The sequence below is a fragment of the Pseudomonas sp. FME51 genome, from assembly GCF_014897305.1.
Map to the genome: position 1 here is coordinate 170,925 of NZ_JABUYN010000005.1, position 57,671 is coordinate 228,595.

Sequence of the window (57,671 nt, forward strand, 5' to 3'; positions counted from 1 at the left end):
GGATAGCCATGAGCCAGAGCGGTGCGGCGGAATTTGTCGTCGCTAATACCCTGGGGCTGGTCAGTCACTTGGGCCCGCTGGTGGTATTGGCAGTACTGTATCTGATGGCACTGGTGCTCACCGAGTTCATGAGCAACGCCGCCGCAGCGGTGATCCTGACTCCCATCGGCATGTCGACCGCCAAGCTGATGGGCGTGGACGCCACCCCCCTCCTGATCGCAGTCACCTTTGCCGCGTCAACCAGCTTCGCGACACCGGTGGGCTATCAGACCAACACCATGGTCTACAGCGCCGGCGGCTACCGCTTCGTCGACTTCATCAAGGTCGGGTTGCCGTTGAACCTGATCTTCTGGGTATTGGGGGTGATCTTCATTCCGGTGTTCTGGCCGTTTTGAGTGAAGCAACGTAAACCTTGCTTGAAATAATCAGGAACACCAACGAGGGTCACGCTTTTCAAGAAATGCATCGATGCCTTCGCTGGCGTCTTCCTCCATCATATTCTGAGCCATGACATCACTCGCGTAGGCATAAGCATCAGCGAGCCCCATTTGCTGCTGTTTGTAGAACATGCGCTTGCCGTAGCGAATGGCGGCAGGGCTCTTGGCGAGAATCTCTGCAGTCTTTCTCGCCACCGCAGCGTCCAGGTCGTCATCGGCTACCGCTTCGTTGATAAGCCCCCACTCTGCCGCGGTGGCAGCGTCGATAAATCGTCCTGTCACCAGCATGTCGAAGGCACGCTTGGAAGAAATATTGCGTGACAAGGCAACGGCCGGCGTTGAGCAGAACAGGCCTACGTTAATTCCGGAGACAGCAAAACGCGCCGACTCCGCCGCTATCGCAAGATCACAACTTGCGACCAGTTGGCAGCCGGCAGCTGTAGCTACCCCATGCACTCGCGCGATGACAGGTACAGGTAGCTCTCTGATCCCCTGCATGACTCGGCTACAGCGGGTAAACAGCGATTTATAATAGTCACGATCAGGCTGGCTTCGCATCTCACGCAGATCATGTCCAGCACAGAACGCCTTGCCAGCACCTGACAACACAACACAGCGAACCTGATCGTCTGTACTTATGGCATCAAGTTCATGCCGGAGTGCATGAAGCAACTCTTCGGCCAAGGCATTGAACTGCAAAGGACGGTTTAAATGTAGGGTTACCACGCCGGCCTCATTTTTCTTGAGTAATGGCTCACGGGCTTGATCCATGCTCATAAAGCATCTCCAATATTGGGAATATGGGCCGCAGGCATTATCCGGCAGCCCGACTGCGGCGAAGCTGCCATCAGAGCTCGACTAGCTACTTTCGCTCAACCAGATAGGTGTAATACCTTTCCCGCAGCACCTTCTTGTCAATCTTGCCGGTCGCAGTCAACGGAACGACATCAATGACCATATCGTCGGGCATCCACCATTTGACGATCCTGCTCTCCAGGTGCTCTTGCATGGTCTCCATGGTCACTTCAGCATCAGGATACGGCTCGACTATCAATAACGGTCGCTCTCCCCACTTGTCATGCTCCACCCCGATCACTGCTGCCAGACGCACGCCAGGGCAGGACACCGCTGCATTCTCGATATCGATCGAGCTGACCCACTCACCACCTGATTTGATCACATCCTTTGTACGGTCGGTGATCCGCATGAAGCCATGCTCATCCAGTGTGGCAATGTCGCCGGTATCAAACCAACCGTCCGCATCCAGTGCGCTGTCTTCATTACGGAAATAACGCTCTACAGTCCAGGGACCGCGCACCATTAAAATACCGGCACTCTTGCCGTCAGCCGGTAGGCGTTCACCCTGTTCGTCCACCACCTTCAGTTCGATACCGTATTGCAGGCGACCCTGACGGGTCCAGATCACCTCGTTCACGGCGTCTTCCCCAAGTTCCGCCAGTTTCGGTGTCGGTGTGGCCACTACACCCAACGGGCTGGTCTCGGTCATCCCCCACAGTTGGCGTACAGCCACGCCGTACTTACTCTGAAATTTTTCGGCCATGGCCCGGGGCACTGCTGAACCACCGATGATCAGGTCGGTCAGCTTACCGGCATCCTCGCCGGTCCGCTCGAGGTGTTCCAGATACATGGTCCAGATGGTGGGGACGCCACCGGAAAAAGTGACACCTTCACTTTGAATCAGCTCCTGCAAACTTTCCCCGTCCATCTTGTCACCGGGCAGGACAAACTTGGCGCCATTGATCGCCGCCGCAAAAGGCACACCCCAAGCTGTGCAGTGATACAGCGACGAGCAAGGCATGATGCAATCGAAGGCGGAGAAATTGAAAGCGCTGCTCAGGCCGCTGGCCATGGCATGGAGGACAATTGAGCGGTGGCTATATAGCACACCCTTCGGATTGCTAGTGGTGCCCGATGTATAACAGAGAATCGCGCCGGCGTTCTCATCGAAACTCGGCCAGTCCTGCAGGGACTCTTCCTGCGCCAGCAGTTGTTCGTAGCCCAGTAGTTCGATGCCGGGCATGTCCGGCAGGTCGCCATCGGCGAGCATGATGAAATGACGGATCTGGGTCAATTGCGGTCGTAACCGCTGCACCAGATCAGCGAAGCTGCGCTCAAACATTAGTACGGAGCTGCCAGCATGATTGATCGTATACGCGATCTGTTCATCCGATAGGCGTGGGTTGCCAGTGTGCAACACCGCGCCGGCTCCCGGCACAGCGAAGAATAATTCGTAGTGCCGATGCGTATTCCAGGCAAGCGTCGAGACAAAGTCCCCCGGACCAATGCCCAGCTGCCGGATCATATTCGCTGCTCGCCCCGCGCGCTCGGCCAGCGCGGCATAGTTATAACGCCACAGCGGCTCATCCACCGGTCGTGAGACTATTTCCCGATCACCATGGGCGGTCGCAGCGTATTGCAGGATACTGCTGATCATCAGGGGGAAGTGCTGCATGCTCCCGAGCTGAAGATTCTGCATCGTTCTACTCCTTTTGTTTATTATTGAACGCCTCAAAAGTATGCACTCATCTCCGCTGCATTGGTTGGGGCGGGGATTAACAATTCTTTAGCTGCATGACTGTTATAAACAGCTGATAGCGTGTCCAGTTAAACGTGGTCAAAAACTCACGAACATCAATAGCTGCGCATACAGATTGTCGCCACGTCCACCGAGCTGTGTTCCGCCTTCTGCCGCGGACTTGTCTGGACTGAACAGACCGACCAGAGGGATGAGACTTATATGGTCGGACATGGCCCACTCCGCGTAGATATCCAGTTCCTGACCGGACATATCCCCATCAGTCGCATCACGAGTAGTGAAGTCAAAAGCTGCCAGTCCCAGCGTCAGGTCTTCCCTCGGGCTCAGCAGCAACCCCAGATGGTGAACTTTGGCGTTGCTGCTGAACGGCCCGCCGTAGTTGGCCGCTAACTCACCCTGATACCAGGTACCGAAACCCCGGGTAAAGCCATAAAACAGCGGGTCATAACCGGAGGAGAACTGGCTGTAGCGGTAGGTTAGCGCCGGTTGCCAGGATTGCTCGGTGAAAGTCCAGCCGCCTTCCAGGTACCAGGCATTTTCGTTACCGGACGATAAACGCTGATGGGCATACTCGGCCGACAGAAACAGTTGTTCCACGCCGGCATTACCCTGTCCGCGCACGCTGTAGATTTTAAGATCATCACGCTCTTCCAAACCGAGCATCTCGGCATAGCGCTGATCCACGTCCAAACCCTTGATGGCCGACAGGCCAAATGTGGCCTTATCGCCGACATGTTCCAGGTTGGCTACGGCCAACTCCATATCCGCCTGAAAATGGTTATCCGACTCCAGCCACATCAGATCGCCACGCCAGCCTTGAGTACCACCCAGACTGATTACCGCTGTGCGGTCAAATGCGGTACGTCCTCCCAGGTAATAGGCACCACCTCGGTCAAACTCATCCCCCAGCCCCTGGCCCATGCTGACCATATCGGTGCCGAGAATGAATCCATCGCCGAGGATGATGTCTTGGCGACCTGCGGATAGCACCAGCCCATCTGGCCCCAGCGCCGAGAACAACTCAGCGGAGTTCCAGCGTAGCCACGCTTGCTCCAGATCGGTTTCCCTTTCGCTGCCGTTGGAAAAGCCGGCTGCGTCCCCATCACCCCAAGTACCCGAACTCAGTGCGCTAAGCGCACCTTCCCAACGACCTATCTGACTGCTGTAGCCAAAGCTGATGCCATATTCAAGGTACGCTTCACGCCAGGAAACATCATTCGCGCTGGTGGCTCCATCCATGTTGTAGCGCTTATCGCTGTGAAAGATACCCGCGGCCCCATTGATATCCAGATTCAGATAACCATCGGGACCGGAGGTCAGTTCGTAGGCGGTCGCGTCGAATGTCAGGCCAAGGCCTAGAATGGCAGGCAGCAGGAACCGCCGCCCAAAGATTTGATCGGTAGTCATGGTAGACCTCTTGTTTTTATTAACGCCGCCCCGGTTACCCAGGGCGGCGGCGGATCAACGGATGAAAACTTGCAGCGTAGCGAGCGACATATCGCCGCCGGGAAGTTTAATACTGCCAATCTTTTCCAGACTGCCAGGATCGTGAACCCCTATATCATTGAGCGTGCCTGACAGGTACAACTTGTTACCGGCATGATTAAAGGTAACTATATAGTACGTATGATCCAGGGCTTGATCCTGGAGCAACTCCTGCTTATTGATATCGAACTTGGCCAGCCGGTTTAATACGCCATACAGCAGATTGGAGTCATTAGGGGAACGTATAGCAGTGAAATAGACTTCTTTAAACAGACCAAAATCTTTTGTTTCAGTTTCTCCTGTTTCCAGGTCGATATTAAAAAACCCATATACAAAGTCAGCGGTTTCCAGATCCTCGGCATCATCGACGAACTTTGGAGCTGCATATATGACACTGAAGTCCTGCGTGGGCTGTTGATGATTCCAGACATAGAGCACGTCTGGCTGACCATAGCCCGGTCGCTCCCAGTTCCTTACAGCAATGGCCACCGTACGCTCACCGGTATTCACATCTACTTTATAAATATTGTCGGCCACCATGTAGAGTGATCCATCTTTTGCAGTTTGCATGATGGTCGTCTGTCGCGGTGCAGGGAAGATACGCACCGGCTCTGCTTTCAGACCATCGGACGCACGGTACACCTGCAGCCGCGGCTCACCCACCACATAATGATCAACATTCATCTGTGTTGGGTTGACAACTGTGTAGACCTCTTCGCCATCAGGGCTAACTGCCAGAGAGAAAATGCTCCTCGCGCGCTCTCCAGGCTGCTGAGACAGCTGTGCCTTGAATACTGCCTGGCAAGTATCCAGCTCAATGCCGTAAATCGTTCCGAGCATGTCACCCACTACATAGGCCCGGGAACTATCCGGACTGACTACAAGGGATGACATTCCTGGATTGAAGCGGCCGGGTACGGAGCATGTCTTGTATACTTTGTCAGTTTCGGCATCAATTACACTGATGCTATCCGGATAGTGAGCCGTTATGAGGTACTCCTGCCCGGGCTGTAGCGCCAGCTCGGCACTCTCAGCCATCACCTGTGTGCTCATGGCGCTAAAAAGAACTGCCGCACCCAGGCATATCATTTTATTGTTGTTCATAAACATATCGTTATCCTCGTGCCCCGGGCTCACTTGTCTGTGGGGAAAACCGTATCCAGCTTGCGCCAATCCGTAGTGGTATCGACGACACCATCACTCCAATTAGGATAGGTACTCGAAATATCCGGAACTTGAGCCGGCCACCAGCAGGGATCGGCACAGCCATACAGATCCGCCTCCATCGGCTGACAGAGCCCACTAACCTGGCCGAACACGTCTGTCTCCCACCCCGGATCCACTGAGCTGGTGCAACCGAGGGTCGCGTTCATGGCCAGAACTTCCTCAACCTGCTCTTCCGCAACTGCTTGCTCAAGCAAGTGCGCTTTATTGTTAACAGCTTTGAGATGTTTCATATCAATGCACCTTCCGCGGAACGATATGGCGTGTAATAAAGTCTGGATTACTGCTCATGATTTTGGCGTAGATTTCGATGCCGAAATCCACCCAGTCGCGCAGTAGATCGCAGTAGTGATAATTCGGATGTTGTGGATCACCGTAACGGGAATAGCTCTCGTGATAACAACCACCGGAACACAGATTTCGAATGCGGCAGGTCTGACAGCCCGTATTGCTGCGATCCAAACGTTCCGACAGAAATTCTGTCAACGATGCATTATCCACTTCGCTATGCACATTACCGAACGTGGGCAGCGAAGAGCCGGTGAACCGGTGGCACAGATTCAGTTCGCCCTTGTAATCCACCGCCAGCATCTTCAGGCCCGCGCCGCAGGGCAGAGATTTCTTGTGGCCCTCATGGATATCAGTCAATAGCTGATGGAGATTGGAAAAGCCGATATTTTCGCCCTTCAGTGCGGCATCCAGGTATCGCCTTCCCAGCGCCTTGAAGTTGGCGAATAGCGTTATCAGCTCTTCGGAGGTCAGGTTGAAGGTGCTGATATCGCCGGAGGTCACCGGCGCGAAGCCCACCTCGGCAAACCCCAGGTCATTGATCAGATGATCCCAGATGGCCTCGACCTCAGTAGTGCCCCGGGTCAGAGTCACCCTGGCACCCACCGGCCTGCTGTCATAACGCGCCAGCAACATCTGCGCTTTGCGCCGCACCACTTCATAAGTGCCCTGACCGCTCACCGTAATCCGGTTCTTGTCATGAATGGCCTTGGGTCCATCCATACTGATCGACAGGCCAAAACGATGCTGATTAAGGTAATCAACAATGTCTTCGGTAAGCATGGTGGCATTGGTGGTCATGATGAAATCGACCTGTTTCCCGACCTCACGGAACCGCCGCTCACAATAGTCCACCATATATTCGATCAGTGGACGGTTGCTCAACGGCTCGCCACCGAAGAAAACTACCGTATAGCGCTGCTCATCCGGCGATTGCTCCAGCAGCATTTCTACTGAGGCAATGGCCGTCTCCGCGGACATGCGTTTACCCTCGGTAGGCTTATCCAGATCTTCCTTGTAACAATAAGTACAACTGAGATTGCAACCTGTATTGACGTTGAGAACCACGGTGCTTAACGCAGTTTTGGTCACCTTCCCCGTCATCACATCTCCGGTCAGCGGCGAGCCATCATTCACCACCTCCAACGCCACCAGATCCTGCAGCGCCTCGTCCACATCTGAAGACAGGAAGCGACCTGCTAACGCCGCATGCACCTGCTCGGGTGAATCCGCACCACCGCGGAGCGCTGCCAGGATGCCGGTCGTCAGCTCATCCTGGGTAAAGAGCGAACTCGTCGGGATGTGAAACAACATCTGTGCAGTATCAACCTCTACCTGGTGCAGGTTGTGCTCGACCACATTCAACTTGATGCCCATGTTAATTACCCCACTAAGTCTGTTGATGTCAGCTTGCTCTCAACCGCTCATTACTCACGGAATTGGCGGTATTACCCAGCGCTGAGCAGCAACGATCAACTGACCTTCACCAGTCACTGCCTGTTCACCTTCGCTAACAGTAGCCACCACTTTCAGGTTACCGACGTTGTTGGCCATCATCTGTCGATCGGGGTTGGGACCTGCATTACCCGGTACAAAGACACCGGTATCGCCATCCATAACCCCAGCGAATTTGACATCCTCCAGCCTCGCCGCACCTTCGTCGAAAGGCTCGACCGACCAGCTGGCAGGCATAAAGCCTATCCGGTAGGGAGTCTTGCCATCCTCACTTATCCCCCAGGCCTCCGCATCGAAGCGTCCTTCCACTTTTTCCGTTGAGCTGCCGTCGTCGCCGATCCGAGCTACCGCATAGTCGGGCACTACTCGCACCTCGCTGATCTGACGATAGACCGCCAGCGTGGCTCCATTAATCTCTCCAATGGCAATATCACGTATACCCACCGAAGCATCAGCTGCTACACGAACCCTGACTCGCATCTGCCCAGCAGAGCTCTCCAGAACTTCCAACACTTCAATCCCCTCGCCCAGTTGCGGCTGGCCATCAAGAGCATTGCCCAGCAGGGTCAGCTCCTGCTCCTGGCCTGCCTTTACATACCCTGGCTGGATAGCGACCAGTGCCGGCTTGGTATTGGCTACCGCGTAAAAGTCCAGGCCTCGCTCGTCGCGGTCCCGCTCGAACATGCGACCTTTCATCTCACTGTCCACTACACTGAATACCTGACGCATTTTGGTTCCGTCGATTTCAATATTGGCGCGCCATTCATGCCCGTTGTACAACAATGCAGTCCCGCTGCCGGTGAACGGTTCGCCGTTAGCGTAACGCCCGTCTACGTTCACCTCGAAGTTGTCTTCCTCGACATGGCTGATGGTCATGGTACCGGCTACCTCACCCTGGCCGGTGTAGTGCCCCTTGAATGTCCAGCGGTCAGCCAGTGCCTCCGCAGACGGACGCTCGTCCAGCCATTTGAACCAGGCTTCACTTTCCAGCGGGAAGCGTTTGCCCAGATAAGGAGCCGTTTCGTTCAATGCGATATTGAGCCAGTCACGGTCACGGCCCATGGATTGATATTCCAACGTAGGGAATTGCCCCAAATGGAAATTGAGCAGGTGCTTCCACTCATCCTCGCTACGCCCTTGCAATGCCACACGGGCAACAGAGTGACAACGGGCGCACATCTCAGCTAGCTCCGGTGTCTGTTGCAGATCCTCCTGAACATTCAAACGTCGCTCTAACCCGTAGTGGTAATCGGCGGTTTCGGAGGGAGCCATTCCTTGCTTGTCAGCCAGATATTTAACCAGCGTCCGGCGCTCTTCATCGCTTATCTGCAAACCATGAATCGTTTGCATTCGCGCAATCGTCATCAACCAGCCTTCAGGCGTCTTACGCTGATAGCTGATACGGCTATACTTGTCGCCATCCTGCTGCTGATGGCAGCTCGCACATTGGGTCGCAAGAATCGCTTCTGCGGTCTTTTCTTTCGCCACTCCCACGCTGTGCTGCAGGAGGATAACCAATGCTACCAGCCCTCCCAGAACCCCTTTCCTTATCAGTTTTGTTTTCATCGGGTTGAGACCTCCCACGGTGTTTTTCTAGTAATTATTGATAAGCCCGGCCCAGTCTTATCGTTAGTAGCGATGGTGACCTGCCGCCAATACATGTCTGCAAGCCCTATACCAAAATATTTATTAGCATAAAAATCAATAGGTTATATAAAAACCCACCACTCAAAGACATTTCGTCCGATTCGATTATGTCTTATTGCGCGACATCACATCTCACCTTGTGAGACAGGTGTACTTTGCTTTCTGTATTCGTCGAGAGCGGTACTGCAAAGGCCCATTGCCTTGCTATTGGCCTTGACGCACTTCCATCGCAGAGACAAGTAATAAAAACATTGTCTTCTGTAACGCCTGTCTCACATGTGTTTCAGTGTGCAACAGTCATATCCTCTCAGATGATGCTCGGCAGCTCTTGATCAAGCATGAAGTCGAGCCTCGCAGGCTTTTCCCTCCCACTGGCATAAGGGTTGCATTATCACTTCAGCCTACAATGTCAGAGAGAGAAACAAGATGGCTGATGCATTTGCTCTACTTCCCAAGACCCGGGAATTTCTTGACCGCCCCAGCACTATGCTGATTGGGGAACAATGGTCGGCTGGTGAACAGGGCCAGACCATGGCTTTGCTGAATCCGGCAACGGGAAATCATCTAATCGACGTGCCTCGTGGCACACAACATGACGTAGACCGTGCCGTGCAACAGGCACGCCATGCGTTCGACCAGTCCAGCTGGAGCACCACGCGCCCACGTGAGCGGCAGAATCTGTTATTGAAACTGGCTGATTTACTTGAACGTGATGCTGATGTGTTGGCTGAGCTGGAGTGCCTGAATAATGGTAAGAGCGTACAGATGGCCCGTGCAGTGGACATCCAATTGTGCATCGATTTCTTCCGTTACATGGCCGGCTGGGCGACCAAGATCCACGGCACCGTGGTAAGCCCCTCCTTGCCATTGATGCCAGACGACCAATTCCATGGCTATATCGCCCGTGAACCTGTGGGTGTGGTTGGCGCTATCGTAGCGTGGAACTTTCCGCTGTTGCTCGCCTGCTGGAAGGTCGGCCCAGCTCTGGCTACCGGTTGTACGGTGGTGCTGAAGCCCGCCGATGAAACACCTCTTACCGCTCTGAAGTTAGCAGAACTAGCCTTGGAGGCGGGTTATCCGCCAGGTGTTCTCAACGTGATAACCGGTATCGGCGCGGAAGTGGGCGCTGCCCTGGCCGCTCACCCCGACATAGATAAGTTGACCTTCACCGGATCGACTGCTGTGGGCAAGCTGATCGGCAAGGCAGCTATGGACTCGATGACTCGGGTCACCCTTGAGCTGGGGGGCAAATCGCCGACCATAGTGCTGGACGACATGGACCCGGTTGAAGCCGCCATTGGCGCAGCCAATGCCATCTTTTTCAACCAGGGACAGGTGTGTTCCGCCGGCTCACGGCTGTATGTGCAGCGCAAACAGTACGACCGAGTCATGGCGGAGATCAGCAATATCGCCAATAACATGAAACTGGGTAACGGGCTGGATAGCAGCGTGGATATGGGCCCGCTGATCTCTGCAAAACAGCAGGCCCGGGTCAGCGGTTACATCGACATGGGTAGAGAACTCGGTGCCGATATCGCCTGTGGTGGTACTGCCGAAGGGCCAGGGTTTTTCGTGCGTCCCACGCTCATCACTGGCCTGGATCAGGCATCCCCGCTGGTACAGGAAGAGATCTTTGGTCCGGTACTGGTGGCACAGCCCTTCGACGATATTGAAGATGCCGTGCGCATGGCCAACGACAATCCCTACGGACTAGGTGCCAGTATCTGGTCCAACAATCTCAAACAGGTTCACCGTATGATCCCGCGGATCAAGGCCGGCTCGGTCTGGGTCAATTGCCATACTGCACTGGACCCTACCCTGCCCTTTGGCGGGCACAAGATGTCGGGCGTCGGTCGGGAAATGGGCGAAGCCGCCATCGAGTACTACACCGAACGGAAGTCCGTACTTATTCGGATCTGATCCTCTGGCCGGGTACCTCCGTACCCGGCCCATACCCAATGCTGCACAGCCAACCGGCGACCATGTCACGCTGCGGCACAGCCACCTGTGCGATAACCTGTTGCCAAGGCTGATCCCGCAAGGCGTCGACCAGCGGTGCCAGCTCGACACCATTCAGATGCCAGATGCCCAGCGGCTGATCCGGTGTGATCACTACCCGCGCCTTGCTGATGCGCGATCCCGCTATCACTGGTGCCCAGTCGGTGGTCACCCTCTCCCGCGTGACCGCTGCATGGGTATCCTGCTGATCCGGCCAATGCTGACGGTCCAGCCAGAAGCGCTGATGCGGCTCGGCCTCCACCTGACGATAGAAGTCTCTGCCCAGGCGGGCAAAGCGATAGAACAGTTCGGTAACCCGGCGCCGATGGAAGCTCTGGGCGAGAGTTGCATCGGCGGGATGACACAGCAACGTATTCACCACGGCCGGTGCCTGCAGCGCCGATGACAAGGACTGGAAGATGCCGTTACCTGACAGCGGATCTGCAGCCATGGCAGCATCACCGATACGGATACTGCGCAAGGTACAGAGGTCGCTCGCCAGCGTACAGGTCGAGCTGCGGGCCTTGAGCTCTACCGCTACTCCCGGCTCGATCGGATAGAATGATCCGGCCAGATGAGTCCCCACCCGCTGCGCTGCACACCAGGCGGCCAGCTCCGTCTTACCAGGCATATCCGCCTGACGGGCATCGAAGGTCCATTGCCAGTACTGCTGACCATCAGCCAGACGAGCCAACCAGCACCAGCCGGACTCCATGCTTTCGACCGCACTCGCCGCCTCCCCCGGTGCGCCCTCCCAGCGACACAGAAGACTGAGGGTTTCCGGCCCTCGCGCCGCGTCCCCCGAGCGAGGTGCCTGGCGCCCACGAGCATCCACTATAAAGTCCACATCCAGATCATCAGCTCCGTCCAGTTGGAGCGATGTATCGGTCTTGCGCTCATCAATAGCCAGCACTCGCGCCTCGATGAGCATAATACCGGCCTGCCGCAGGTCCTCGCGTAGCGCCCGGTCAAAGTGCTGCCGATTCAGCAGCAACTCGCGGTTGCGTAACTGGCGAGCACCTGCCCAGTAGACCTCCCGCGTCGCTGCCGGCATCGCTACTGCACTGGCACGCTGCAAGCCCGCGCCGTACAAGGCCTGAAGCACCCGCTCGGATATTCCCTCGACGGCATTGAAACGACGCCAGTCACTGATGACCCGCACGTCATAACCCATTCGCAACAACCCCAGCGCGGCAGCAGCGCCCGCCGGGCCAGCCCCAAGAACAGCTATGCGTTGTTTTCTCATACCGGCTCCCTACGCTGCGGACCGATCCGACTGGCCTGCTGCTGGAAATAATCCACCACCTGCTGCCCGTTCAGCTCCGGCTGCGTCGACCAATAGGCAGCGAGCATGCCGGTGAAGCGTGCGCAGGCCATCGAAGCGCCCCCAGCAGCACCCACTCCGACCGCAGCACCGAACTGAGCCACATGGCCATGCAGCCAGCTCCACTCACCTGGGCGACACCGGGCATCGCCGGTGATTGCCAGCGCCCCCGGATAACTGGCGGGATAGACTGCATCCCCCATGGCCGGGCTGGCAGCGCACAGCAATACGCCCTGCTCCCGTGCCTGCTGGTAGGCGGAGCGCAATGCCGGACGATCGGCGCGCAAGCCCAGGCTGCAGTTGATCAGCATCGCGCCCTGTCCCAGCAACCAATGCAGCGCTGCCGCCACCTGCGCCGCAGTGGTCACGCCACGGCGACCGAATACCTGGGCTACCAACAGCTCTGCCTGGGGCGCCTCTTCCAGCAAGATCCGCGTTACCAGCTCGCCATGGCCAAGCTGGTCTGCCGCCAGCGACTGCGCCACCAGATGCTCACCCTCCAGCAGGAACGCCTGACCGGCCAACAAGTGGGGCAGGTGCGCTGCGCCCACCCCGCTATCGATGATGCCCACCTTCAATCTGCTACTCCTTCCGCAACCCGGGCGGTCAACCGTCCAGCGCGCAGCTGGTAATGCAGATCCGCATCGTCGGCGGCACCTGGGCGGTGGCTGATGACGATCCGGGTACGCCCGGCAAACAACTGGTCGATCTCGGCGATAATGGCTTGCTCGGTCTGCACGTCCACCGCTGAGGTAGCTTCATCCAGAACCAGCACATCGGCGTCCTGCAACAATGCCCTGGCGATCGCAATCCGCTGGCGCTGTCCCCCCGATAGCTGCTGGCCACGCTCGCTCAGCTCGGTTGCCAACCCTTCCGGAAGGCTGGCCACCAGTTCCTCAAGATGTGCCAGACGCACCACCTCCTCGATCTGCTCCAAGGATGTTTCCGGGGCGGCGTAGCGCAGGTTGTCCGCCAGCGATGCGCGGAACAACACAATGTCCTGGCTGACTACCGCGATGCGCTGACGATAACCCGCCAGATCAAGCTGGCGGATATCCATGCCTCCGTAACTGATATACCCCTGATCCGGATCATAGAAACGCTGCAACAGATCAACCAGCGTGGATTTGCCGCTCCCCGAGGGGCCTGACAGGACTATCTTGCGACCAACCGGAAAACGGGCATCACCCGCTTCGATGATGATCTGTTGTCGAGAGTCGTATTGAAAGCCGATGTGATGCAAGACCAGTTCCGCAGGCGCTGACGGCAACGGCAGGGGTTGCTCGGGCGCAGTCACCTCTGGCTGCTCATCACGCAATTCCGTTACCCGCGTGAGGCTCACCGCCATGCGTTGTACCGCAACATACAAGCCAAGCAGGCTTTGCGCGGGACCCACAACCATTCCGAGGTAGGTAGAAAAGGCAATAAGCGAGCCCACCTGCCATTGTCCGCTGATGACCCAGTAACCACCGATCAGGAAAGCCAACGCGCGGGTCAATGACGTCAGGGTTGAGGGAATCGCATTGGTGAAGAACTCCGTGACCTGCAACCGCAGCAACTGCTGCAGATAACTACCGCCCAGCAAATGCAGGCGCCCAGCCTCGTGTTCCTGGCGGCCAGCCGCCTGGATAAACTTCGTCGCTGGCAGGGTTTCAACCAGAAATGAAGACATATCGCTGGAGCGCTCACGCAGCAGTCGAGTCTCGTCTGCTACCCGGCGCCGCATCCAGCGCAGCCAGAGTATTTCGATAGGCACCAATACCGCCACCAGCAATGCCAACTTCCAGGAGAGCAACATCAGCATGACCACAGCACCAGCCAGACCAATCAAGCTGGATGTGGCGGAGAACAGCGCATCAATGGCAAAACGCTGGATCTCGGCAATATCGCCATCCAGCCGGCTGAGCAGATCGCCAATACGGCGGCGACCGAAGAAGCGTGGGGAAAGTTGTTGCAGATGACTATAGATGCTTTCCCGCAGCGCGAACAGGACACGCCCCGACAGTCGGGTATGCAGATAGCGATTGATCCCTGCCAGCAGCGTGCCGAATACGCTCGCGAACATCATGCCAAGCACTACCATCACCAGCATCGACATCTGCCCGGCCAGTAGGCCATCATCAATCAGCAGTTTGGTCAGCCAAGGCTGCACCAGCACCAACAGCGAGGCCATGAGCGACAACGCCATCAAGCCGAGAATGGCAGGCAACTGCGGCCGCACGAAGCTGTACAGCCAGGTCAGTCCGCCATGCAGTGCATCCGATGACTGGTTACCGGCGAGGCGCGTAACGAATTTCGCCAGCATCAGGATTGCTGCTTCAGCTTGCGATACAAAGTAGCTCGGCTGATCCCCAGGGTACGGGCCGCAGCCGACACATTGCCATCCTGCTCGGCCAGTGCCTGGCGAATCAGCTCCTGTTCCTGCTCATGAATATTGCTGCTCTGCGGCACCGCTTTCGACGCCAACAGTTCCTCCATGGTACTGGCCGGCAAATGCTCCAGCCCCAACACACTATCGTCTGGCAGACGCATGGCCAGCAAAGTACGCAAAATCATTTCCAGTTGACGAATATTGCCAGGCCAATGGTAGCCCGCAAAAAGCTGAAGCAGCTCATCCGCCAGCGACAGTTCACCGCCACCCAGGCGCTGTAGCAGAGTGCCGCACAGCTCCCGCAGATCCCTGCGCTCCCGTAGTGCAGGAAGGCAGACCGATATGCCATTGATACGGTAGTAGAGATCCTCACGAAAAACGCTTTCTGTTACCAAGGTCTTTACATCCCGGTGAGTAGCACAGATCAGGTTGATATCCAGATCCTGCTCAGTTCCCGCCCCCAGCGGCGCAACCTTGCGCTCCTGCAACACCCGCAGCAAACGTGCCTGCAACGCCAGCGGCATATCGCCCACCTCGTCGAGGAACAACGTGCCGCCATGAGCCTGCTGCAGTCGCCCAGTCATGCCGCCGCGCCGCGCCCCGGTGAAGGCACCATCGCGGTAGCCGAACAGTTCGGATTCGATCAGCCCCTCGGGAATCGCTGCGCAGTTGACCGCGATAAAAGGCTTGTCTGCCCGGCGGCTATTCTGGTGCAAAGCCCGGGCTACCCACTCCTTACCCGAGCCGGTCTCGCCGAGCAGGAGAATGGGCAGGTCATGCTGCACACCACGCACCGCCATATTGAGTTCCCGTAGATAACGCGGGTTGTTGCTGCCGGCAAGCGACTCCAGACTGGGTATCGGGTTGCTGCGGCGAACATTGGGTTGGCTGACAGGCACCGCCACCGGTTCGGGCATGTGCAAGGTCTTGTAGAAAAAATCCCCACGCGGGGTTTGCAGGCATCCACCAGTACCACTTTTCAGGTACCCGAAACGTGCCTGCCAATCCCGCACCAGGCTCTCGCCCGGCTGCCCGACCAACTGTGTACGGTCCAGCCCGAAAAACTCACAGGCGCGCGCGTTAGCCGCCAGGACCTTGCCTTCTCCATCCAGCGCTAGCAAACCCTGCCACGCCGTATCCAGGTATTGTTGCCGGGGATGGAAGGCCAATACGTATTGGTGGCCGAAAGTAGCGACAAATAGGCGGCTCTCAATCTGGCTGGCAGTCATTTCCAGCAACAGCAGGCTGTCCTGGGCCTGCAACATTGGGCCCTGACGAGTCAGATCGAGCACGCCTTCAAGTACTCCGTGGGGATTGCGGATGGGTACGGCAGCACATGAGAAAATGCTGAGGCGGTCAAGAAAATGTTCTCCATAACCGACCATGATTGACCGACCTTCAACCAGTGCCGTACCCAGTGCATTGGTGCCCCGCTCGGCTTCACTCCAGCAGGCTCCCGGGCCGAGATCACGCGGCTTCTGCCAATTATTGCCGTCACCTTCGCTAGCGAGTATCGTCGCCTGGGCATTCACCAGAATGAGCTGACCGTCGTTACCATGATGTCCGAGCCGGTCAGCCAGATGCTGCAGAGCGGGCTCGGCACAATCCAACAGCATTCGGTTGCTTTCGTAGAGCTCATCAGCGCCGAGGAGATCATCTTCTCTAACATGGACATCATCGGGTTGCAAACCATAATCAATGCTGCGCTGCCAAGATGCCCGAATCGGCTCACGTAAGACAAACTCCCCGGAGCGCCAGCCCCGTTCGGCAAGAGCTATTTCCCGAGCCCGAAAAATATCGACCAGCTCTTCGTTGGTTCTTGTATTTATATGCATTTGATCACCTCTGCAGTCTAGCTTGGTTGCAGAACTCTCTTATTTTTGTGGGTATTCATTTCCTAAGTATCTATCACATAAAGCAAAAATTGAGCCAATATCGGAACAGAGCCCGAGCGATCCAATCCATAACCGAAACCATAGCCCATAACCGCAAAAATGAAGAATTTGCGCCACGCTTGGACCGCTACGCTTAACTAGCCCAGTGATGACTGTCTCAAATAAAGACAAAGTCTCATATCAGGGACGCAGTTTGCGACAACTTTCCGATTGAAGGCTGTCCGAGGTCAGAAAACTTAGCATCGTTGGGATGTGCACATCCGCGAGGAGGGAACTGAACGGGCCATGCTTACGTACCATTCTGCCCGGTAATAACTTCCGCTCCCCAGATATCCATTGCAGCATCGACAACCACCGAGGGTCGGATCTGCGAAACGCTACGAGAAAAGCGCGGCGCCGGGGCGCTGTGCAAGGCGCCGTCGATGTCCTGGTAGATACCTCGCGCAGCCATATGCGGATGATTCTGGGCTTCATCAAGCTCCAGCACCGGCGCAAAGCAAGCATCGCTGCCTTCCAGCAGATCGCACCACTCATCCCGACTGCGCTGGGCAAACAACCGCACCCAATGTTCAGTCTGGGCAGCCTGAGCTTCGCTGCCTGATGCCTGCTGTTGTAACACCTCACCCGCACCACTGCGCTGCACCAACTCCCGGTAGAACGCCGGCTCCAGCGCGCCCACCGCAATCTGCCGGCCATCGGCGCAGCGATAGCAACGATACCAGGGCGTGGCACCGCCCAGCAGGTTCTGCCCTTGGCGCATATCGATCCGCCCACTGGGCAGCAGGCCACTGAAAAAGGACATCAGCGAAGCGGTACCGTCCACTATGGCGGCATCCACCACCTGGCCCAGTCCAGACCGATCGCGCTCCAGCAGCGCTGCCAGAATACCGACTGTGAGAAACATCGAACCACCACCGAAATCGCCCACCAGGTTCAGCGGTGGCACCGCCTCCCCCTGTGCCGGCCCGATGGCCGCCAGCGCTCCAGTCAGTGCTATATAGTTGATGTCATGTCCAGCACTCTGCGCCAGCGGGCCACTCTGCCCCCATCCCGTCATGCGTCCATAGACCAGTCGAGGGTTGAGCTCGGCCAACACGTCCGGCCCCAACCCCAGGCGCTCCATCACACCGGGGCGGTAGCCCTCGATCAACACATCGGCACGCTGCGCCAGCTCAAGGCAGCGCTGGCGACCTTCATCGGTACGGATATCCAGGGTGATACAGGTGCGCCCGCGATCGACCACCGGGTTGGGCCACCCGTTACCGCCCGGACGCTCGATGCGCAACACATCGGCACCCATATCCGCCAACTGCATGGCGCAGTGTGGTCCCGGGCCGATACCGGCAAACTCCAACACCCGCAGCCCGGCCAACGGCCCCTCGCTGTGCCCGGTGGCGTCCATGGGAGCCTCCGTCCGGTTCATGCCAGCACCCGATCCTGCTCGACCAGATAGTTGTAGTAGCGATCACGCAGCGCCTTCTTGTCGATCTTGCCTGTGGCCGTCAGCGGAATCACATCGATGACCATCTGATCCGGCATCCACCATTTGACGATCTTGCCATCCAAGTGCTGCAGCATGGCCTCGGTTGTCACATCAATACCTTCATGTGGCTCGACAATCAGCAACGGCCGCTCTTCCCATTTGGGATGATGAACACCGATCACCGCTGCCAGACGTACGCCCGGGCAGGCCACTGCCACGTTCTCGATATCGATCGAGCTGACCCATTCGCCGCCGGACTTGATCACATCCTTGGTACGGTCGGTAATGCGCATGAAACCATTTTCATCCAGCGTCGCAATGTCACCAGTATCGAACCAGCCATCGGCATCCAGCGCACTGGTCTCGCTGCGGAAATACCGTTCCACGGTCCAGGGTCCACGCACCATCAGCGTGCCGGCGCTCTTGCCGTCGGCCGGCAGGCGCTTGCCCTGGCCGTCCACCACTTTCAGCTCGATCCCGTATTGCAGACGGCCCTGGCGGCTCCAGATCACGTCGTTGACCGCATCTTCGCCAAGCTCCGCCAGCTTGGGTGTCGGCGTTGCCACCACACCCAGCGGACTGGTTTCGGTCATGCCCCATAGCTGACGCACGGCCACGCCGTACTTGTTCTGATACTTCTCCGCCATGGCCCGCGGCACGGCCGAACCACCGATGACCAGGTGGGTCAGCTTGCCAGCATCCTCTCCGGTCTTTTCCAGATAATCCAGATACAGGGTCCAGATGGTCGGCACGCCACCGGAGAAGGTCACGCCTTCATTCTGGATCAGCTCCTGCAGGCTCTCGCCATCCATCTTGTCGCCAGGCAATACGAACTTGCAGCCGTTGATCGCCGCAGCAAAAGGCACACCCCAGGCGGTACCGTGGTAGAGGGAAGAACACGGCATGATGCAATCGAAAGCAGAGAAGTTGAAGGCGCTGCTCAGCCCGGCTGCCAAGGCATGCAGTACGATGGAGCGGTGACTGTAGAGTACGCCCTTGGGATTGCCGGTAGTGCCGGAGGTGTAGCAGAGAATCGCGCCGGCATTCTCATCAAAATTCGGCCAGTCCTGCAGCGACTGCTCCTGAGCCAGTAGCTGTTCGTAGCCCTGCAGCTCGATGCCGGGCAGCTCCGGCAGATCACCGCCGGTAAGCATGATGAAGTGACGGATATTAGTCAGTTGCGGCAACAGTCGCTGCACCAGCTCGGCGAAATTGGGCTCGAACAGCAGCACAGTGCTGCCGGCATGATTGAGGGTATAGGCTATCTGCTCATCGGACAGACGTGGATTACCAGTATGCAAGACAGCCCCGGTACCAGGCACGGCAAAGAACAACTCATAGTGCCTATGGGTATTCCAGGCCAGGGTCGAGACGAAATCCCCCGGCTTGATACCCAGCCGGCGGATCATATTCGCCGCTCGGCCAGCCCGATCGGCCAGGCCTGCATAGTCATAGCGCCACAATGGGCCATCCACCTGCCGTGACACAATCTCCCGGTCACCGTGGGCAGCAGCCGCGTGCTGAAGGATACTGCTGATCATCAGGGGAAACTGCTGCATGCTGCCTGTCTGGAAATTCTGCATCGTTCTACTCCTTGTTTTTGTTATCGAACCGCATGACGGCAGTCAGCTGTGCAGCTGCCGTCTTGATTATCTGTATCGGGAGCTACTGATCTCCCAGATTGCGCGCAATCACCAACCGCTGGATATCACTGGTGCCCTCGTAAATCTGGCAAACCCGTACGTCGCGGTAGATGCGCTCCAGAGGAAAGTCTTTCAGGTACCCGTAACCGCCGAGGGTCTGGATCGCCGCTGAGCAGACCTTCTCGGCCATCTCCGAGGCGAACAGCTTGGCCATCGAAGCCTCGATCAGCGCAGGCTGGCCGGCATCGCGCAACGCCGCTGCATGGTGCACCATCTGCCTGGCGACGGTGATCTGCGTCAGCATGTCGGCCAGCCGGAAAGCCACCGCCTGATGCTCGGTCAGGGTCTTGCCGAATGCCTCGCGTTCCCGCGCATAATCCCGGGCCACTTCGAATGCCGCCCGTGCCATGCCAACCGCCTGGGCAGCGATACCGATACGGCCGCCTTCGAGGTTGGCCAGAGCAATGCGATACCCCTCGCCCTCCTCGCCCAGACGATTGGCCACAGAAAGGCGCAAACCATCAAAGGCGATCTGGCAGGTATCCGAGGCATGCTGGCCGAGTTTCTCCTCAACCCGCACCACCTCATAACCGGGGGTATCAGTCGGCACGATGAATGCGGTAATGCCACGCTTACCGGCATCCGGATCGGTTACCGCGAATACGATCACAGTGCCCGCCTCACGGCCCGAGGTAATGAACTGCTTGGCACCATCCAGCACATAGCTGTCGCCATCGCGCCGAGCGCGGGTACGCAATGAGCCTGCGTCGGAGCCGGCATGAGGCTCGGTCAGAGCAAAGGCGCCGATCTGCTTGCCACTGGCCAACGACGGCAAAAAGCGATCCTTTTGCTCATCACTGCCGAAGCGCAGGATGGGTGCACATCCCACCGAGTTGTGCACACTCATGATGGTCGAGCAGGCACCATCACCGGCGGCGATTTCCTCCAGCGCCAGGGCATAGGTCAGGTACCCGGTATCACAACCGCCCCACTGCTCCGGCACCAGCATGCCGAGAAAGCCCAGCTCACCCATTTCCGCCAGCGCCCCAGCGGGAAACCGGTGCTCCCGATCCCACTCGGCGGCAAACGGCAGCAGCCGCTCTTGGGCGAATTGACGGGCCATGCCGGCAATTTCGCGCTGCTCCTCATTCAGTAGCATATGTGCCTCCTCAGTCGAGCAATTCGATGGCCATGGCCGTGGCTTCACCACCACCGATACAGATGGCCGCTACGCCGCGGCGCAGTTTTCTGGCCCGTAGCGCACCGAGCAGCGTGACCAGAATGCGGGCGCCCGAGGCGCCGATGGGATGCCCCAGAGCGCAAGCGCCGCCGTGTACGTTGACCCGCTGCGGGTCCAGCCCCAGCTCGCGCACTGCGATCATGCTGACCACAGCGAAGGCCTCGTTGATCTCGAACAGATCCACTTCGTCCAGCGACCAGCCAGTGCGCGCCTGCAGTTTGCGGATGGCACCGATTGGCGCCACTGGAAACAGGCCCGGCTCATCAGCGAAGGCAGCATGCCCACGGATCACAGCCAGCGGTTTCAGCCCGCGGCGCTGGGCTTCGGATTGACGCATCAGCAGCAGCGCCGCCGCACCGTCGGAAATCGAACTGGAGTTGGCTGCCGTGACGGTGCCCCCCTCACGGAAGGCCGGCTTCAGGGCGGGAATACGTTCTGGATCGACTTTGAGTGGGGTTTCGTCCGCCCGCACATTCACCGAACGGCGTCCAACCTGGGCAAACACCGGGGTCAGCTCCTCGGCAAACAGACCCTGCTCTATGGCCGTTTGCGCCCGTTGCAGCGACTGCAATGCCCAGGCGTCCTGCTCTTCACGAGTGAAGCCATGTTGCTGCGCGCAGTCCTCAGCATAGGTGCCCATCAAACGGCCCTTGTCATAGGCATCTTCCAGACCATCGAGGAACATATGGTCAAGCATCCGACCATGCCCCATGCGCAACCCCTGGCGAGCGCCATCGAGCAGATAGGGTGCATTCGACATGCTCTCCATCCCACCCGCCACGACCACATCGACACTGCCGGACAGCAGCAGATCATGAGCGATGATCGCCGCCTGCATGCCCGAGCCGCACATCTTGTTCAGCGTGGTGCATACGGTGGACTTGGCCAGCCCAGCGGCCAACGCCGCCTGACGCGCTGGCGCCTGGCCCAGACCCGCTGGCAGCACGCAGCCCATCAATACTTCCTGCACCGCGTCGACCGGCAGACCACTGCGTTCGACAACGGCGCGGATCGCCGCCGCACCCAGCTCAGGCGCCGGGACCCCAGCCAGTTGCCCCTGCAATGCACCCATCGGGGTACGCGCACTGCCAACGATTACTACCGGATCCTGTTGCATATGCTTCTCCTCAGCGTGCCGCCATGCGCAGTGCGCCGTCGAGACGGATCACTTCACCATTGAGCATAGGGTTTTCGATGATGTGGCGGACCAGCGCCGCGTATTCCTGGGGCAGGCCCAGGCGTGGCGGGAAAGGCACATCCTTGGCCAGTGAGTCGCGCACTTGCTGCGTCATGCCGGCCATCATCGGCGTCTCGAAGATGCCGGGAGCGATGGTCATCACCCGGATGCCGTGGCGCGCCAGCTCCCGCGCCGCCGGCAAGGTCATGCTGACCACCCCACCCTTGGACGCGGCATAGGCGGCCTGCCCGATCTGGCCATCATAGGCCGCCACCGAGGCGGTATTGATGATCACCCCGCGCTCACCCTGCTCGTTCGGCTCACCCTCGGCCATTACCTCGGCAGCCAGTCGCAGCATATTGAAAGTGCCCAGCAAGTTGACCCGCAGCGCCCGGTCAAAACTGGCCAGACCATGCGGACCGTTACGCCCGAGAATCTTTTCACCAGGGGCAATCCCGGCGCAGTTGATCAGGCCATGCAGTTGGCCGAAATCCTGCCGGGCCGCCGCCACCGCGTCAGCGGCCTGCTGCTCGTCGGCGATATCGGCGGTGTACGCACGGGCGCGATCACCCAGTTCACTGACGTACTGTTGCAGAGCAGCCGTGTTGAGATCGACCAGCGCCACACTGGCACCCGCCTCGATCAACATGCTGGCCGCCGCTGCGCCCAGACCCGAGGCGCCACCGGTAATCAAGAAGGTTCTGTTGTTCAACTGCATGCAAGCTCCTGGCAGGGGGGATGGACCGCCCCTTAATCTTTGTCATGCAGGCATTCTGGTACGCTGTCGGCAGCACGGGCAATGTTCCATTGCTTCAACCTGCCTGACTGTTTTGGACACTTTGTTGCAGGTATTCAGCCATCACCAAGAATCAACTGGCGATAATGCCCGGGGTTGGTCCCGGTCCATTTGCGGAAGGCTTTGTAGAAGGCGCTGATATCGGCAAAGCCGAGCCGCTCGGTGATATCTGCGTAACTGATCAAGGGATCTGCCAGCCACCGGGTGGCCTGCTCCTCACGAATACCGTCCTTGATCGCTTGGTATTGCAGTCCTTCCGCTACCAACCGGCGGCGCAAGGTGGACGGGGACATGCACAGAGAGTGTGCCAGGGATTCACTGGTTGGCCACAATGCTGGATCAAGCTGGCGCAGATGCCGACGGATCTGGCTGGTCAGGCTGGTGGGATCCCGATAGCGCACCAGAATATTGGCCGGCGCCTCGGCGAGAAAACCGGGCACCTCGGCCAGGGTCCGACGCACCGGCAGGTCCAGCGCCTCGGCGGCGAAGATGATACGGGTGCTGGGGCGTGAAAAGCGCAGGTTACCGGAGAACATGACCTGATAGTCGCGAATATAATCCGGCTCCTCGCAACGCAGCTCGACCGCCAGCAGAGGAATGCGCCGCCCGGCCAGCCAGCAGGCCAGGCCGTGCACTATCATCCAATAGGTAAAATAGGCGAAGGGACGTTGAGGTGTCTGACCGTCCTCTTGCAGAACGATTTCTGCCAGACTTCTGCTGCGTACCACCCGGCCATTGAAGTTGCCAAGCATCAGCCCGAGAAAGTTGACGATCTGGATCAGTGCCTGCTCCACCGTCGGCTGGGTGGTCGCCGAACGGCAGAGGAAATTAAAGCTACCCAGCCGCAGGGGGCGTGTAGCCATGGCGAAGAACTCATCATCATGGGCTGCGGCCAATCCAAGCCAGAGCTGGCTGTACAGTTCAACCGGTACGCGCTGATCGGGATCATCCAGCGGCAGGTTGGGCAGACCGAGATTCTCCAGCAGCGAACCGGTATCCGGCCCGGCGTGGGTGAATCCCAGCAGGGCTTCCCTTACCAGACAAACCGAAATGGTGTCTTTATGCCCTGCCGTCATAACGGCTCCCACTCCGCTGCTTTACGAAAAACACCGTCTGCTGTGCGATCGAATGAATCAACTATCCTGGAAATAACCACCGAAGCCGCGGTATTGCATGAAACGCTGCTGCTTCACCCGCTCCTTCAGCTCCCTGGCCTGACCTTCAGGGAAGCGTTTGGCAAAAGCCACCTGCGCCAAGGTGGCCCAATCCCAGGCCGCATCCTGCAGCACATCATCAATCAGCCGCTCCGCCACACCGCGCTGGCGCAGCTCTTCGCGCAGACGAACCGGGCCATAGCCGCGCTGACTGCGTGAATAGACATAAGCTTCACAGAAACGCTCATCGCTGAGCAACCCATCTTCCTGCAGCCGATCCAGCTCGACTTCCGCCATCTCGGTCACCGCTCCACGCTGACGCAGCTTGCGCAACATCTCCGTGTAGCTGTGTTCACGCCGGGCCAGCAGATCCAGTGCTGACCGGCGTATGGCTGCGGGCGTTTCCAGATGCAGTTTGCCAAACACGAGTCAGTTACCGCTATCAACCGTCGAGATCAGCGTTTTCTTCGACTGCGGCCGTCTTGCTGTTGGGCTTGGGCAGCAGTTTGTCGCGGATGGTCTTTTCAATCTCCTCGGCAATCTGCGGGTTTTCTGCCAGGAACTTGGCTGCATTGGCCTTGCCCTGCCCAACCTTATTGCCCTTGTAGCTGTACCAGGCACCGGACTTTTCGATCTCGCCGATCTGCACACCCAGATCAATGATCTCGGCGTTGTGGTAGATACCCGTGCCGTACAGGATCTGGAATTCGGCCTGACGGAACGGCGGTGCAACCTTGTTCTTCACTACCTTGACGCGGGTTTCGCTGCCAATCACCTCATCGCCGTCTTTCACCGCACCGGTGCGGCGAATGTCCAGACGTACAGAGGAATAAAACTTCAGTGCGTTACCGCCGGTAGTAGTTTCCGGGTTGCCAAACATCACGCCGATCTTCATACGGATCTGGTTGATGAAGATAACCAGGCAATTGGCGTTTTTGATGTTACCGGTGATCTTGCGCAGCGCCTGTGACATCAGACGTGCCTGCACGCCGACGTGGTGGTCGCCCATGTCGCCTTCAATTTCGGCCTTGGGCACCAGCGCCGCCACGGAGTCGACGATGATCACGTCAACTGCGTTGGAGCGCACCAGCATGTCGGTGATCTCCAGCGCCTGCTCACCGGTATCTGGCTGGGACACCAACAGATCATCAACCTTGACGCCCAGCTTCTCGGCATACTGCGGATCCAGTGCATGCTCGGCATCAACGAAGGCGCAGGTGGCGCCGTTTTTCTGCGCCTGGGCAATAACTGACAAGGTCAACGTGGTCTTACCGGATGATTCCGGACCGTAGATCTCGACGATCCGGCCCTTGGGCAGGCCGCCCAGACCCAGGGCAATATCCAAACCCAGTGAGCCGGTGGAGATCGACGGAATCGCCTGACGCTCCTGATCGCCCATGCGCATCACCGCGCCCTTGCCAAACTGACGTTCAATCTGACTCAAAGCCGCCGATAGCGCCTTCTTTTTGTTGTCGTCCATTGTGCATCCTCTGGTATGGCGGGTACGCGAACGTCCCGGGGAAATGAATACTGTATATATGGTCAGTGATTATTCCACAGTTGTCCTGCCCCGCCTACCCCTTTTCAGCCAGACTGTGCGTTGATCTGCAAACGTCAGGAAGCTTTGCTTCAGACCGAACGACTCGCCGCCAGCTTCTCCAGCTCGGTAATCAACCCCTGCATGCCGTGCAGTACTGTCTGCGCGCGTACGTCACGCCGATTGCCCTGGATACGCCGGCATTGGCTGATGGTCCCCTGGTCGCGTACGGCCCAGGCAAACCAGATCGTACCGACCGGCTTGTCCGGCGTTCCGCCATCCGGCCCGGCGATGCCACTGACCGCGACAGCCAGATCCGCGTCGGCCGCCTCCAGTGCACCCTCGGCCATGGCCCGTACCACCGGCTCACTGACCGCACCAAATTGCGCCAGATCCTCCTCGCTCACCCCTACCCAGCGCACCTTGCTGTGATTGGCGTAGGTGACAAAACCGGTATCAAACCAGCCGGAGCTGCCGCTGACGCGGGTAATCGCCTCGGCAATCCCGCCACCGGTACAGGACTCGGCGGTAGTCACCCGCAATCCCAACTGGCGCAGAGCATTGCCCAGACGGGCCGCAGCAGCATCGATCAATGGGTCATATTGCGACATTTGCATCTCCTTCAGTATCTTGCGTTCAAACTTGCACTTAAAAGACGGCACCGCTTTGTTAGACTATGCCCCTTTCTTGCACCAACCAGAACTGTCGATCAGGAAGTCCCATGAGCCGCGCCGAAAAACCCGTTACCCACACCCCGATGATGCAGCAATATTTCGGCATCAAACAGCAGCATCCCGATCAGCTGCTGTTCTATCGGATGGGCGACTTCTATGAGTTGTTCCATGATGATGCAAAAAAAGCCGCGCGCCTGCTGGACATCACCCTGACCGCCCGCGGCAATTCTGCCGGGCAGCCCATTCCCATGGCCGGCATTCCGTTTCATGCCGCCGAAGGCTATCTGGCCAAGCTGGTCAAGCTGGGCGAGTCGGTCGTCATCTGCGAACAGATCGGCGACCCCGCTACCAGCAAAGGGCCGGTCGAACGTCAGGTGGTACGCATCCTGACACCGGGCACGGTCAGTGATGAAGCCCTGCTGGATGAACGCCGGGACAACCTGCTGGCAGCGCTGGTAGGCAGCGAGCGCGGCTTCGGTCTGGCCACCCTGGATATCAACAGTGGACGTTTCACTGCCATGGAACTTGCCGGCTGGGAAACACTGCTCGGCGAACTTGAGCGCCTGGCCCCCGCCGAGCTGCTTATCCCCGACGACTGGGAAGCCAATACGCCTATCGAACGCCGTCGCTCGGTACGCCGCCGAGCGCCCTGGGATTTTGATCAGGACAGCGCTCACAAAGCGCTGACCCAGCAGTTCGGCACCAAGGATCTGGTCGGTTTCGGCTGCGCCGACCTGAAACTGGGCCTGGGCGCTGCGGGCGCTCTGCTGTGCTACGCCAAGGAAACCCAGCGCACTGCCCTGCCCCACCTTCGCGGCATTGCCCAAGAGCGCTTTGAAGACAGTGTCGTCATCGACAGCGCCAGCCGCCGCAATCTGGAAATCGACAGCAATCTGGGTGGAGGCCGGGACAATACCCTGCTCGACGTGCTGGACCACAGTGCCACCAGCATGGGCAGCCGCCTGCTGTGCCGCTGGCTGAATCGCCCGCTGCGCGACATGCAGGTGTTGCAGGCACGCCAGGAAAGCATCGCCGGGCTGCTGGAGCAGTATCACTACGAGACTATTCATCCGGTGCTCAAGGGCATCGGCGATATCGAACGTATTCTTGCGCGGGTGGCACTACGCTCGGCGCGGCCGCGGGATCTGGCACGGCTTCGTGATGCGCTGACAGCTCTTCCGGAACTGCAGGCCACACTGGAGCCTGTCACCACTGCGCACATAACCGAACTGGCACAGAAGGTCGCCATCTATCCAGAACTCGCCGAGCTGATGCAGCGGGCCATCATTGATAATCCGCCGGCGGTGATCCGTGAAGGCGGCGTGATCAAGACCGGGTATGACAGCGAGCTGGATGAACTGCAGAACATCAGCGAGAACGCCGGGCAGTATCTGATCGATCTGGAAACCCGCGAACGCGAGCGCACCGGCCTGTCCACCCTCAAGGTCGGTTACAACCGTGTGCATGGCTACTTCATCGAGCTGTCACGCGGCCAGTCTGGCCAGGCCCCAGTCGATTACATTCGCCGCCAGACGCTCAAAGGGGCGGAACGCTTCATCACCCCCGAGCTGAAGGAATTCGAGGACAAGGCGCTGTCTGCCCGTAGCCGCGCGCTGGCCCGCGAGAAACAACTGTACGACGAACTGCTCGACCGCCTGAACGAAGATCTGGCGCGCCTGCAGGACAGCGCCGCCAGTCTGGCCGAACTGGACGTACTGACCTGTCTGGCAGAACGAGCGGCAAGCCTCGACTACTGTCGCCCGCACTTCATCGCCGACAGCGGTCAGCTGTGCATTGAGCAAGGTCGTCACCCGGTCGTGGAAAAGGTACTCGACACGCCTTTCGTCGCCAACGACCTCGACCTCACACCCGATATCCGCATGCTGGTCATCACCGGCCCGAACATGGGCGGTAAGTCCACCTATATGCGTCAGACCGCATTGATCGTGTTACTGGCACATATCGGCGCCTACGTGCCGGCGGCGAAGGTCGAACTGTCTCCGGTCGACCGGATCTTCACCCGTATCGGCTCCAGTGACGACCTGGCCGGTGGCCGCTCGACCTTCATGGTAGAGATGAGCGAAACAGCTAACATCCTGCACAACGCCACCGACGCCAGCCTGGTTTTGATGGACGAAGTAGGCCGGGGCACCAGCACCTTTGACGGTCTGTCACTGGCTTGGTCCGCAGCCGAATACCTGGCGAAAGTACGTGCCTTCACCCTGTTCGCCACGCACTATTTCGAATTGACGGCGCTGGCCGACAATGACCCCATCATCGCCAACGTGCACCTGAATGCCACAGAGCACAACGAACGCATCGTATTTCTGCACACAGTACTCCCCGGTCCAGCAAGCCAGAGTTACGGTCTGCAGGTCGCCCAGCTCGCCGGCGTCCCTCGCCCGGTGATCGAACGCGCGCGCAAGCATCTGGCTGACCTGGAACAGCAGAGCCTCAAGCAGGCCGCAGCCGGCTCGGTACGCGACAGTCAGCCCATGCAGAATGATCTGTTCGCCGCCGCGCCACACCCCGTCGTGGACGCCCTTCAGCAACTCAAACCGGACGAACTCACCCCCCGTCAGGCACTGGATTTGCTGTATCAATGGAAAGCAGAACTGAGCTGAAATAGCACCAAATGATACTTATTATCATTAAAAATGCAGTCAAGTAACGTCAACCTACCAAATTTCCCCGACCAAGCTGCCGTACCGGGGAAATTGCTGGTAGAATACGCGCCATCTTTTGCCACGCCTTTTTTGGGAGACCTGCCATGACCTTTGTTGTGACTGACAACTGCATCAAATGCAAGTACACCGATTGCGTTGAGGTCTGCCCTGTCGATTGTTTCTACGAAGGTCCGAACTTCCTGGTGATCCATCCGGATGAATGCATCGACTGCGCCTTGTGCGAGCCCGAGTGCCCGGCCACGGCCATTTTTGCCGAGGATGAACTGCCAGAAAATCAGCAGAACTACCTGGAGCTGAATGCCGAACTCGCCGACATATGGCCAAACATCACCGAGAAGAAGGATTCTCTGCCCGACGCAGAAGAGTGGGATGGCGTACCAGACAAGCTGGAACACCTGGAACGCTGAGTCAGTCGCGTCGCGGCAAACAAAAGGCTGATCCCGCAAGGGTCAGCCTTTTTGCGTTATGGCGTCATGATCAACCACATACCGCTTTTCTGCAGACGAAAAAAAGGGGCGGAATAATCCGCCCCACTTTTTCTATCCCTAATGCCGTCCATGACCCAGTCATCCCGACTGCCACCATCCTGATGCTCCATTCGCTCAAGCTTCCTGCCAAGCAGCACACTCCGTCGCGCATGGACATATAGTACCCGGAAACGATCCCTGATCAATATATAAAAACGTCTCACCCTTTCGGATTATAAGATAAATTAATCATATACTTCAATAAGTTACTATTTTTCGTATGACAAAAATACGATTCAGCTCACAGCATGAAACTCAAACGACTTACACCTGAAATAGCCAATGTCTTACACGAAGCACTCCGGCCCTAGCTCTTCACCGCATAAGCCAGGATATCCACCACCTGCTCGGTCGTGGTTGCCCATGCCATGGCGGCGGCATCGACTTCCTTGAGTGGATGAACAATGTCGTCCGCGTGCAGGGTGATATAGGGCTTGTCCAGTGCAGCGCAATAACCGGCATCGAAAGCAGCGTTCCACTGTTTGTATTTGTCGCCAAAGCGAACCACCACCAGATCGCTCTGCTCAATCAGGGTCTTGGTACGGATGGCGTTGACCTTGGCCGATTTGTGGTCACGCCAGAACGCATTGTCTTCCGCGCCCAGATGGTCGCCTGCCGCGTCACTGGCCTCGTGATCGGTCACTGCAGAGGTGAAGACGACATCCAGACCTCTGGCCTGGGCGCCGCGCTTGATCTCGTCGCGCCAATCAGCGTGTATTTCGCCGGAAAGATAAACGTAAAAGGACATGGAGCCTCCTATTTCAAAAGAACCGACCATACCAGAGGCGCTGACGAAGGCAAACAGACCACCCCCGCCACGCTCACGGCGGCGCAACGCTGGGCGGCAAGCTCCCACCCAGGAAAAAGCTTACGTTTCCTTCGACTCGTCCATTTTCACCCGAATCCGGCTACCAGCGATCTCCTGGTTATTCAGCGTCTTGATCGCTGCTTTGGCATCGACATGCTTGGGCATTTCAACAAAGCCGAAGCCTTTCGATTTGCCGGTCTCCCGATCCATCACCAGCGTGCAGGATTGGACTATCCCGTGTGCTTCAAACAGATTGCGTAGCTCAGCTTCGGTGGTGGTACGAGCGAGATTGCGGATTAAAAGTTTCATCAGTTTTCCGTGTTAATATTTGGCCCTCACACTATACCCTTTTTACCCGCACCCTCATCAGAGACGGCTGCAATCAGCGAACCGGAAATCATGGCAGAATCCAGCGTATGCATCGGATTGATCGACCCGAAAAGCCCATCCAATGTGGGTGCTGTCATGCGTGCGGCAGGCTGTTACCAGGTCAGTGCCGTGCGCTATACCGGCAGCCGCTACGACCGCGCGGCACGCTTTCATACTGATACCAAGAATATCAGCCTGAATATTCCGCTCACCCACGTCGATAACCTGCTGGACGGGCTGCCCATCAATACTCAGGTGGTCTGCGTTGAGCTCGTCGAAGGCGCCACCCCCCTCCCCGCTTTTCAGCACCCGCCCCATGCTCTTTATATCTTCGGGCCGGAGGATGGCAGCCTCAGCCAGGCATTGGTGGATCGCGCCGATGCCGTGGTTTACATCCCCACCATCGGCTGCATGAACCTGGCCGCTACCGTCAATGTTGTCCTGTATGACCGACTGGCCAAATCCAGCAGCGCCAATGGCAGCGACAGCCTGATCCGACAAAGCCGGGATACCAATAACAAAGTGACGGTCAATCAGCCTGACTGACGACCGCAACTCTGTAGAAGCTCCGCTCGCTTTACTCTAAACGGACTCATTTATAGCGTTACAATAGCGCGCTCAAAAACACCCCTCTTTTCCCCTTCGGTATGTCGGGGCCGTTCTGTCATTACAGGGAGTAACATGAAAATCGCATCGTGGCGGCCAGTCCGCATACAGAAGATCATTTTTGCCGGGCTGCTCGGCCTCGCCTTTCAAGGCCAAGCAGCTACGCTGCAGTTACAGATCAACGGCTCCAACACCATAGGTGCCAGGCTGGCGCCACTTCTGGTCGAAGGCATGCTCAAAGAAGCAGGCGCGCAGAATATACAACTGCAGCTCAATTCCGAGACCAGAGAAAGCCTGATCACCGCCATCAGCGCCACAGCCGAGTCCATTGAAATCAGTCTGAACGCCCATGGCTCCACTACTGGCTTTACCGCATTGATCGAGCAGTCAGGACAGATAGCCGCAGCCTCCCGGCCCATCAAGGACAGCGAAGTCGACGCATTGAAAAGCCGTGGTGACATGCGCGGCATGGACGCCGAGCACGTCATCGGCCTGGATGGATTGGCACTCATAATCCATCCCGACAACCCAATCAACGCTCTGGATACCGAACAGATTGCGCAGATATTTTCGGGAAGAATCACGAACTGGAATCAACTCGGCGCTGTACAAGGTAGCATTCGCCTTTATGCGAGAGACAGCAACTCAGGTACCTGGGAAACCTTCAGGGACCTGGTTCTGACGCCCAAGCGCCTGGAACTCCATACGGAAGCACATCGCTTCGAATCCAACGCAGATCTCTCTCAAGCCGTCAGCAGCGACATCAATGCCATAGGCTTTGTTGGACTTGCCAATGTCGATCAGGCCAAGGCGCTTGCCGTCTCATCCGGCGACTCCCGCGCCATGCTGCCCAGCAAAGCGCAGGTAGCCACTGAAGACTATCCTCTGTCTCGTCGGCTGTACCTGTACATAAGCCCCGAAGAAACCAATCCCCTGGCACAGGCATTGATTGCTTTTACCCAAAGCCAGGCAGGACAGGAGATCGTCGAGCAGGTGGGCTTTGTGGGTCAGAACATCAAATCCATACAAATAGCGCCTCAAGCCGAGATGCCGGCGCCTTACCAACAGCTGGCAGAGCAAGCCCAACGCCTCTCGGTCAACTTCCGCTTCAAGGAAGGCAGCTCCCAGCTGGACAACAAGGCATGGCAGGATATTGATCGGGTACGGGATTACCTGCAAGCGCAGAACAAGACCGAGAACAAGGTGGTACTGGTAGGTTTCGGCGATCCCAGACATGGTGGCGCCGAGCTGATATCAAAGTTGAGGGCCATGAAAGTCCGTCGCGCCCTGGGCAACCATGACATAACCGTCAAAGATTCTTTTGGTATAGGCGACGACCTGCCGGTGGCTGCCAACACCCATGATGACGGACGCGTCAAAAACCGCCGGGTGGAGATCTGGGTGTATTGAGCGATTGATCTCGCCCCAGACCTCTGATCATTCCCGCGCTCCGCGTGGGCATGCATGCAGATCGAGGTTACCGCCCGCATGATCGGGGCTCCTCCGCATGCCAGAAGACAGCGAGACGGGTGAGGTCTCGCTGTCGCTGTATGGCAGGTCAGACAGTGACTCCCTGACCGCCTGCCCGGGCCGATTACCGTATCAGTAAGTCAGTTCGGTACCGCTGACGGTGATCACCCGTTGATGGGAATAGTCGTCCCGCGGGATGGTGCCAACCGAGGGATGGGCCTTCAGGTAATCCACCAGGCTCTGCGTGTACAGCAGGCCGGTATTGATCGACCGACCATCCGCAGTCACCTCGCCCAGGGTCAGATACCCATCGCGTCCTTCACCGAGAAAATCATTGGTGACCATGACGTAGGTCTGGGTGGGGTTGATGGGGGCCCACAAGCCATCCGCGCTTTTCACTTCGACGTTGCTGAAGCGGCTACCGCGTGGCTGCGACATGTCCAGATCCCAGCGCAGCGCTGCCGCGTAAGGATGTGAACCGTCACCACCGCCATTTTCCACATGACTCCATACCGCATCTTCCAGGGCGGCAACCGTCTCCGCACCGGTCACCTCCAGTTCGACCAGCACGTTGCTGAACGGCAGCATGGTAGCAGCCGTATCAAAGGTGATGACACCCGCTGCCATGGGTGTTCTCACACCACCGGCGTTTTGCAGTGAGAAGTCCGCCCGCTTGCTGGCCTTAAGGAAGGCCTCGGCCACCAATTGCGCCGCATCGCTGCCCTGGGCCAGTTGATCTGCCAGCTCACAGCCCGGAACCCCACCGCTGCGGGTGGTCCCCGGCACTCGCACCAGACAGAAGGGAACCTCGGCAGAACCGATCGGCTCCTGCCGAGCAGCATCCAACTGAGCCTGATAACGGTCGAGGATGCCCTGGGCGTCCGGGTCCGGCTGGACCACCGCCACTTCCGGCAGTTCGGCCAGCACCTGCAGCAGCGCTGCTGTTTCCGTCTCGTTCAGGGGGGTGTCATCGCGCTGGAATTCGTCGCCAATGACCAGTGGCGCCTGACCACCACAGCTTTCCACCGCACCCTCGGCATTGAAGTTGACGGTCATCAGACCGAACACCTTGGTGTATTCCCATGCCTGCCCGATACAGACCATCTCACCATCACGGTTGCTCACCACAGTCGGATAGGCCAGCGGCGTTTCTTCAGGCCTCTGCAGACCCAGATTGCGGAAATCCCCCACCAGCGTGTGGGAGTCACCGCCGATGATCACGTCCACTCCACTCAACCGGGCGGCCATATCGACATCGTTCTGATAGCCTTGATGCGTGAGCAGCACGATATGCTCGACCCCCTGACCTTGCAGCTCGTCGATGCTGCGCTGCGCGGCGGTGACCTCGTCCTCGAACACCGTGCTGGGCAGCGGGCGGGATGAATTCTGCGTCTTGCCGGCAATATCGATACCGACGATGCCCACCTGGGTACCATCTACCTCGGTCACCGTGTGCGCCTTGATGTAGTCGTCCGCTGCTGACGGGGCCAGTGGCGTGCCTACCTCGGGCTTGACGTTGGCCGCCAGTGCGGGAGTATTGCAGCTGCCATCGGCCAGATGATCCAGAAACGCTTTCAGCTGTGCGTCGCCGTCGTCAAATTCGTGATTACCCAAGGCAAAGGCGTCAAAACACACCGTGTTCATCAGCTCGGCATCTGCCTGACCTTCATAGAAAGTGTAGTACAGGGTTCCGGTAACGGCGTCGCCAGCATGCAACTTGAGCAGATTGGCGTGCTCGGCTTCCGCCTCGTGGAACAGACTGGTTATCCGCGGAAAGCCACCCACCTCGACAGTGGTGGGCTGGCCATCCAGTTGCAGCGTCAGCTCGAGGGGTTCCAGATTGGAATGATGGTCGTTGATATGGGCAATATTCAGCACCAGCGGCTGGCCACTGTCTGCATTATCGGAGGATGAATCACTGTCGCTGTTACAGGCGGCCAGGGCGATACAGGTTGCCAGAAGGCTGAGGCTTTTCCATTGCATACTGGGCATAACGGGGCGTCCATGAGAGTGGGATTCCCGTACAAACTATGGGCCCAGCGTGACGCAGCAATGACGGCAAAAAAACAACCGATGACACCCATTAGCTCTCGCCAGCATCACGTAGAGCAGATGACGGATGCACTCGATGAAATCAGTCAGGCGGAAAATGTACCTGGCCACTTTATTGAAAACCCCGGCGGACCGGGGTTCTCATATAGCAGGGGTAATAAAAAGGTCAGCGCATAAGTGCATCAACTAACGTTCAACTGACACGGGGAAAATGGGGGAAATGTACCTGACCCCTTTATTTTCTTAGTATTTTCCTAGCGACAAGTAGCCGGGGCGTATTTAGCAAGAAGAGTGCCTGCGGTCACAATTGTGATTCCTTGTGCGTCTGCAGTCTCATTTTCCGCAGATGCACAACCCCAGTCGAGAGAACCAGATTCGCCTGCGGCTTGAGCATCAGCCAGTGACTGACCGGCATCATCACTACGCACCCAGGGGGTGAGCGTTAACGTGTTGGCTGCCGTTCCCACACCTACTTCGGCGGCATCGTACGTGATTACAATAGTACCATCATCTTCAATTAGCACTGATTCAACAAATTTTGAAACTGCACCCACACCACCGGCTTGGTCGTTCCACGTCTTAATTACTCGCTCCAAATCACCTGCAGATCCGGCTCCTTCAGATGCAATCATAGCTCTAGCAGGCTGAGCCAAGCTTATCCCTTCAGTAACTTTTGTACGAACCGTATAATCCTGATAAGCCGGCAGCGCAATCGCCGCCAAAATCCCAATGATCGCCACCACGATCATCAGTTCAATAAGAGTAAAACCTTTCTGCATCTGAGCTTTCATTTCTCAACTCCATTTGTTTGTAAGATAGCCATTGGCTGATGAGGCTACTGCAGCTTGTGTGCCAAGCATTGATTTCATATTGATTAATCAGATTAAGCTGAAAGACTTCGCGGCCGAGGCTGCTCCTGAAAACCTAGAACCTACAAGGGTTGTAGCAGGTTGATGGCTGTCATCGAGGGCGCGTGAATCTGGCGGGGGTGTTCGCGGCCAAGATCGCTCCTACGGGGATTGCGCTGGTATGCTGCCTTGATTCGGCGGGAAGTGACGTTTTTTGTCAGACAGAGGGATTCGGTGTACGACTGCTTCGTCACTGCGCTTTTGGTGTATCGTCACGGTGCTGTACTATAGTCGCCACTGTCTCATTACGTACCGGGAAGACTCTATGGATACCCCCGCTCTCTCCGGCTTGGCCCGGCGGATCGTTCAGGAAGAACTGTTGGATGCACAGGCGGCCGGCAAGGCCAGCCAGCAGGCCAACCAGGACAAGATTCCCTTTATTACCTATCTGGTGCAGAACAAGTTGGCCAAGGCTCGCGATCTCGCGATGGTCTGTGCCGAGGAGTTCGGTTACCCCTACCTTGATTTGACGGCGCTGGATCGCGAGAGCCAGCCCGAGGTCAGCCTGGTCAGCGAAAAGCTGATCCGCCAGCATTGTGTGATGCCGCTATACAAACGCGGTTCACGGCTCTATCTGGCCCTGTCGGACCCAACCAACCAGCAGGCGCTGAGCGATATCCAGTTCAACACCGGCCTGATGACCGACGCGGTGATTGTCGAAGATGACAAGCTGCGCAAGGCGATCGACAAATATCTTGAGAGCGCAACCAGCGGCCTTGATGATATGGGTGATGGCGATCTCGACAGTCTGGAAGTCGAAGCTGTTACCGACGATGACAAGCGCGGTGATGCCAGCAAAGATACCGAGGACGCACCCGTGGTGCGCTTTGTCAACAAGATGCTGCTGGATGCGGTGAAGAAAGGCTCTTCGGACTTGCACTTCGAGCCCTACGAAAAAACCTACCGGGTACGCTTCCGTACCGACGGTATTCTGCATGAGGTATCCAAGCCGCCGGTGCAACTGGGGGTGAAGATTGCCGCGCGTCTGAAGGTGATGTCCTCGATGGACCTGGCCGAGCGACGCAAACCGCAGGATGGCCGTATCAAGCTGAAGATCTCCAAGAACAAGGCCATCGACTTCCGGGTCAACACCTTGCCGACCCTGTGGGGCGAGAAGGTGGTACTGCGTATTCTGGACTCCGACAGCGCCAAGATGGGGATCGATGCGCTGGGCTATGAGGATGACCAGAAGCAGATGTACATGGACGCGCTGGAGAAACCTCAGGGCATGATTCTGGTGACCGGCCCGACCGGTTCCGGTAAGACGGTATCCCTGTATACCGGCCTGAACATCCTCAACACCATGGAGCGCAACATTTCCACCGCGGAAGACCCGGTGGAGATCAACCTGGAAGGCATCAACCAGGTCAACGTGAACCCCAAGCAGGGGCTGGATTTTGCCCAGGCGCTGCGCGCCTTCCTGCGTCAGGATCCGGATATCATCATGGTCGGTGAGATCCGCGACCTGGAAACGGCCGAGATCGCCATCAAGGCAGCTCAGACCGGCCATATGGTCTTGTCGACTCTGCACACCAACAGTGCCGCAGAAACCCTGACCCGTTTGCGCAATATGGGCGTGGCGTCGTTCAACATTGCCACCTCGGTGAACCTGATCATTGCCCAGCGTCTTTCCCGCCGGCTGTGCTCGCATTGCAAGAAGCCGGTCGACATTCCCCGCGAGACATTGCTGGAAGAAGGCTTCACTGAGGAGAAAATTGCTAGCGGGTTAACGATTTACGGACCCGTGGGTTGCGAAAATTGTCAGGACGGTTATAAAGGGCGTGTCGGGATTTATGAAGTTGTCCGGATCACCCCCGCCATCCAGCGAATCATCATGGAAGACGGCAACTCCATGCAGATTTCCGACGTAGCCCAGAATGAAGGATTCAGAAACTTGCGCCAGTCCGCACTGATGAAGGCGGAACAGGGTGTCACCAGCCTGGCGGAAGTGAACCGAGTGACCAAGGATTAAGTCATGGCCCAGCAAGCAGCAGTGAAAAGGACCAGCTCCGTCGCGAAATCCGCGAAAAAAGCCAAGGTCGAAAAGATCTACCCGTTCAAATGGGAAGGCAAGGACCGCAAGGGCACCAAGATTTCCGGTGAGATTCAGGGCACCAATCAGGCTTTGATCAAGGCCCAGCTACGCAAGCAGGGCATTCTGGTCACCAAGATCAACAAGAAGTCGACTCTGTTCAGCGCTAAAGCGAAGAAGATCAAGCCGCTGGATATTGCCTTCTTCACCCGACAGCTGGCGACCATGATGGCCTCGGGGGTGCCAATCGTACAGGCATTCGAGATCATCGCTGAAGGTACCGCCAACCCCAACTTTGCCAAGCTGATCAACGAGATCAGAACCGACGTCGCCGCGGGTAATACCCTGGCAGCGTCGCTGGCCAAGCACCCCCAGTATTTTGACGACCTGTTCTGTAATCTGGTGGATTCCGGTGAGCAGTCCGGTCGACTGGAATCCCTGCTGGACCGAATCGCTACCTACAAGGAAAAGACCGAGGCGCTGAAAGCCAAGATCAAGAAAGCCATGACTTACCCGATTTCAGTGGTGGTGGTGGCGGTGATCGTGACGGCCATTCTGCTGCTCAAGGTGGTGCCGCAGTTCAAGGAAGTATTCGCCAACTTCGGCGCCGACCTGCCTACCTTCACGTTGATGGTGATCGGGCTGTCGGAATGGTTGCAGGCATGGTGGTTCATCATTCTGATCGGACTTATTGTCATCGGCTGGAGCTATACCCAGGCCCATCGACGTTCCAAGCCGTTCCGTGATGCTCAGGATCGGGCCCTGCTCAAGGCACCGATTGTCGGGCAGATCATCTACGAAGCGGCAGTTGCCCGTTATGCACGCACCCTTGCCACCACTTTTGCTGCTGGTGTGCCCTTGGTACAGGCGCTGGATTCAGTCGCCGGCGCAGCAGGCAACGTGGTGTTCTACAACGCGGTCATGGGCATCAAGCAGGATGTGTCGGCCGGTACCCAATTGAACTTCGCCATGCGCACCACCAATGTGTTCCCATCGCTGGCCATCCAGATGGCCGGGATCGGTGAGGAATCCGGTAACCTTGACGGTATGCTGGAAAAGGTGGCGGACTTCTACGAGGCCGAGGTGGACAACAAGGTAGATAACATGACCACGCTGTTGGAACCCATGATCATGTCGGTACTGGGTGTACTGATCGGCGGTCTTATCATCGCCATGTACCTGCCGATTTTCCAACTGGGCGCCGTTGTCTGATATATGAATCTACTCGATTATATGGCCAGCCATGTGCTGGCCTTTGTTGTAGTCGCCGGGCTGCTGGGGTTGGTCGTTGGCAGTTTTCTCAATGTGGTCATTCATCGTCTTCCCAGGATGATGGAGCGCGATTGGCTGCGTCAGGCCCGCGAGATGCTGGAGCCGGATACGACTCAGCCTGAGCAGCCGGCCTACAATCTGGTACTGCCCCACTCCCATTGCCCGCACTGTCAGACCGAGATCAAACCTTGGCAGAATCTGCCGTTGATCAGTTATGCGCTGCTGCGCGGTCGCTGCGGAGACTGCGGCGGACCTATCAGCCCGCGTTATCCGCTGGTGGAATTTCTGACAGCGGTGTTGAGTGCTGTGGTTGCCTGGCAATATGGCTTCGGCTGGCCGGCAGCCGGGATGCTGCTGTTGACCTGGGCGCTGGTCAGCCTGAGTCTGATCGATGCCGATACCCAGTTGCTGCCCGATTCGATCGTACTGCCGATGCTGTGGCTGGGGTTGATTGCCAACAATTTCGGGCTGTTCACCGATATGCACTCGGCATTGTGGGGGGCGGTGTTTGGTTATCTGAGCCTCTGGTCAGTGTATTGGCTGTTCAAGCTGATCACCGGCAAGGAAGGCATGGGCTACGGTGACTTCAAACTGCTGGCCATGCTCGGTGCCTGGGGCGGCTGGCAGGTGTTGCCGCTGACCATCCTGCTGTCATCGCTGGTCGGTGCCATCCTCGGCATCATCATCCTCAAGACCCGCGGCGACTCCAACTCCACCCCCCTGCCCTTTGGGCCTTATCTGGCCATTGCCGGCTGGATCGCGATTATCTGGGGTGAGTGGATTACCGGAACCTATTTGCGATTTGCCGGGTTTTAGGGCTCTCCGTATACTGGCTGCCTTCGTTAAAGACCCAAGGCAGTGAACTGCGATGACCTCTTCGAACACCTTCATCATTGGCCTGACTGGCGGTATCGGTAGCGGCAAGAGTGCGGCGGCTACGCGCTTTGCCGAGGCACATGGCATCCATGTGGTTGACGCCGATATCAAGTCGCGGGTAGTGGTTGAGCCTGGTCGGCCGGCATTGCATCAGATTGTCGACCGCTTTGGTGATGCCGTACTGCAGCAGGACGGCTCACTCAATCGCGCCGTGCTGCGCGAGCGGGTGTTTCAGGACCCCGACGAGCGCCGTTGGCTTGAGCAACTGCTGCATCCCTTGATCCGTGAAGAAATCGTCAGTGATCTGGCATCCGCCGGCTCGCCCTATGCGCTGCTGGTCTCGCCCCTGCTGGTGGAGTCGGGCCAGTATCAAATGACCCGACGCATACTGGTGGTGGATGTGCCAGAGGCACTGCAGATCGCCCGAACGACCCTGCGTGACAAGGTGCCTGAAGAGCAGGTCAGAGCCATTCTGCAGGCCCAGGCGAAACGCGAAGAACGTTTGCGCCATGCCGATGATGTCATCACCAACGACCGCGACCTGGCTGCTCTGCACCAGCAGGTCGATCAATTGCATCAGTATTATCTGACGCTGACCACAGGAGCCAGATCATGACTACCACCGTAGAATGCCCCACCTGCAAAGCGCCGGTAACCTGGAATGAAAGCTTCCCGGATCGCCCCTTCTGCTCGCCCCGCTGCCGCCTGATCGATCTCGGCGCCTGGGCTTCAGAAACCCACGTGATCCCCGGTGATGAGCTGGAGCAAGATGTGTTTTCCGAAGATGTGCCCGGACGGTAAATCGGTTAAGGAAAATACATGCGATACATTCATGTTATGGCCGCCGTCATCCGCGACGCGCAAGGCCGCATTCTGATTGCCAAGCGCCCCGATGATGCTCATCAGGGTGGGTTATGGGAGTTTCCAGGGGGCAAGCTGGAGGATGGCGAGGAGCGCGCTGATGGTTTGCGCCGGGAGTTGCAGGAAGAGCTGGGAGTCACCGTTACTCAGGCCCGCCCCTTGCTGGATATCCGTCACGATTACCCGGACAAGTCAGTGCGGCTGGATGTGTGGTTGGTCACCGGCTTTGATGGCCAGGCGCATGGCGCCGAAGGCCAGCCGGTACGCTGGGTATCTGCTGCTGAACTTGATGACTACGACTTTCCGGCTGCCAACGCGCCCATAGTGCAAGCGGCGCAGTTGCCGGAGGTGTATCTCATTACTCCTGATGTGCCTGATGAAGCGGAGCTGTTTGCTGGGCTCGAGCGGGCCCGGGGAATGGGTGTGAGGCTGATTCAGCTGCGACAGCCGGGGCTTTCTGCCGAGGCTTATGGGGATCTGGCGCAACGGGTGCTCGCTCGGTTTGGTGATGATTTCCAATGGCTACTGAAAGGTGATGAGCACCCTGTTCTGCCTGGAGCCGGTTGGCATCTGACCAGCTGGCAGCTGCGGGAGATGTGGCGACAGAACGTCGGGCCAGACGCGTCCGGCCAGCCCGGCGAAGCGCGGCCAAAAGGGCTCTTGCTGGCGGCTTCCTGCCACGATGCCGAGGAACTGGCCATGGCGGCAGAGGTGGGGGTGGACTTTGTCACCTTGTCGCCGGTCATGCCGACGGCTACGCATCCCAATGCCACTCCGCTGGGCTGGGAGCTTGCTCAGGAGCTGATCGGAACGGTGAATATGCCAGTGTATGTACTGGGTGGCGTCGGGCCGGAAATGCGGGACAGAGCGTTTGATAGCGGGGCGCAGGGTGTGGCGGGAATTCGGCGGTTTTGGCGCTACTCAGGTAGTTAAAACCATTCCCGTAACAGCACTGTCCATCTCATCTATTACCGCTTCAACCGGACTCACCGCCAGCGCTGCCCGTACCGGGGCGAAGGAGCGGCGGTGAATGGGGGTGGCACCGAGCAGTTGCAGTGCATTCATGTGCTCGCGGGTGGGATAGCCTTTGTGTTTGGCCATGCCATACCCCGGGTACAACAGATCCATTTCGTGCATTTCCCGGTCGCGGGTAACCTTCGCCAGAATCGAGGCGGCGGCGATGGCCGGCACCCTGGAATCGCCCTTGATGACAGGTTCGCTCGGCATGGGCAGTACCGGACAGCGGTTGCCGTCGACCAGCACCCGGTCCGGGCGAATGGACAACCCTTCAACTGCCCGCTGCATGGCCAGCATGGTGGCGTGCAGAATGTTCAGTTGATCGATTTCTTCAACCTCGGCGCGGCCGATAGCCCAAGCCAGCGCACGCTCCTGAATCAATGGGAACAGCGCTTCACGGTGGGCTTCAGTCAGCTTCTTCGAATCATTCAGACCTTCGATGGGGCGCAGTGGGTCAAGAATCACAGCGGCGGTCACCACGGCGCCACAGAGCGGGCCGCGGCCTACTTCGTCGACACCGGCGATCAACTCGCTGCCTTCGGGCGGCGTCCAGCCCATCAGCATCTGGGTCATACGGACCGCCCCTTGCTCTGCAGCAATTCCAGCACGGCCGCTGCCGCGGAGCGGTCGGCATCGCGGCGCAGCATCTGGTGCAGCTCCATGAATACCGCTTCGGTCTGCTCACGTTCTGGCGTGGCGCCAAGCCGCGCAAGCAACGCCTGACCCATGGCTGCAGGCGTCGCGTCGTCTTGCAAGAACTCGGGGGCCACTTCGCGCCCGGCCAGCAGGTTCGGCAAGGCTACATGCCCCACCTTGACCAGACGCTTGAGAATCTTGAAGGTCAGCGAGGCCATGCGATAAGCGACCACCATGGGCCGCTTGAACAACATCGCTTCCAGGGTCGCCGTACCCGAGGCGATCAACACCGCATCGCAAGCCGCCAGCGCTTCGTGACCCTGACCATCGAGCAGGGTCACCGGCAACTGCAGGCCGCTGTCGGCCAGGATAGTTTCCATCTGCTGACGGCGGTCAGGGTTGGCGCAGGGCAGGATGAATTGCAGATCCGGGCGCTGCTGCAGACACCAGGCGGCGGTTTGCAGAAACAACAACCCCAGCTTGCGCAGCTCGCCGTTGCGACTGCCGGGCATCAGGGCAACCACCGACGCGCCTTCTACCAGCCCCAAGGCTTGCCGTGCCGCATTGCGGTCGGGCACCAGTGGGATGTCATCGGCCAGCGTATGACCGACACAACGCACCGCCACGCCGTGCTTACGGTAGACTTCTTCCTCAAAGGGAAACAGGGTCAGCATCAGATCGGTGGACTGGCGGATACCCAGCACACGTTTTTCCCGCCAGGCCCAGACCGAAGGGCTGACATAATGCACCGTGGGGATACCGGCCTCGCGCAGTCGCTGCTCAACCCCAAGGGTAAAGTCGGGGGCGTCGATGCCGATGAACACATCCGGTTGGCGCTGTTTGAGAAAGGCCACCAGATCACGTCGGATACGCAGCAATTCGCGCAAACGGCCGAGTACCTCGACCAGCCCCATCACCGACAGACGCTCCATCGGCACCTGGCTGACCAGGCCTTCAGCCTGCATGCGTGGCCCGCCGATACCGATGAACTCTGCGTCAGGGTGCACTTCCTTGAGCGCCCGAATCAGGCCCGCGCCCAAAGTATCGCCAGACGCCTCACCGGCAACCAGGGCGATACACAGAGAACGGTAGGGGGTCGCAGTGACGGCGCTCATGATTCAGCGCGTGATGCCGCGGGTCGACGCCAGGATGGAGTCGCGGTACAGGGCCACTTCAGGATATTGGGTCGCTTCGTCATCCAGCAACTGCAAGGCTTCCTGCAGCGTTTTGCCCTGACGATAGACGACCTTGTAGGCGCGACGCAGCGCGGTAATCAGCTCAGGGCTGTAGCCGCGACGCCGCATGCCTTCGAAATTCATGCCGTGAGCGCTGGCCGGGTTGCCACCGACCATGACGAAGGCTGGGATATCCTTGAATACGGCACTGTTGGCAGCACTCATGGACCAGGCACCGATATGGCAGAACTGGTGCACCGTGGTATAGCCGCCGAGGATAACACCATCCCCTATATGCACGTGGCCAGCGATGGTCGCGTTGTTGGCCATGATGATGTTGTCACCAACCACACAATCATGGGCAACATGCACGTAAGCCATGAGCAGATTATTGCTGCCGATCGTGGTCACGCCCCGGTCCTGCACGGTACCGCGGTGCAGGGTACAGCCTTCACGGATGATGTTGTTGTCACCGATGACCAGTCGGGTCGGCTCGCCGCGGTACTTCTTATCCTGGCAGTCCTCACCGACGGAGGCGAACTGGAAGATCCGGTTGCCCTTGCCAATGGTGGTCGGGCCCCGCACTACCACATGCGGGCCGATCACAGTTCCGGCACCGATTTCGACATCCGGTCCGATCAGGGACCAGGGGCCGACCTCGACGTCATCAGCCAGCCGGGCGGCTGGATCGACGATCGCCTGAGGATGAATCCGACTCATACTTTATGTTCCGCACAGATGATTTCACCGGAGCAGGCTTCCTTGCCGTCCACCAGCGCGCGGCAGGCGAATTTCCAGATGCCACGCTTGTTGCTCAGGTACGCCGCCTCCAGCTGCAGCTGATCACCCGGTACTACCGGCTGACGGAAGCGCAACTTGTCCGAACCGACGAAGTAGTACAGCGTGCCGTCTTCTGCTTTGGTGTTCATCATCTTGAAACCCAGCAGACCTGCCGCTTGAGCCATCGCCTCGATGATCAGGACGCCCGGCATGATCGGGTGGCCGGGGAAATGTCCTTCGAAGAAAGGCTCATTGACCGACACATTCTTGTAGGCACGAATACGCTTGCCCTCAAGATCCAGTTCGACCACCCGATCCACCAGCAGAAAAGGATAGCGGTGGGGCAGGTATTCTTTGATTTCGTTGATATCCATTATGTCTTGAGGCCTTGCAGTGACTTGCAGTAAAGGGTTGGATGCGCAACGCGCACAGCTCAGGACTCAGATGAGCCCTGCGTCGCCTGAGTCACCGCGGGCAACTGCTTCTCCAGTTGTTGCACACGTTTGGCCAGCGCATCGAGCTGGCGGAGTCGTGCTGCACTTTTCTTCCAGTCAGCAGCCGGCTGCATTGCCGTCCCGGAGGAGTAGGCGCCCGGTTCGGTAATGGAGCGCGTTACCATAGTCATGCCGCTGACGAATACGTTGTCGCAGATATCGATGTGGCCGACCATGCCGACACCGCCGGCAATGGTACAGTGCCGGCCGATACGGGTGCTGCCGGAAATACCCACACAAGCAGCCATGGCTGTGTGCTCACCGATCTGCACGTTGTGGGCAATCTGGATCTGGTTGTCCAGCTTGACGCCGTTGCCGATGATGGTGTCATTGATGGCACCGCGATCGATGGTGGTGTTGGCACCGATTTCCACATCGTCGCCAATCAGCACGCCGCCAATCTGGGCAATCTTCTGCCAGCTGCCGCGGTCATTGGCAAAACCAAAACCTTCGCCACCCACCACCGCACCGGACTGAATGATTACCCGCTCGCCCATGCGCACGTCGTGATACAGGGTGACGCGCGGTGCCAACCAACTGCCAGCACCGATACGGCAACGTGCACCCACGAAACATTGCGCACTCAGCGTCACGTTCGCGCCAATCTCTGCGCCTGCTTCAATTACCACACCCGCACCTATGGCTGCCGTCGCATCCACTTTCGCCGAGTCGGCAATCACCGCTGTGGGATGAATGCCGGGCTGGGAACGTGGCTTGGGGTCAAAGTGGTGTGACAGCCGGGCATAGGCCAGGTAGGGATCGTCAACAATCAATGTGTCGCCGGCATAGTCAACTGCATCCGCTTCGGTCAACAGCAATGCGCCGGCGCCCGTGGTCGCCAGCAGCTTGCGGTACTGCCGATTGGCCAGAAAACTCAGCTGATCCGCTTCGGCATCCTGCAAGGTGGACAAACCACGGACCACCTTGCAGCCATTGCCGGCCAGCCGCGCATCCAGCACCTCTGCCAACTGCGCGAGGGTAAAACTGATCGATTCGCTCATCCTGATCAACGCGCGCTGTTCAGGCGCTCAATGACCTGGCGAGTGATATCGAATTCCGGCTTCACTTCGACAACAGCGCTGCGATCAATAACCAAATCATAGGCACCGGCCTGCAGTACGCCCTCAACGGCCTTGTCCAGCTTCGGCTTGAGCTGTTCGAGCATCTCACGGTCGGATGCCGCCTTGGCGTCGTTCAGCTCTTTGGACTGGACCTGAAACTCGCGGGCTTTCTGGCGGAATTCCAGCTCGATTTTTTCCACCTCGGACTGGCCGAGTTTTTCACCATCACGCTGCATGCGATCCTGCAGACGCTTGGCTTCGGATTCGAGATTCTTCAGACGCTGCAGCTGACTGCCGAATTTCTTTTCCGCATCCACCGAGTACCGCTTGGCGGCATCTGATTCAAGCAATGCCATCTGATAATCCAGCACGGCGATTTTCATCTGCGCCGCAGCCGGGAAACTGGCCAGCGCAAACACGGACAATATTGCAACAGAAATAATCTTGCGCACTCTTTGACACTCCTGATGAAAAATAGGGGTTCCCGATTCAGAACGTCTGACCCAGGGTGAACTGGAAGACCTGCGTATCGTCGTCAGACTCGTCGTTCAGCGGCATACCTAAGCTGAAGCCCAGTGGACCCAAGGCTGTCAGCCATGACAGGCCAACACCGACACTGTAACGGATTTCACTGGCGGTCACATCAGGGCAATCGCTGCAATAGGTGTTGAATACGTTGCCGGCATCCAGGAACAGCACGGTACGCAGTGACCGCTGGTCCTTGACGAAGGGCGCCGGGAAAATCAGCTCAGCACCACCGGTGATCTTAACGTTACCGCCAAAGGGCAGCTCTTCCGGATCCCAGTCGTCATCGGGGTGTGGACGACTCTTCGGACCCAGGGTGCTGTCCTCGAAGCCGCGCACCGAGCCGATACCACCGGCGAAGTAATGCTCATAGAAAGGCACCTGCTTGGTCGAGCCGAAGCGACGGGCAAACCCGGTATCGGCGTGCATGCGCAGAGTCCAGTCCTGGGTGATCGGGAAGAACTTCTGACCGCGATAGCCGATCTTGTAGAAGTACAGATCACTACCCGGAACAGTGGTTTCCAGACTCAGGCTCTGCGAATGGCCACGATCGGGGAACATGCCACGGTTGAGGGTGGACTGCGACCAGCCGACATTGGCCTTGAAGTTCATGAAACTGTCGCCCTCGGCGTCGAGGAACTCGCTGATCTCCACCGCCGGGTACCGGCCTTCCTTGATGTCGTCCTGCTGCAGTGACATACCGAAGGACAGCCGCGAAGTGTCGCTGATCGGATAGCCGATATTGAAGCCGGCACCGTAGGAGTCGACCGAGTACCGGGCGATATCCACGTCCAGCTCTTCGTAATCGGTAGTCCGATAGAAAGCGTTGTAACCCAGACTCACGCCGTCGGCAGTGAAATAGGGGTCGAGGAAGCCGAAGGACAGCGACGTCTGATAAGAAGACCGGTTGGCGCTGAAACTGACGCGGTTACCTGTGCCGAAAAAGTTGTTCTGGCTGATCGAGCCACCGAGAATCAGACCGGTGCCCTGGGCAAAACCGAGGCTGGCGGTGACCGAGCCGGAGGGCTGCTCTTCCACGGTGTAGTTGACGTCGATCAGGTCGTCGGCGCCCGGCACCGGAATGGTTTCGACGTCCACTTCCTTGAAGTAGCCCAGCCGCTCCAGACGCACCTTGGATTGGTCGATCAGGTAGGTAGAAGCCCAGCCACCTTCCATCTGACGCATTTCCCGACGCAGCACCTCATCGTCAGTTTTGGTGTTGCCACGGAAGTTGATGCGATTGACGTAGGCACGCTGCCCGGGATCGACGACAAAAGTCACATCAACGGTGCGGTCTTCCTCGTTGACCTGAGGCACGCCATTGACGTTGGCGAAGGTGTAACCCTCGTTACCCAGACGGCGACCAATCAGATCTGAGCTGGCGGTCATCACCTGACGTGAGAATACCTGACCCGGCTCGACCAACAGCAAACGACGAACGTCCTGCTCGGGCACAACCAGATCGCCCGACAGCTTCACCTCATTGACGGTGTACAGCTCGCCTTCGTTGATGTTGACGGTCACATAGACGTGCTTCTTGTCCGGGGTGATGGACACCTGCGTGGAGGCGATATCCATGTTGATATAACCGCGGTCCAGATACCAGGAGCGCAGACGCTCCAGATCGCCGGAGAGCTTTTCCCGGGAGTACTTGTCATCGTTGCGGATGAAGGACAACCAGCCGGTCGTCTTCAGCTCGAACAGCGGAAGCAGATCCTCATCGGAAAACACCGAGTTACCCACCACGTTGACATGCTTGATGGAGGCCACCGAGCCTTCATCAACGACGATCTTCAGAGCTACCCGGTTACGCGGTTCAGCGATGACCTGGGCATCGATATCGGCAGAGTAGCGGCCCTGGGCAACGTATTGACGCAGCAGCTCGTTACGCACGCCTTCCAGCGTCGCCTGTTCAAAGATCTCGCCTTCGGCCAGGCCAGCCATACGCAGACCGTCGAGCAGGTCCTCGCTCTTGATTGCCTTGTTGCCGTCAAGCTCGATGGAGGAAATGGAAGGTCGCTCAACCACGTTGATGATCAGTACATTGCCTTCCCGGGCCAGTTGGATGTCCTGGAAAAACCCGGTGCGGAACAACGAACGGGTGGCATCGACCAGTGACTGCTCATCCACATCGTCACCGATGTTGAGCGGCAACGCACTGAACACACTGCCAGCGGAAACACGTTGCAGTCCATTGACGCGAATGTCGGTGATCTGGAAGGCGTCGGCATAAACTCCCGGCGCCAGGAGTATCAGCAATAGCGCAGGCAATAGGTAACGTTTCATGAAATCCGTTCTGGCTGACTGGTTGATTCTTATCTGCCGCATGCGGCAGTTCGGGTAATGGGATGCGGCGGCCTGTATGCGCCTCGCTTCCCGTCTTTCTCTGCCGTTCAGCTGCCCAACCGGCTTATATCGTTGTAAATGGCGAACAGCATTACCCCGACAATCAGGGTCAATCCTATCTGCAAACCCCAACCCTGAATACGCTCAGACAGGGGTTTGCCTCTGATCCATTCGGTCACGTAGTAAACCAGATGACCGCCATCGAGGACCGGAATGGGTAGCAGGTTCAACACACCCAGACTGATACTCAGATACGCAATGAAACCGAGAAAGCTTTCCACGCCGGACTTGGCCGAGGCGCCCGCCACTTTAGCAATGGTTATCGGGCCACTCAAGTTTTTTGCCGAGACCAGCCCGGTGATCATCTTTTTCAGTGAGTCGAGGGTCAGAGCAGTCATGTCCCAGGTCTTCATCACTGCCACCGGGATCGCCGATAACGGATTGTGACTGATACTGCGCATCATGTGCTCCGGCCACTCAAAAGCCTCGATTCCGGCACCAATAAAGCCAATCAGCTTGCCGTCCTGCTCACGGGAGGCGGGAGTCATGCTCAGTGTCTGAATGCGCCCTGCCCGCTCGACGCTCAGCTCCAATGGCTGACCGGCGCTGGCCTGAATAGCCGGCACCACATCGGTCAGCCAGTCGCTGACCGGCTGACCGCCAATCGCTACAATCAGGTCACCGGGGTGCAAACCGGCTGCTGCAGCCGCCCCATCAGGATTGACCTGGCCGATCAAGGGTGGAACCTCGGGCTTCCAGCTGGTCAGACCCAACGCACCGACCGGGTCTGGCTGATCAGCGCCGCGCAGCCAGTCCTGCAACTGCAATGTAAAGCTCTGCGGTGCGCTGCCCTGCCCTTCGCGCGCCACCATCTGCAGTTGGCCGGTTTCACCGAGGCGCCGGATCAGCTGCAGATTGACCTCATGCCAGGTAGGCGTGGCGCTCCCGTCGATTTCAAGAATCTCCGACCCTTCGCTCAAGCCCGCGCGCTCAGCGATGCTGCCGGGCTCAACCGGGCCGATAACCGGGGCGATGGTGGTGACGCCGAGCACGGCAATGATCCAGAACGCCGCGATAGCCAGCAGGAAGTTGGCCAGGGGGCCGGCAGCAACGATAGCGATGCGCTGTTTCACGTCCTTGCGGTTGAAGGCCTGATCCAGCTCCTCTTCCGGTACCGGACCTTCGCGCTCATCGAGCATCTTGACGTAGCCACCCAGCGGTATGCCGGCGATGACATATTCGGTACCACGACGATCATGCCAACTGTATAGCGCGGGACCGAAACCAATGGAAAAGCGCAGCACCTTGACGCCGCAACGCCGTGCTACCCAGAAGTGACCATATTCGTGAATGGTGACCAGCAGTCCCAACGCCACTATGGTGGCCAGCAGAGTAAACAAAAGATCCATTCAGCGCCTCACTGGGGTCTATGCTTGATATTCAGACCCGGTTATCCAGCCATTTTTGCGCCTGCTCACGGGCCTGATGATCGGCCAGCATGACGTGAGCCAGCTCTTCGACCGGCTCAGGTGGCAGACGGTTCAATGCGTGCTCGATAATAACAGGGATATCAGTGAAACCAATGCGTCCACCGAGAAAGGCCTGCACCGCCACTTCATTGGCTGCATTGAGCGTTGCACAGGCCGTACCGCCTGCATCAAAAGCCTCGCGGGCGAGTCGCAGACAGGGGAAACGCAGCGGATCAGGTGCTTGAAAGTCCAGCCGAGCGGTCAGCAGCAGGTCCAGCGCGCTGACGCCGGAGTCGATACGTTCAGGCCAGGCCAGGGCATGGGCGATCGGTGTCCGCATGTCCGGGTTACCCATCTGCGCGAGCACCGACCCATCAACATAATCCACCAGCGAATGCACCACACTCTGTGGATGCACCACAACTTCAATCTGCTCGGGCCGCGCGTCGAACAGCCAACAGGCCTCAATCAACTCCAGACCCTTGTTCATCATGCTGGCCGAGTCCACGGAGATCTTCTGGCCCATCGACCAGTTCGGGTGAGCACAGGCCTGCGCCGGTGTGACGCCCGCCAGATCTTCCAGAGCAAAATCGCGGAACGGACCGCCGGAGGCAGTCAGCAGAATGCGCCTCACCCCCACCTTGCCGAGGCCGGAGGCATAGTTCTGCGGCATGCATTGAAATATCGCGTTGTGCTCACTGTCGATCGGCAGCAGCTGCGCACCGGAATGACTGACGGCCTGCATGAACAAGGCACCGGACATGACCAGCGCTTCCTTGTTGGCCAGCAGCACGCGCTTGCCGGCGCGCACTGCCGCCAGGGTCGAGGGCAACCCAGCCGCACCCACGATGGCAGCCATGACCACATTGGTACGCTCGTCGGCAGCCACCTCTGCCAGCGCCTCGGGGCCATGCAGCACACGGGTGGACAGTCCGGCAACATCCAACCGCTGCTGCAGGTGGGCTGCCTGGTCGGCATCGGCAACCACAGCAAAAACAGGCTTGTGCTGCAGGCATTGAGCCTCCAGCACCGCCATGCGACTGTGCCCCGTCAGGGCAAACACTGCGTATCTATCAGTGTGGCGGGCAATCACATCCAGCGTACTGACGCCAATCGATCCGGTCGCACCCAGTACCGTTATCCACTCGTGATTCAACCCAGCAGACTCCCGAACAGATACCAGCCCAGCGCGAACACCGGCACCGCGGCCGTCAGGCTATCGATGCGATCCATCACACCGCCATGACCGGGCAGCAGATTGCTGCTGTCCTTGAGCCCCTGCTCTCGCTTGAACAGGCTTTCGGTCAAGTCGCCGACCACAGAGAACAGCACTACTATCAAAGTGCCGAGCATACCGATCAGTACTGATTGCAGCGACCAGCCCAGATACAGCATCGCCGCAATGGCAAGCACTTGGGTAAACACCACACCGCCGAGCAGTCCTTCTATGGTCTTGCCAGGACTGACAGCCGGCAGCAACTTGTGGCGGCCGAAGGTCTTGCCGGCAAAGTAAGCGCCTATGTCTGCCGCCCAGACCATGACCACCACCGCAAGGATCAGCCATAAGCCGCCATCCAACGCCCGCAGCCACACCAGCCCATACCAGGCCGGCACCAGCACCAGCAGTCCGAACAGCTGGGCAATCAACGAGCCGGTCCACAGCCCACGACCATTGGGGTAACGGATGATCATGCTGGTTGCCAGCAGCCACCAGCCCAGCGCCGGTGCCAGTACGAAGTGTGGCGGCCAGATATCGCGGTACAAGCCCACCAGCAACAGCGCCACAGCCAGCGCGTAAACCACTCTTCCCTTCTGAGTGGCTTCGCCAGCCAGCCGCGCCCACTCCCAGGCACCCAGCGTGACGATGAAACCTATCATGACGGCGAACCACCGATGGTCCAGCAGCACGAAGCCGGCAATGACCAGAGGCGCCAGAATGACACCGGTAAGAATACGTTGCTTGAGCATCAGGACTCCGCTGCCACTTGTTCACTGGTTTTGCCAAAACGCCGCTGGCGGCAGGCAAAATCGGCGAGCGCCTCACGCATGGCATCGTGTTTGAAATCAGGCCAGAAAAGGTCGGAAAAATACAGCTCAGCGTAGGCTAACTGCCAGAGCAGAAAATTGCTGATGCGCCGCTCGCCGCCGGTACGTATGCATAGATCAGGCAGTGGCAGGCCAGCAGTAGAGAGACGCGCCGTAATATCGTCGGCGGTGATGGTGCTTGGGTCAATCAGACCATCGACAGCATCCTGCGCCAGGGCACGGGTTGCCTGGGTGACATCCCACTGCCCGCCGTAGTTGGCAGCGACCAGCAGCTGCAGACCACCGCATTCGGCGGTCATTGCCTCGGCGTCCAGCATCGCCTGCTGCAGCTTGGGCGCAAAACGACTGCGATCGCCAATGATATTCAGGCGAATATCATTGTCCCGCAGTTTACGCACCTCGCGGTGCAGGGCCAGCAGAAACAGCTCCATCAAGGCACCGACTTCAGCTTCCGGTCGTGCCCAGTTTTCGCTCGAGAAGGCGAATAGTGTCAGTACCTCCACACCTTCGCGGGCACACACCTCGATGACCGCACGCACCGCGTCCACACCGGCCTTGTGCCCCGCCACCCCTGGCAGAAAACGTTTGCGTGCCCAGCGGTTGTTGCCATCCATGATGATGGCAACATGGCGCGGGACGGACCGGGTTGCGGCCTGGTCATTCATGATTCGAGATCTGCTGGTGTGCTAAACAAATGACTCTCCTCGCCTTGCCCCGGCATCAGACCGCCATCAGGTCCGTTTCCTTGGTTTCCAGTGCCTTGTCGATTTCGGCAATATACTTGTCGGTCAGCTTCTGCACTTCATCAGCGGCACGACGTTCGTCGTCCTCACTGATTTCCTTTTCCTTCTGCAGATCCTTCAGCTGACCCAAGGCGTCGCGACGGATGTTGCGCACGGCAACCCGGGCGTTTTCGGCCTCGGAGCGCGCCTGCTTGGTGTAACCCTTCCGCGTCTCTTCGGTCAACGCCGGCATGGGGACACGAATGGTCGTCCCGGCGGTCGCCGGATTCAGACCCAGATCCGAGGTCATGATGGCCTTCTCGACAGCCTGAATCATGCTCTTGTCAAACACGCTCAGGGCCAGGGTGCGCGAGTCTTCAACGGTAACGTTGGCAACCTGACGCAGCGGTGTGTCGGAACCGTAGTAGGACACCATGACGCTGTCCAGGATGCTCGGGTGTGCCCGGCCGGTACGAATCTTGGCGAAGGCGCTGCCCAGAGAATCGGCAGACTTCTTCATGCGCTCCTGCGCTTCTTTCTTGATTTCGTTGATCACGACTCAGCCCTCGATCAAAGTTCCCTCGGCGCTTCCCACCACTGCATTGAGCAGCGCGCCAGGTTTGTTCATGTTGAATACCCGCAAGGGCATATGGTGATCGCGGATCAGACAGATGGCTGTCAGATCCATCACGCCCAGCTTGAGATCCAGAACCTGGTCATAGCTGAGCTTGTCAAAACGTTCGGCATTGGGATCCTTCATCGGATCACGATCGTAGACGCCGTCGACCTTGGTGGCCTTCAACACCACATCCGCATCCACCTCGATACCGCGCAGACAGGCGGCAGTGTCCGTGGTGAAAAAGGGATTGCCAGTGCCAGCGGTGAATATTACCACGTCACCACCAGCCAGATAGCGCATGGCTTTGCGGCGGTCATAGTGCTCGGTCACGCCTTCCATGGTAATCGCCGACATCACGCGAGTCTGAATATTGGAACGCTCCAGAGAATCGCGCATGGCCAGCCCATTCATCACGGTGGCAAGCATGCCCATGTGATCTCCGGTGACCCGGTCCATACCGGCAGCACTGAGCGCAGCGCCGCGGAACAGGTTTCCGCCACCAATGACCAACCCCACTTGTACGCCAATGCCAATCAGCTGGCCAATTTCCAGCGCCATGCGGTCGAGCACCTTGGGATCGATACCGAAGTCTTCGGTACCCATCAGGGCCTCTCCGCTGAGTTTGAGAAGGATTCGCTTGTACTTGGGCTGACGGCTGCTAGGTACCTGGGCCATTAATCACTCTCCTGCTGTGGCTGGTGAAACACTCAACAAGTCACACCCAGACAACCCAGATAGCGACTTGTTCAGTATTTCTTAAAAAGAAGGCTTCACGCCTGCGCGGGAAGCCTTCCGGTATTACCTGATTGCAGACTCCGCGCAGGGAGCCTGCAGAGCGCTGATCACGCCGCGCTATTACTGCTTGGTGGCAGCAATCTGAGCAGCTACTTCAGCAGCAAAATCGACCTCGGCGCGCTCGATGCCTTCACCCACTTCAAAGCGGATGAAAGATACGATTTCAGCACCGGCCTTCTTGGCCAGATCACCGACCTTGACGTCCGGATCCTTGACGAAGGCCTGCTCAACCAGGCTGGCTTCGGCCAGGAACTTGTTGATACGGCCTTTGATCATGTTCTCAACGATATTCTCTGGCTTGCCAGCGATCTTCTCAGCGTTCAGTGCCAGGAAGATTTCTTTCTCTTTCTCGACCACCTCAGGGGAAACCTGGGAAGGATCGACAAACTGCGGGTTGCTGGCAGCAACGTGCATGGCGATATCACGCGCCAGCTCGGCGTCGCCACCTTTCAGGGCAACCAGAACACCGATGCGGTGGCCGTGCAGGTAGGCACCGACCACATCGCTTTCAACGCGGGTCAGACGACGGATGTTGACGTTCTCGCCACACTTGGCAACCAGTGCTTCACGGGCTGTTTCCTGATCCGCAATCAACGGTGCAGCGTCGGTGTAGCCAGCCGCAAAACCTTTTTCCAGGCTGTCGCTGACGAAGCCCTTGAAGTCGTCCTGCAGGGCCAGGAAGTCGGTCTGGGAGTTGACTTCGATGATGAGGGCAGACTTGTTGTCGTCAGCCACTTTAACGGCGATGGAACCTTCGGCGGCAATGTTGCCAGCCTTCTTGGCAGCTTTGATCGAGCCGGCGGCGCGCATGTCGTCGATGGCTTTCTCGATGTCGCCATCCGCTGCGGCAAGTGCCTTTTTGCAATCCATCATGCCCTGGCCGGTACGCTCACGCAGTTCCTTGACCATGGCTGCAGTAATCTGTGACATGAACTTTTCCTCTGACTTGCTTGATTGGCAGCTACCCGATCAACTGGGCAGCTTCATCATGTTGCTTTCAAAATATTGCATTCAACATAGTGCAAAAAGGGGGCATGGCCCCCTTTTTTAATACGGCATCAAACCACGCCGATTCCTGCTCAGCCTTCGGAGGCCTCGGAAGCAGGAGCAGTTTCCTCGACGAACTCGTCGACACCGCCACTGTTCTTGCCGCGCAGAACGGCATCAGCCATTGCGCCGGCGTACAGTTTGATGGCGCGGATGGCGTCATCGTTGCCCGGGATCACGTAATCGATACCGTCAGGGCTGCTGTTGGTATCAACGATGCCGATGACCGGGATGCCCAGCTTGTTGGCTTCGGTGATAGCAATGCGCTCGTGCTCAACGTCGATGACGAAGAGAGCATCAGGCAGGCCGCCCATGTCCTTGATACCGCCCAGACCACGATCCAGCTTTTCCAGATCACGGGTGCGCATCAGCGCTTCTTTCTTGGTCAGCTTGGTGAAGGTGCCGTCCTGAGCCTGGACTTCCAGGTCACGCAGTCGCTTGATGGACTGGCGGATGGTCTTGTAGTTGGTCAGCATGCCGCCGAGCCAACGGTGATCAACGTAGGGCATGCCGGCACGGGTGGCTTCTTCAGCGATGATCTTACTGGCAGCGCGCTTGGTGCCAACGAACAGCAGCTTGTTTTTGCCGCTGGCCAGTTTTTCCACAAAGCTCAGGGCTTCGTGGAGCATCGGCATGGTCTTTTCCAGGTTGATGATGTGAATCTTGTTGCGAGCGCCGAAAATGAACTTGCCCATTTTCGGGTTCCAGTAACGGGTCTGGTGGCCGAAGTGCGCACCGGCCTTCAGCATGTCACGCATTGAAACTTGGGTCATGATAACTCCATAAATTATATCGGGTTGAGCCTCCACATATCCCGCAATCCAACCCCGAAGGGCACCCAGGACAACGTGTCGATACGTGTGCGGATTCAGTAAGGCCTGATGCGGAAAAATCCGCTGTTCGTTCAGGCGCGGCGCTTTATACCACATACTGCCCCACCAGATAAAGACCGACGTGCCGAATGGCGGCTCTGGCTCAGCCCCCCAGCCCGCCGTTCTATCTGATAAACTCTCGCCCATTCAATCCATTTCGCACGCCAGTCGGCGTGGTAAGACGAGAGAACTCCCCCTCATGAGCGTATCCATCAAGACCCCCGAAGATATCGCCGGCATGCGCGTCGCCGGCCGCCTGGCTGCTGAAGTGCTGGAGATGATCGGAGAATACGTTAAGCCGGGTGTCACCACCGACGAGCTGAACCAGCGCTGCCATGACTTCATCATCAATGAACAGCAGGCCATTCCCGCGCCGCTGAACTACGGTGGTGGCCACGGCCGCATTCCATTTCCCAGATCCATCTGCACCTCGCTCAACCATGTGGTCTGTCATGGCATCCCCAACGATAAGCCGCTGAAAAATGGCGATGCGATGAACATCGACATCACTGTCATCAAGGATGGCTACCACGGTGACACCAGCAAGATGTTCCATGTCGGCGAGACACCGGAGTGGGTCACCCGCCTGTCACGGGTTACTCAGGAATGTCTGTATAAAGGTATATCCGTCGTACGGCCCGGCGCGCGTCTGGGCGACATTGGTCAGATCATCCAGGACCATGCCCACGCCAACCGGTTCAGCGTGGTACGCGATTACTGCGGTCACGGCATCGGCAAGGTGTTCCATGAAGAACCCCAGGTGCTGCATTACGGCAAGGCTGGCACTGGCCTGGAATTGAAGGAAGGCATGACCTTCACCATCGAGCCCATGCTCAACCAGGGTCGTGCAGAAACCCGTCTGCTGGGCGATGGCTGGACCGCCATTACCAAAGACCGCAAGCTGTCGGCGCAGTGGGAGCACACCATTCTGGTCACCGCTGACGGCTATGAAATACTGACACTGCGCAAGGAAGAAAGCTTCCGTTGAGCCTCTGAATAACGCAGCAAGCGAACGTCGCGAGGGAATCATTGTGGATCACGAACTGTTTGACCCAAGCCAGTTCAAGGCTGATCTGGCGCTCAAGCGCAGCCCGATTCCCGCCTTCAAGAAAGCCCTGCAGCATGCCAGCGACGTATTGCAAGCGCGTTTCGAAGGCGGTCGGGACATTCACAAGCTGATCCATGACCGGGCCTGGTTCACCGACCAGATTCTG

At 58.1% G+C, this 57,671-nt stretch carries 54 protein-coding genes (2 of these 54 cut by a window edge); 15 read left to right on the top strand and 39 right to left on the bottom strand.

The features are described from left to right. Positions 1-395, top strand: partial view of an SLC13 family permease gene (locus tag INT39_RS10910; protein WP_193073945.1) — the 3' portion only. The gene continues 1,375 nt to the left of window position 1, outside the view; the window shows 395 of its 1,770 coding nt (coding positions 1,376-1,770); its start codon lies off the left edge, out of view; the stop codon is at positions 393-395. A gap of 30 nt (positions 396-425) precedes the next feature. On the opposite strand, the gene INT39_RS10915 is transcribed toward INT39_RS10910, so the two are convergent. The 7 genes from INT39_RS10915 to peaA all read right to left on the bottom strand — a co-directional run bounded on the left by INT39_RS10915 (position 426) and on the right by peaA (position 9,012). After that, positions 426-1,214, bottom strand: coding sequence for an enoyl-CoA hydratase (locus INT39_RS10915; RefSeq protein ID WP_226944700.1), 789 nt, complete (start codon positions 1,212-1,214; stop codon positions 426-428). A gap of 85 nt (positions 1,215-1,299) precedes the next feature. Continuing rightward, entirely contained in the window at positions 1,300-2,910 is a 1,611-nt protein-coding gene (locus INT39_RS10920) for a long-chain fatty acid--CoA ligase (protein WP_193074126.1), read from the bottom strand. A gap of 162 nt (positions 2,911-3,072) precedes the next feature. Continuing rightward, positions 3,073-4,401: an alginate export family protein gene (locus INT39_RS10925; RefSeq protein ID WP_226944701.1), complete on the bottom strand. Its 1,329-nt coding sequence runs from the start codon at positions 4,399-4,401 to the stop codon at positions 3,073-3,075. 54 nt (positions 4,402-4,455) lie between these two features. Then, entirely contained in the window at positions 4,456-5,589 is a 1,134-nt protein-coding gene (gene peaD / locus INT39_RS10930) for a quinohemoprotein amine dehydrogenase subunit beta (RefSeq protein ID WP_226944702.1), read from the bottom strand. Positions 5,590-5,612: 23 nt separating this feature from the next. Continuing rightward, positions 5,613-5,936: a quinohemoprotein amine dehydrogenase subunit gamma gene (qhpC, locus tag INT39_RS10935; RefSeq protein ID WP_193073946.1), complete on the bottom strand. Its 324-nt coding sequence runs from the start codon at positions 5,934-5,936 to the stop codon at positions 5,613-5,615. Position 5,937: 1 nt separating this feature from the next. Continuing rightward, a complete protein-coding gene (gene peaB / locus INT39_RS10940; protein WP_193073947.1) occupies positions 5,938-7,368 on the bottom strand; it encodes a quinohemoprotein amine dehydrogenase maturation protein in 1,431 nt (476 codons plus the stop codon). Positions 7,369-7,422: 54 nt separating this feature from the next. Next, the gene (gene peaA / locus INT39_RS10945; protein ID WP_193073948.1) at positions 7,423-9,012 is read right to left on the bottom strand and encodes a quinohemoprotein amine dehydrogenase subunit alpha; all 1,590 of its coding nucleotides are present in this window, start codon (positions 9,010-9,012) and stop codon (positions 7,423-7,425) included. 507 nt (positions 9,013-9,519) lie between these two features. Between peaA and INT39_RS10950 the strand changes: the two genes are divergently transcribed. Continuing rightward, positions 9,520-11,013: an aldehyde dehydrogenase family protein gene (locus INT39_RS10950; protein ID WP_193073949.1), complete on the top strand. Its 1,494-nt coding sequence runs from the start codon at positions 9,520-9,522 to the stop codon at positions 11,011-11,013. On the opposite strand, the gene INT39_RS10955 is transcribed toward INT39_RS10950, so the two are convergent. From INT39_RS10955 to INT39_RS11015, 13 genes are all read right to left on the bottom strand, one after another. Then, entirely contained in the window at positions 11,000-12,337 is a 1,338-nt protein-coding gene (locus INT39_RS10955; RefSeq protein ID WP_193073950.1) for an NAD(P)/FAD-dependent oxidoreductase, read from the bottom strand. The two genes, INT39_RS10950 and INT39_RS10955, sit on opposite strands and share 14 nt — an antisense overlap. Further along, a complete protein-coding gene (locus INT39_RS10960; RefSeq protein ID WP_319021350.1) occupies positions 12,334-12,987 on the bottom strand; it encodes a S8/S53 family peptidase in 654 nt (217 codons plus the stop codon). The genes INT39_RS10955 and INT39_RS10960 overlap by 4 nt, the downstream gene beginning before the upstream one ends. Before the next feature lie 2 nt (positions 12,988-12,989). After that, positions 12,990-14,717 (bottom strand): ABC transporter ATP-binding protein, encoded by a 1,728-nt coding sequence (locus tag INT39_RS10965; RefSeq protein ID WP_193074129.1) that lies wholly within the window; start codon positions 14,715-14,717, stop codon positions 12,990-12,992. A 2-nt stretch (positions 14,718-14,719) separates the two neighbouring features. Beyond that, entirely contained in the window at positions 14,720-16,621 is a 1,902-nt protein-coding gene (locus tag INT39_RS10970; protein ID WP_193073952.1) for a sigma-54-dependent Fis family transcriptional regulator, read from the bottom strand. A gap of 349 nt (positions 16,622-16,970) precedes the next feature. Then, positions 16,971-18,104: a CaiB/BaiF CoA transferase family protein gene (locus INT39_RS10975; RefSeq protein ID WP_226944703.1), complete on the bottom strand. Its 1,134-nt coding sequence runs from the start codon at positions 18,102-18,104 to the stop codon at positions 16,971-16,973. After that, the gene (locus INT39_RS10980) at positions 18,101-19,723 is read right to left on the bottom strand and encodes a long-chain fatty acid--CoA ligase (protein ID WP_193074131.1); all 1,623 of its coding nucleotides are present in this window, start codon (positions 19,721-19,723) and stop codon (positions 18,101-18,103) included. Before INT39_RS10980 ends, INT39_RS10975 begins: the two co-directional genes overlap by 4 nt. Positions 19,724-19,829: 106 nt before the next feature. Beyond that, the gene (locus INT39_RS10985) at positions 19,830-20,966 is read right to left on the bottom strand and encodes an acyl-CoA dehydrogenase family protein (RefSeq protein ID WP_193073953.1); all 1,137 of its coding nucleotides are present in this window, start codon (positions 20,964-20,966) and stop codon (positions 19,830-19,832) included. Positions 20,967-20,976: 10 nt separating this feature from the next. Then, a complete protein-coding gene (locus INT39_RS10990) occupies positions 20,977-22,164 on the bottom strand; it encodes an acetyl-CoA C-acyltransferase (protein ID WP_193073954.1) in 1,188 nt (395 codons plus the stop codon). 10 nt (positions 22,165-22,174) lie between these two features. Beyond that, on the bottom strand, positions 22,175-22,942 hold the full coding sequence (locus INT39_RS10995; protein WP_193073955.1) for an SDR family NAD(P)-dependent oxidoreductase: 768 nt from the start codon (positions 22,940-22,942) through the stop codon (positions 22,175-22,177). 134 nt (positions 22,943-23,076) lie between these two features. Then, positions 23,077-24,096, bottom strand: coding sequence for an AraC family transcriptional regulator (locus tag INT39_RS11000; RefSeq protein ID WP_193073956.1), 1,020 nt, complete (start codon positions 24,094-24,096; stop codon positions 23,077-23,079). A gap of 57 nt (positions 24,097-24,153) precedes the next feature. Continuing rightward, positions 24,154-24,600 carry a regulatory protein RecX gene (locus INT39_RS11005; protein ID WP_319021346.1) on the bottom strand — a complete coding sequence of 149 codons (447 nt, stop codon included), beginning with the start codon at positions 24,598-24,600 and terminating at the stop codon, positions 24,154-24,156. A gap of 16 nt (positions 24,601-24,616) precedes the next feature. Then, complete coding sequence (gene recA, locus INT39_RS11010; RefSeq protein ID WP_193073957.1) at positions 24,617-25,654, bottom strand: recombinase RecA; 1,038 nt, start codon at positions 25,652-25,654, stop codon at positions 24,617-24,619. A gap of 149 nt (positions 25,655-25,803) precedes the next feature. Then, positions 25,804-26,322 (bottom strand): CinA family protein, encoded by a 519-nt coding sequence (locus tag INT39_RS11015; RefSeq protein ID WP_193073958.1) that lies wholly within the window; start codon positions 26,320-26,322, stop codon positions 25,804-25,806. A 110-nt stretch (positions 26,323-26,432) separates the two neighbouring features. Here INT39_RS11015 and mutS point away from each other — a divergent pair, with 110 nt between their 5' ends. Both mutS and fdxA read left to right on the top strand, forming a co-directional pair. Further along, positions 26,433-29,009, top strand: a complete 2,577-nt coding sequence (mutS, locus tag INT39_RS11020) for a DNA mismatch repair protein MutS (protein ID WP_226944704.1) — start codon at positions 26,433-26,435, stop codon at positions 29,007-29,009. Positions 29,010-29,155: 146 nt separating this feature from the next. Then, positions 29,156-29,479, top strand: a complete 324-nt coding sequence (fdxA, locus tag INT39_RS11025) for a ferredoxin FdxA (protein WP_193073959.1) — start codon at positions 29,156-29,158, stop codon at positions 29,477-29,479. Between the two features lie 427 nt (positions 29,480-29,906). Here fdxA and INT39_RS11030 read toward each other — a convergent pair whose 3' ends face one another. Both INT39_RS11030 and INT39_RS11035 read right to left on the bottom strand, forming a co-directional pair. Next, entirely contained in the window at positions 29,907-30,347 is a 441-nt protein-coding gene (locus INT39_RS11030) for a YtoQ family protein (protein WP_193073960.1), read from the bottom strand. A 120-nt stretch (positions 30,348-30,467) separates the two neighbouring features. Then, a complete protein-coding gene (locus INT39_RS11035) occupies positions 30,468-30,716 on the bottom strand; it encodes an RNA recognition motif domain-containing protein (protein WP_193073961.1) in 249 nt (82 codons plus the stop codon). Positions 30,717-30,806: 90 nt separating this feature from the next. On the opposite strand from INT39_RS11035, the gene INT39_RS11040 reads away from it, so the two are divergent. Both INT39_RS11040 and INT39_RS11045 read left to right on the top strand, forming a co-directional pair. Beyond that, positions 30,807-31,322 carry an RNA methyltransferase gene (locus INT39_RS11040; protein WP_193073962.1) on the top strand — a complete coding sequence of 172 codons (516 nt, stop codon included), beginning with the start codon at positions 30,807-30,809 and terminating at the stop codon, positions 31,320-31,322. Positions 31,323-31,457: 135 nt separating this feature from the next. Next, positions 31,458-32,792, top strand: a complete 1,335-nt coding sequence (locus tag INT39_RS11045) for a substrate-binding domain-containing protein (RefSeq protein WP_193073963.1) — start codon at positions 31,458-31,460, stop codon at positions 32,790-32,792. Between the two features lie 192 nt (positions 32,793-32,984). On the opposite strand, the gene INT39_RS11050 is transcribed toward INT39_RS11045, so the two are convergent. Then, on the bottom strand, positions 32,985-34,844 hold the full coding sequence (locus tag INT39_RS11050; protein WP_193073964.1) for a bifunctional metallophosphatase/5'-nucleotidase: 1,860 nt from the start codon (positions 34,842-34,844) through the stop codon (positions 32,985-32,987). Positions 34,845-34,856: 12 nt separating this feature from the next. On the opposite strand from INT39_RS11050, the gene INT39_RS11055 reads away from it, so the two are divergent. Then, the gene (locus tag INT39_RS11055) at positions 34,857-35,081 is read left to right on the top strand and encodes a hypothetical protein (protein ID WP_193073965.1); all 225 of its coding nucleotides are present in this window, start codon (positions 34,857-34,859) and stop codon (positions 35,079-35,081) included. A gap of 77 nt (positions 35,082-35,158) precedes the next feature. On the opposite strand, the gene INT39_RS11060 is transcribed toward INT39_RS11055, so the two are convergent. Further along, on the bottom strand, positions 35,159-35,695 hold the full coding sequence (locus INT39_RS11060; protein WP_193073966.1) for a pilin: 537 nt from the start codon (positions 35,693-35,695) through the stop codon (positions 35,159-35,161). Between the two features lie 382 nt (positions 35,696-36,077). Here INT39_RS11060 and pilB point away from each other — a divergent pair, with 382 nt between their 5' ends. The 6 genes from pilB to INT39_RS11090 are packed head-to-tail and all read left to right on the top strand — an operon-like array spanning position 36,078 to position 41,786. Continuing rightward, positions 36,078-37,784 (top strand): type IV-A pilus assembly ATPase PilB, encoded by a 1,707-nt coding sequence (pilB, locus tag INT39_RS11065; RefSeq protein WP_193073967.1) that lies wholly within the window; start codon positions 36,078-36,080, stop codon positions 37,782-37,784. A gap of 3 nt (positions 37,785-37,787) precedes the next feature. Further along, the gene (locus tag INT39_RS11070; protein ID WP_193073968.1) at positions 37,788-39,056 is read left to right on the top strand and encodes a type II secretion system F family protein; all 1,269 of its coding nucleotides are present in this window, start codon (positions 37,788-37,790) and stop codon (positions 39,054-39,056) included. Between the two features lie 3 nt (positions 39,057-39,059). Then, entirely contained in the window at positions 39,060-39,932 is an 873-nt protein-coding gene (locus INT39_RS11075) for a prepilin peptidase (RefSeq protein WP_193073969.1), read from the top strand. 52 nt (positions 39,933-39,984) lie between these two features. Then, on the top strand, positions 39,985-40,608 hold the full coding sequence (coaE, locus tag INT39_RS11080; protein ID WP_193073970.1) for a dephospho-CoA kinase: 624 nt from the start codon (positions 39,985-39,987) through the stop codon (positions 40,606-40,608). Continuing rightward, complete coding sequence (gene yacG, locus INT39_RS11085; protein WP_193073971.1) at positions 40,605-40,793, top strand: DNA gyrase inhibitor YacG; 189 nt, start codon at positions 40,605-40,607, stop codon at positions 40,791-40,793. The genes coaE and yacG overlap by 4 nt, the downstream gene beginning before the upstream one ends. 18 nt (positions 40,794-40,811) lie before the next feature. Beyond that, positions 40,812-41,786 (top strand): Nudix family hydrolase, encoded by a 975-nt coding sequence (locus tag INT39_RS11090; protein ID WP_193073972.1) that lies wholly within the window; start codon positions 40,812-40,814, stop codon positions 41,784-41,786. Here INT39_RS11090 and rnhB read toward each other — a convergent pair. The 15 genes from rnhB to rpsB form a co-directional block, all read right to left on the bottom strand. Beyond that, the gene (rnhB, locus tag INT39_RS11095; RefSeq protein WP_193074134.1) at positions 41,775-42,434 is read right to left on the bottom strand and encodes a ribonuclease HII; all 660 of its coding nucleotides are present in this window, start codon (positions 42,432-42,434) and stop codon (positions 41,775-41,777) included. The genes INT39_RS11090 and rnhB overlap by 12 nt on opposite strands. Positions 42,435-42,439: 5 nt before the next feature. Beyond that, on the bottom strand, positions 42,440-43,621 hold the full coding sequence (gene lpxB, locus INT39_RS11100) for a lipid-A-disaccharide synthase (protein ID WP_193073973.1): 1,182 nt from the start codon (positions 43,619-43,621) through the stop codon (positions 42,440-42,442). A gap of 3 nt (positions 43,622-43,624) precedes the next feature. Continuing rightward, the gene (gene lpxA / locus INT39_RS11105) at positions 43,625-44,401 is read right to left on the bottom strand and encodes an acyl-ACP--UDP-N-acetylglucosamine O-acyltransferase (protein ID WP_193073974.1); all 777 of its coding nucleotides are present in this window, start codon (positions 44,399-44,401) and stop codon (positions 43,625-43,627) included. Beyond that, a complete protein-coding gene (gene fabZ, locus INT39_RS11110; RefSeq protein WP_193074135.1) occupies positions 44,398-44,838 on the bottom strand; it encodes a 3-hydroxyacyl-ACP dehydratase FabZ in 441 nt (146 codons plus the stop codon). The genes lpxA and fabZ overlap by 4 nt, the downstream gene beginning before the upstream one ends. Before the next feature lie 56 nt (positions 44,839-44,894). After that, positions 44,895-45,956: a UDP-3-O-(3-hydroxymyristoyl)glucosamine N-acyltransferase gene (gene lpxD / locus INT39_RS11115; RefSeq protein WP_193073975.1), complete on the bottom strand. Its 1,062-nt coding sequence runs from the start codon at positions 45,954-45,956 to the stop codon at positions 44,895-44,897. 5 nt (positions 45,957-45,961) lie between these two features. Then, the gene (locus tag INT39_RS11120) at positions 45,962-46,468 is read right to left on the bottom strand and encodes an OmpH family outer membrane protein (protein ID WP_193073976.1); all 507 of its coding nucleotides are present in this window, start codon (positions 46,466-46,468) and stop codon (positions 45,962-45,964) included. Positions 46,469-46,505: 37 nt separating this feature from the next. Next, positions 46,506-48,827 carry an outer membrane protein assembly factor BamA gene (gene bamA, locus INT39_RS11125; protein ID WP_193073977.1) on the bottom strand — a complete coding sequence of 774 codons (2,322 nt, stop codon included), beginning with the start codon at positions 48,825-48,827 and terminating at the stop codon, positions 46,506-46,508. 107 nt (positions 48,828-48,934) lie between these two features. Next, positions 48,935-50,296: a sigma E protease regulator RseP gene (rseP, locus tag INT39_RS11130; protein WP_193073978.1), complete on the bottom strand. Its 1,362-nt coding sequence runs from the start codon at positions 50,294-50,296 to the stop codon at positions 48,935-48,937. A 31-nt stretch (positions 50,297-50,327) separates the two neighbouring features. Then, positions 50,328-51,512, bottom strand: a complete 1,185-nt coding sequence (ispC, locus tag INT39_RS11135; protein ID WP_193073979.1) for a 1-deoxy-D-xylulose-5-phosphate reductoisomerase — start codon at positions 51,510-51,512, stop codon at positions 50,328-50,330. After that, positions 51,509-52,324, bottom strand: a complete 816-nt coding sequence (locus INT39_RS11140; protein WP_193073980.1) for a phosphatidate cytidylyltransferase — start codon at positions 52,322-52,324, stop codon at positions 51,509-51,511. Before INT39_RS11140 ends, ispC begins: the two co-directional genes overlap by 4 nt. Next, positions 52,324-53,067 carry a polyprenyl diphosphate synthase gene (gene uppS / locus INT39_RS11145; protein WP_193073981.1) on the bottom strand — a complete coding sequence of 248 codons (744 nt, stop codon included), beginning with the start codon at positions 53,065-53,067 and terminating at the stop codon, positions 52,324-52,326. The genes INT39_RS11140 and uppS overlap by 1 nt, the downstream gene beginning before the upstream one ends. A 55-nt stretch (positions 53,068-53,122) precedes the next feature. Next, the gene (frr, locus tag INT39_RS11150; protein ID WP_193073982.1) at positions 53,123-53,680 is read right to left on the bottom strand and encodes a ribosome recycling factor; all 558 of its coding nucleotides are present in this window, start codon (positions 53,678-53,680) and stop codon (positions 53,123-53,125) included. 3 nt (positions 53,681-53,683) lie between these two features. Beyond that, positions 53,684-54,418 carry a UMP kinase gene (pyrH, locus tag INT39_RS11155; RefSeq protein WP_193073983.1) on the bottom strand — a complete coding sequence of 245 codons (735 nt, stop codon included), beginning with the start codon at positions 54,416-54,418 and terminating at the stop codon, positions 53,684-53,686. Positions 54,419-54,598: 180 nt separating this feature from the next. Then, complete coding sequence (gene tsf / locus INT39_RS11160; RefSeq protein WP_193073984.1) at positions 54,599-55,468, bottom strand: translation elongation factor Ts; 870 nt, start codon at positions 55,466-55,468, stop codon at positions 54,599-54,601. A 149-nt stretch (positions 55,469-55,617) separates the two neighbouring features. Then, entirely contained in the window at positions 55,618-56,358 is a 741-nt protein-coding gene (gene rpsB, locus INT39_RS11165) for a 30S ribosomal protein S2 (protein WP_193073985.1), read from the bottom strand. Between the two features lie 298 nt (positions 56,359-56,656). Between rpsB and map the strand changes: the two genes are divergently transcribed. Both map and INT39_RS11175 read left to right on the top strand, forming a co-directional pair. Beyond that, positions 56,657-57,445 carry a type I methionyl aminopeptidase gene (map, locus tag INT39_RS11170; RefSeq protein ID WP_193073986.1) on the top strand — a complete coding sequence of 263 codons (789 nt, stop codon included), beginning with the start codon at positions 56,657-56,659 and terminating at the stop codon, positions 57,443-57,445. A gap of 43 nt (positions 57,446-57,488) precedes the next feature. Continuing rightward, positions 57,489-57,671, top strand: the 5' portion of a protein-coding gene (locus tag INT39_RS11175) for a [protein-PII] uridylyltransferase (protein ID WP_319021347.1). It continues 2,511 nt past the right edge of the window; only the first 183 of its 2,694 coding nucleotides appear in the window; its start codon is at positions 57,489-57,491; its stop codon lies beyond the right edge, outside the window.

Bases quoted from the DNA above. Each gene is read 5' to 3' on its own strand.
- INT39_RS10915 (WP_226944700.1), bottom strand. From the start codon at position 1,214: ATGAGCATGGATCAAGCCCGTGAGCCATTACTCAAGAAAAATGAGGCC.
- INT39_RS10920 (WP_193074126.1), bottom strand. From the start codon at position 2,910: ATGCAGCACTTCCCCCTGATGATCAGCAGTATCCTGCAATACGCTGCG.
- INT39_RS10925 (WP_226944701.1), bottom strand. From the start codon at position 4,401: ATGACTACCGATCAAATCTTTGGGCGGCGGTTCCTGCTGCCTGCCATT.
- peaD (WP_226944702.1), bottom strand. From the start codon at position 5,589: ATGTTTATGAACAACAATAAAATGATATGCCTGGGTGCGGCAGTTCTT.
- qhpC (WP_193073946.1), bottom strand. From the start codon at position 5,936: ATGAAACATCTCAAAGCTGTTAACAATAAAGCGCACTTGCTTGAGCAA.
- peaB (WP_193073947.1), bottom strand. From the start codon at position 7,368: ATGGGCATCAAGTTGAATGTGGTCGAGCACAACCTGCACCAGGTAGAG.
- peaA (WP_193073948.1), bottom strand. From the start codon at position 9,012: ATGAAAACAAAACTGATAAGGAAAGGGGTTCTGGGAGGGCTGGTAGCA.
- INT39_RS10950 (WP_193073949.1), top strand. From the start codon at position 9,520: ATGGCTGATGCATTTGCTCTACTTCCCAAGACCCGGGAATTTCTTGAC.
- INT39_RS10955 (WP_193073950.1), bottom strand. From the start codon at position 12,337: ATGAGAAAACAACGCATAGCTGTTCTTGGGGCTGGCCCGGCGGGCGCT.
- INT39_RS10970 (WP_193073952.1), bottom strand. From the start codon at position 16,621: ATGCATATAAATACAAGAACCAACGAAGAGCTGGTCGATATTTTTCGG.
- INT39_RS10975 (WP_226944703.1), bottom strand. From the start codon at position 18,104: ATGAACCGGACGGAGGCTCCCATGGACGCCACCGGGCACAGCGAGGGG.
- INT39_RS10980 (WP_193074131.1), bottom strand. From the start codon at position 19,723: ATGCAGCAGTTTCCCCTGATGATCAGCAGTATCCTTCAGCACGCGGCT.
- INT39_RS10985 (WP_193073953.1), bottom strand. From the start codon at position 20,966: ATGCTACTGAATGAGGAGCAGCGCGAAATTGCCGGCATGGCCCGTCAA.
- INT39_RS10990 (WP_193073954.1), bottom strand. From the start codon at position 22,164: ATGCAACAGGATCCGGTAGTAATCGTTGGCAGTGCGCGTACCCCGATG.
- INT39_RS10995 (WP_193073955.1), bottom strand. From the start codon at position 22,942: ATGCAGTTGAACAACAGAACCTTCTTGATTACCGGTGGCGCCTCGGGT.
- INT39_RS11000 (WP_193073956.1), bottom strand. From the start codon at position 24,096: ATGACGGCAGGGCATAAAGACACCATTTCGGTTTGTCTGGTAAGGGAA.
- recA (WP_193073957.1), bottom strand. From the start codon at position 25,654: ATGGACGACAACAAAAAGAAGGCGCTATCGGCGGCTTTGAGTCAGATT.
- INT39_RS11015 (WP_193073958.1), bottom strand. From the start codon at position 26,322: ATGTCGCAATATGACCCATTGATCGATGCTGCTGCGGCCCGTCTGGGC.
- mutS (WP_226944704.1), top strand. From the start codon at position 26,433: ATGAGCCGCGCCGAAAAACCCGTTACCCACACCCCGATGATGCAGCAA.
- fdxA (WP_193073959.1), top strand. From the start codon at position 29,156: ATGACCTTTGTTGTGACTGACAACTGCATCAAATGCAAGTACACCGAT.
- INT39_RS11030 (WP_193073960.1), bottom strand. From the start codon at position 30,347: ATGTCCTTTTACGTTTATCTTTCCGGCGAAATACACGCTGATTGGCGC.
- INT39_RS11035 (WP_193073961.1), bottom strand. From the start codon at position 30,716: ATGAAACTTTTAATCCGCAATCTCGCTCGTACCACCACCGAAGCTGAG.
- INT39_RS11040 (WP_193073962.1), top strand. From the start codon at position 30,807: ATGGCAGAATCCAGCGTATGCATCGGATTGATCGACCCGAAAAGCCCA.
- INT39_RS11045 (WP_193073963.1), top strand. From the start codon at position 31,458: ATGAAAATCGCATCGTGGCGGCCAGTCCGCATACAGAAGATCATTTTT.
- INT39_RS11050 (WP_193073964.1), bottom strand. From the start codon at position 34,844: ATGCCCAGTATGCAATGGAAAAGCCTCAGCCTTCTGGCAACCTGTATC.
- INT39_RS11055 (WP_193073965.1), top strand. From the start codon at position 34,857: ATGAGAGTGGGATTCCCGTACAAACTATGGGCCCAGCGTGACGCAGCA.
- INT39_RS11060 (WP_193073966.1), bottom strand. From the start codon at position 35,695: ATGAAAGCTCAGATGCAGAAAGGTTTTACTCTTATTGAACTGATGATC.
- pilB (WP_193073967.1), top strand. From the start codon at position 36,078: ATGGATACCCCCGCTCTCTCCGGCTTGGCCCGGCGGATCGTTCAGGAA.
- INT39_RS11070 (WP_193073968.1), top strand. From the start codon at position 37,788: ATGGCCCAGCAAGCAGCAGTGAAAAGGACCAGCTCCGTCGCGAAATCC.
- INT39_RS11075 (WP_193073969.1), top strand. From the start codon at position 39,060: ATGAATCTACTCGATTATATGGCCAGCCATGTGCTGGCCTTTGTTGTA.
- coaE (WP_193073970.1), top strand. From the start codon at position 39,985: ATGACCTCTTCGAACACCTTCATCATTGGCCTGACTGGCGGTATCGGT.
- yacG (WP_193073971.1), top strand. From the start codon at position 40,605: ATGACTACCACCGTAGAATGCCCCACCTGCAAAGCGCCGGTAACCTGG.
- INT39_RS11090 (WP_193073972.1), top strand. From the start codon at position 40,812: ATGCGATACATTCATGTTATGGCCGCCGTCATCCGCGACGCGCAAGGC.
- rnhB (WP_193074134.1), bottom strand. From the start codon at position 42,434: ATGCTGATGGGCTGGACGCCGCCCGAAGGCAGCGAGTTGATCGCCGGT.
- lpxB (WP_193073973.1), bottom strand. From the start codon at position 43,621: ATGAGCGCCGTCACTGCGACCCCCTACCGTTCTCTGTGTATCGCCCTG.
- lpxA (WP_193073974.1), bottom strand. From the start codon at position 44,401: ATGAGTCGGATTCATCCTCAGGCGATCGTCGATCCAGCCGCCCGGCTG.
- lpxD (WP_193073975.1), bottom strand. From the start codon at position 45,956: ATGAGCGAATCGATCAGTTTTACCCTCGCGCAGTTGGCAGAGGTGCTG.
- bamA (WP_193073977.1), bottom strand. From the start codon at position 48,827: ATGAAACGTTACCTATTGCCTGCGCTATTGCTGATACTCCTGGCGCCG.
- rseP (WP_193073978.1), bottom strand. From the start codon at position 50,296: ATGGATCTTTTGTTTACTCTGCTGGCCACCATAGTGGCGTTGGGACTG.
- INT39_RS11140 (WP_193073980.1), bottom strand. From the start codon at position 52,324: ATGCTCAAGCAACGTATTCTTACCGGTGTCATTCTGGCGCCTCTGGTC.
- uppS (WP_193073981.1), bottom strand. From the start codon at position 53,067: ATGAATGACCAGGCCGCAACCCGGTCCGTCCCGCGCCATGTTGCCATC.
- pyrH (WP_193073983.1), bottom strand. From the start codon at position 54,418: ATGGCCCAGGTACCTAGCAGCCGTCAGCCCAAGTACAAGCGAATCCTT.
- tsf (WP_193073984.1), bottom strand. From the start codon at position 55,468: ATGTCACAGATTACTGCAGCCATGGTCAAGGAACTGCGTGAGCGTACC.
- rpsB (WP_193073985.1), bottom strand. From the start codon at position 56,358: ATGACCCAAGTTTCAATGCGTGACATGCTGAAGGCCGGTGCGCACTTC.
- map (WP_193073986.1), top strand. From the start codon at position 56,657: ATGAGCGTATCCATCAAGACCCCCGAAGATATCGCCGGCATGCGCGTC.